This window comes from Deinococcus actinosclerus (assembly GCF_001507665.1).
GTDB lineage: Bacteria > Deinococcota > Deinococci > Deinococcales > Deinococcaceae > Deinococcus > Deinococcus actinosclerus.
Map to the genome: position 1 here is coordinate 2,940,703 of NZ_CP013910.1, position 56,284 is coordinate 2,996,986.

The window sequence follows — 56,284 nt, forward strand, 5'->3', positions numbered from 1 at the left end:
TGGTTCCAGGAGCGCGTGGAGGCCCACCGGGGCCGGGGCGTGTTCAGCCGTGACGAGCGCCGCCGCCTGATGAGCAAGCTGAACGCCGCCGAGGGCCTGGAACTGTACCTGAAGAACAAGTACCCGGGCGTGAAGCGCTTCGGTCTGGAGGGCGGCGAGTCCTTCATTCCGCTGCTCGACCGGATCATCCAGCAGGCCGGGGCGGTCGGCGTGAAGGAGGTCGTGCTGGGCATGGCCCACCGTGGCCGCCTGAACACCCTGGTGAACATCTTCGGCAAGCCCAGCAGCGTGCTGTTCGACGAGTTCGACGGGAAGAAGAAGCTCAGCGACAACCCGGACGTGGCGGGCGACGTGAAGTACCACATGGGCTACTCCAGTGACGTGCGCACGCCCGGCGGGCCGATGCACCTGGCGCTGGCGTTCAACCCCAGCCACCTGGAGATCGTGTCGCCCGTCGTGCACGGCAGCGTCCGCGCCCGTCAGGACCGCCGCGGCGACGAGAGCCGCCGCAGCGTGCTGCCCATCACCGTGCACGGCGACGCCGCCGTGAGCGGCCAGGGCGTGGTCATGGAGACCCTGAACCTGTCGCGCCTGCGTGGCTTCGCGACCGGTGGGGCCGTGCGCATCGTGATCAACAACCAGGTGGGCTTCACGATCAGCGACCCGCGCGACACCCGCTCCAGCCGCTACTGCACGGACGTGGCGAAGATCGCCAACGCGCCCGTGCTGCACGTGAATGGCGACGATCCCGAGGCCGTGGCGTTCTGCGGGGATCTGGCGCTGGCGTACCGGCAGGAGTTCGGCAAGGACGTGTTCATCGACCTGATCTGCTTCCGCCGCAACGGGCACAACGAGGGCGACGAGCCGCGCATGACCCAGCCGATCATGTACCGCGAGATCGACCAGCACCCCGGCACCCGCGCGCTGTACGCGAAGCGGCTGGAGGCCGAGGGCGTCCTGGCCGCCGGTGAGGGCGACGCGCTCGTCAACCGCTTCCGCGATCAGCTCGACGCCGGCGAGGCCGTGGTCGAGGAGATGGAGAACGCCGCGCAGAGCAAACTGGCCGTGGACTGGAGCGAGTACACCGGCACCCACTGGCGCGACGAGGTGAGCACCGCCGTCCCGCAGGAGAAACTGACCGCGCTGGGCCTGCAACTCACCGAGGTGCCGGACGGCTTCAAGGTGCACCGCACCATCGAACGCACCGTGATCAAGCCCCGTCAGGCCATGGCCAGGGGCGAGCAGCCGCTCGACTGGGGCATGGGCGAGATGCTCGCGTACGCCAGCCTGCTCGACGAGGGCTTCGGCGTGCGTCTGGTCGGCCAGGACTCCGGACGCGGCACCTTCGTGCACCGCCACGCCGTGCTGCACGACCAGAACGCGCAGGACCCCCTGAACGAGGAGTACATGGCCCTGGCGCACCTGCGTGACGGGCAGGGCCGCGTGGAGGTCATCGACTCCACCCTGTCCGAGGAGGCCGTCATGGCCTTCGAGTACGGGTACTCCACGAGCGAACCCAAGGCCCTGATCGCCTGGGAAGCGCAGTTCGGCGACTTCGCCAACGGCGCGCAGGCCGTCATCGACCAGTTCCTGAGCGCCGGTGAGAGCAAGTGGCAGCGCCTGTCGGGCCTGACCCTGCTTCTCCCCCACGGGTACGAGGGCGCGGGCCCCGAGCACTCCAGCGCCCGCCTGGAACGCTACCTGCAGCTGTGCGCGCAGAAGAACATGCAGGTCGTGGTGCCTTCAAGCGCCGCGCAGATCTTCCACCTGCTGCGCCGTCAGGTGCTGCGCCCCTACCGCAAGCCCCTGATCGTCATGACGCCCAAGAGCCTGCTGCGCAACAAGGCCGCCATGAGCCCCCTGTCCGACCTGACCGACGGCCGCTTCTGCGAGGTCATCGGTGACGCCGAGGTCACGGGCGCCCGCCGCGTGGTCATCAGCAGCGGCAAACTGCACTGGGAACTCGTGGACGCCCGCGACGCCGATAAGGACGGCTACGCCGGGACGGCCCTGATCCGCCTGGAGCAGCTGTACCCCTTCCCCGCCGAGGCCCTGGCCGCCGAACTCGCCAAGCACCCCGGCGCGCAGGTCGTCTGGGCGCAGGAAGAACCCGAGAACCAGGGCGCGTGGCTGATGATCTGGGAGGACCTCGAGAAGGTGCTCGCCCCCGGGCAGACCCTCAAGAGCTCCACCCGTCCGCGCAGCGCCAGCACCGCCGCCGGGTACGCCAGCGTGCACGCCAAGGAGCAGGCCAAGGTCATCGCCGACGCGCTGGGCGAGAAACTCAGCGGCGAGGTCGTCGCCGAGCAGAAGGAACTCGCCGAGACCGCCAAACAGCAGGGCTGAACACCGAGTTCAGCGGGGCCGCTTCCGGGAGGACCGGGGCGGCCCCGCTCCTTTGGGCGGCGGCGGATCTTTTTCGTACCTTGTGTTCGGGCGTCCCCGGCGCAGTCACAGCGCCGGGGGGGTATAACTGAGAGCGTTATGGCGGACATCAAAGTTCCTGTTTTTTCCGAGTCGGTGAGCGAAGGTACGCTGCTGGCGTGGCATAAGAAACCCGGCGACGCCGTGAAGCGCGGCGAGGTTCTGGCCGAGATCGAGACGGACAAGGTGGTGCTGGAAGTCACGGCGCTCCAGGACGGCGTGCTCGTCAGCACCGCGAAGAACGAGGGGGACACGGTGCTCAGCGAGGAGGTGCTGGGCGTCGTGGGTGACGCGGGCAGCGCGCCCGCCCCGGCCGCCACCCAGGAGGCCGTCAGCGGTCCGATCGCGAACGAGACCAGCGCGGGCGGCACCGCTGCGCAGCCCGACAGCGCCGCTGCCGGTACCAGTGCGGGCAACGAGGCGACGCGCCGCGACGACCTCTCCCCCGCCGTGCGCAAGGTGGTCGTGGAGAACGGCCTGAACCCCGCGCAGATTCCCGCGACCGGCCCGAAGGGCAACATCACGAAGGCCGACGCGCTGGGTGCGGTAGGCCAGCAGGCCGCGCCCGCCCAGACGGCTCAGGCTGCGGCGCAGGCCGTGACGCCCGCCGCCGTGATTCCCACCGGGGCGCGTCCCGAGCAGCGCGTGCCCATGACCCGCATCCGTCAGCGCATCAGCGAGCGCCTGAAGGACGTGCAGAACACCGCGGCCCTGCTGACCACCTTCAACGAGGTGAACATGCAGCCCGCCATGGACCTGCGCAAGAAGTACCAGGATCAGTTCGTGGCGAAGCACGGCGTGAAACTGGGCTTCATGAGCCTGTTCGTGCGCGCCGCGACCGAGGCGCTGAAGGCCTTCCCGGTCGTCAACGCCAGCGTCGAGGGCAAGGACATCATCTACCACGGCTTCTACGACATCGGCATCGCGGTCGCCAGTGACCGTGGGCTGGTCGTGCCGATCCTGCGCGACACCGACCAGATGAGCCTCGCCGGGATCGAGAAGGCCATCGGCGGCTACGCGCAGAAGGCCAAGTCCGGCAAGCTGACACTGGAGGACATGAGCGGCGGCACCTTCAGCATCACGAACGGCGGCACCTTCGGCAGCATGATGAGCACCCCGATCATCAACGCCCCGCAGAGCGCCATCCTGGGTATGCACAACATCATCGAGCGGCCCATCGCCCAGAACGGGCAGGTCGTGATCGCCCCCATGATGTACATCGCCCTGAGCTACGACCACCGCATCATCGACGGCAAGGAAGCCGTGCAGTTCCTCGTGATGATCAAGAACCTGCTGGAAGACCCGGCGCGGATGCTGCTGGAACTGTAAACAGCGTCCATAGTTAAAAGTTGATGGTTGATAGAGGGGGTGTCCCTTCCATCAACCATCAACTTTCAACTGTTCACGCCTCACCCCAGTGAGGCTTCTGCCAGAGCGCGTCCGTTACGCTGGGCGGCATGACGGGCGTAGCTCAGCAGGAGGCCCTGACGGGCCGGTTCGGGGGCGTGTCGGACGGCGTGAACCTGCACGCCACCTGGGACGGGGAACGCTTCAGCGCACGGGTGGGGGGCGTCACGGACGGCACCGACGTGCGCGTGTGGCTGGAGGGCGGCGAACTCGTGGGCCGCGTGGGGGGCGTCACGCACGGGCATGACATCCGGGCGGGCATCGCGGCGGGCGTCATGACGGTCCGCCTGGGCGGTTTCACGCAGGGCGTGGACGCGCGGCTGGAGTTCACGCCGGATCAGGTGACGGGCCGCTACGGCCGTTTCACGGACGGCCTGGACGTATCCCTGCGCCACTACGCGGGCGAGGTGCGGGGTCGCCTGGGCAGCTTCACGCGTGGCGTGAACGTCCAGCTGGACCTGGGGGCCGTGCCGTTCCCGCTGGGGGCGCTGCTGCTCGTGTGCGCGCTGAACCTCTGGCTCACGCAGGGCCGCGCCCTGACCCCCAGCCGCTGATACAGGATTGAAACGACTTGCCCACCGCGTGATCGCGGTCCGTTTTTCCCTCTCCCCTCGTGGGAGAGGGAGGGAGGAGCGCAGCGACGGGAGGGTGAGGGGGCCACTGGGCGACTCGGCGTGAGGTGGAAGCGATGCAGTCTCGTCTGACCACAGACAGAGGAGGCGGGTGGCGTTGGTGCCCCCGCCTCCTCTCCTCTGTTCACATAACCCACAACCTGAACCCCACACTCCTAGTGCGCCAGGACGTCCTCGCTGAGGTCCTCGGGTTTGATCGCGCCGGTCATGACGGACACGGTGTCGGCCATGCTGATCTTCTGCGGGTTCAGCAGCGCGGCGCGGCGGCCCATGCGGTGCACGTGGATGCGGTCGGCGATCTCGAACACGTGGGGCATGTTGTGGCTGATCAGGATGACCGGCAGGCCCCGGTCGCGCACCTTGCGGATCAGGTCGAGGACCATGTTGCCCTCGCGCACGCCGAGCGCGGCGGTGGGTTCGTCCATGATCACGACGTGCTGCGCGAACGCGGCGGCGCGGGCCACGGCGACGCCCTGCCGCTGCCCGCCGCTCAGCGTCTCGACGGGCTGGCTCATGCTCTTGATGGCGAACTGCAGGCCTTTCATGTGCTCGGTGGCCTCGGTGAGCATGCGGCGGCGGTCGATGAGTTTCAGGGCGCGGCCCAGCGCGCCGCCCCGGTACAGTTCGCGGCCCAGGAAGAGGTTCTCGGCAATCGTCATGGCGGGCGCCACGGCGAGGTCCTGGTAGACGGTCTCGATCCCGGCGCGGCGGGCGTCGCTGGGCGTGCGGAAGTGCACGGGCTGCCCGTCCAGGAGGATCTCGCCCTCGTCGGGGATGAGCGCGCCGGACAGCGCCTTGATGAGGCTGCTCTTGCCCGCGCCGTTGTCGCCGATCACGGCCATGATCTCGCCGGGGCGCAGTTCGAAGTCCGCGCCGCCGATGGCGGTGACGTGCCCGTAGCGCTTGACGAGGTTCCGCGCTTCCATGACCAGGGGCCGGGCGAGGTGCGGGCCGGGCGGGGTGACGGGCAGGTGGGCGGCGGTCATGCTTTCCTCCGGGAGAACTGGTCGGTGGCGACCGCCAGGATGATCAGGATGCCGGTGATGAGGTTCTGGTACACGCTGTCCAGGCCCATGAACGTCAGGCCCGAGCGGAACACGCCGACGATCAGCACGCCGACCAGGGTCCCCAGCACGTTGCCGCGCCCGCCGAAGAGGCTGGTGCCGCCAATGACGACGGCGGTGATGCTTTCGAGGTTCTCGGTGGTGCCCGCCTCGGGGGAGGCGCCGCCGATGCGTTCCAGCAGCAGCAGGGCCGCCACGCCGTACAGCACGCCCGCGAACGTATACACGCTGAGCAGCAGGCGGCTGGTGTTGATGCCGCTCAGGCGCACCGCTTCCGGGTTGTTACCCAGCGCGTAGATGTGCCGGCCCGGCGCGGTGTAGTTGAGAAAGAGCCACGTCAGGATGAACAGCGCCACCATCAGCAGGCTGCCGTACGTGAACGGCGTGCCGAACACCGTGAAACGCTGCGCGAGGAACGTCAGGCCGTCGGCGGGCATGGGGACGCTGGTCGCCTTCGAGTAGATCTTCACGGCGGCGAACACGATGGAGTACATGCCGAGCGTCACGATGAACGGCGGCAGTTTCCACTTCGTGATGAGCAGGCCGTTGGCCCAGCCGACGAACGCGCCGACCGCGAAGCCCGCCAGGATCGCCAGCGGGACGGGTACGCCCTGCTCGACGGCCAGTTTGCCGATCACCATGCTGCTCAGGGCCATGATCATCCCGCAGCTCAGGTCGATCCCGGCGGTCAGGACGATCAGCGTCTGCGCGATGGCGATCACGCCCACGAACGACGCCTGCTGCAGGATCAGGCTGAAGGTGCCCAGCGTCAGGAACCGGTCGGACTGGAAGGTGAAGAACAGGCAGGCGATCAGCAGGGCGATCAGCGGGCCCAGGGTGCTGAGGTTCGGCAGCTGGAAGCGCCGCCCGGGCGTGGTGGTGGTGGGTTGCGTCATGCTCATGGGTCTCCCCGGTTCAAGTGGTTCGCCACGGCGCGCGGCTCAGAGGGGCGCGGGCCGTGGCGAAGGGGTGGTGAGGGTGGGGGGCGGGCCGGGTCAGCCGCGCCGCTCAGCGCCTGGGTTTACTGGCCCCAGCAGTTGGCGAGGCCGAACTTGCCGTTCTGGCTCTTCACGCCGCTCATGGCCTTGTTGGTGATCAGGGTGACGCCGGTGTCGGTGTAGCCGCTGACCTTCTTGCCGGTCTTGGCGTAGGTCACGCCCGCCGCGACGCCCATGCTGGCCATCTTCAGGGGGTACTGCTGGCTGGTCGCGCCGATCACGCCACCCTCGACGTTGCGCACGCCGGCGCAGCCGCCGTCCACGGACACGATCAGGACGTCCTTCTCCTTCCCGGCGGCCTTCAGCGCCTGGTACGCCCCGGCGGCGGCAGGTTCGTTGATGGTGTACACGACATTGATGTCGGGGTTCTTCTGGAGGCAGTTCTCCATGGCGGTCTGGCCCTTGGTCTGGTCCCCGAAGGAGTCCTGGGCGCAGGCGACGCTGGTGTTCACGAGGTCCTTGGTGCTGGCGGTGATGCCCTTGATGCCGAAGCCCGCCAGGAAGCCGTTGTGCCGCGCGATGCCCACCGGGTGGCCGGGGAACAGGTCGAGGGTGGCGATCACGGGTTTCTTGGTGCCCATGGCCTTCTTGGCCCACTGGCCGATCAGGATGCCGGCCTGGTAGTTGTTCGTGGCGAACAGGGCGTCCACGGCGCTGGCGGGTTCGGTGGGGCTGTCCAGCGCGATGACCATGACGCCAGCGGCGCGGGCCTTGGCGATGGCGGGCACGATGGCCTTGGAGTCGCTGGGGGTGATCAGGATGGTCTTGGCGCCGGCGGCGACCATGTTCTCGATGGCGGCGACCTGTCCGGCGTTGTCGCCGTCGGCCTTCCCAGCGGCGGTCAGGAGTTTGGCGCCCAGGCGGGTGGCTTCCTTCTGCGCGCCCTCTTTCATCTTCACGAAGAAGGGGTTGGTCTCGGTCTTGGTGATCAGGCCGATGATGGGCTGGGCGCTGCTCTGGGCCTGGACGACGCCCAGGCTGAGGCTGGCGGCGAGGGCGGTCAGGGCGGCACTGGCAATCACTTTACGCATGGTGGTTCCTCCGGGGTGGGGGCGGCTGAGGGCTGGGGGTGGGGGGCGGGCGTGAGGGGTGGGCTGGTGGAGTGGCGGACGATCAGGGTGGTGGAGAGCTGGATGTGCAGCGGCGGCCCATCGCGCGGATGCCGCAGCTGGTGGATGAGCTGCTCGGCGGCCTGCAGGCCCAGGTCGTAGGTGGGCTGCGCGACGACCGTCAGGGGGGGGTTCATGGTCTGGGCCCAGCGGCTGTCGTCGAAGCCGACGATGCTGAGGTCCGCCGGGATGCGCAGGTTCAGGGCGCGGGCGGCCAGGACGGCGCCGACGGTCATCTCGTTGTTGCCGATGAACAGCGCGGTGGGGCGGCGGTGTTCGGGGAGGGTCAGCAGGCGCGTGGCGGCGCGGTGACCGTCGTCCTCGCGGTGGTTGCCGGGCAGCACCAGGGCCGGGTCGTAGGTGAGGCCGGCGGCTTCCAGCGCGGCGCGGTAGGCGTCGTGGCGCTGGGTGGCGGTGCTGATGTCCTGCTGCCCGACGATCATGCCGATGCGCGTATGGCCCAGGCCGATGAGGTGGCGGGTGGCGGCCTCAGCGCCGGCGGTGTTGTCGGCGGTGACGGTGGTGACCTCCGGGTTGCCGGTCACGCGGTCAAGTTCGACGACGGGCACCCCGGACAGCGCCTGGAGGTTCTGGCGGGCGCCGCTGGTGGGCACGATGATCAGGCCCTGGGGCAGGTGGCCGCGCAGGGTCTCGACGGCGCGGCGTTCCTTGGCGGGGTCCTCGTCGCTGTTGAACAGGAAGGCGGTGTAGCCGTGGCGGTCGGCGGCGTCCTGGATGCCCTTGGCGAGCTGCGCGTGGAAGGGGTTGAGTATGTCGGTGACGATCACGCCGATGGTGCGGGTCTCGCCCTGGCGCAGGCTGCGGGCGATCACGTTGGGCTGGTAGCCGAGTTCGCGGGCGGCGTTCAGGACGCGTTCGCGGGTGGTGGCGGCGACCATGTCCGGGCGGGTCAGGGCGCGGGAGGCGGTGGCGGTACTGACCTGGGCGAGCTGGGCGACATCCTGAATACTGGCCATGAAATCGATTACACCTCCCTGCGGCAGGAGTGGGGTTGAGGTTGAGCTATGGGACTTCCCAGACGCGGAAGTCGGGTTGCAAACGATTACATTGAGGTGCTGTCAGTGTGCGCGCCGCCCACGCCCCTGTCAATCCCCCGCCCCCACCGCACCCCGGTCTTCAACCCGGTTCAAGAATCCGGGCCGGTCATCGCCGGCCCCCGCCCTGATCACGGCCCGATCATGCCCCCTCTGCTGAACTGCACCCAGTCAGCACCAGCACCCAGCCAGACCGGCCCCCGCGCAACGCTCCCGCAACGCCCCCCCCGTTTCAATAGCCGCATCACCCCAGGAGGTTCACCATGAACGCACGCCCCACTGTCCTGCTCAGCGCCGCCCTCCTCAGCACCGCCCTGTGCGGCGCGCAGGCGCAGACCACCGTCAATTTCCAGAACGTCCTGCTGCAACCCGTCCAGATCTCGAACCTCAACCTGAACGTCCTGCGCGTCCCGCAGGTCCAGTTCCAGCAGGTACTCCAGAGCCCGAACGCCCTGCCCCTCAACCTCCAGGACCTGCCCGCCCGCCTCCAGGCCCGCGACGCCGAGATCAGCCGCAGCCTCACGCTCGTGCAGGGCCTCCAGGACCGTGCGGACCTGCGCGCCGACATCGCCCGCGCCACCCTGGCCCTCCCGCGCGGCCTGACCGTCCCCGCCAGCGTCAAACTCCGCACCGGGGAAGTCAAACCCGTGCTGCTGTACGGCCAGGACACCGTCGCCCTGAGCGTCGCGCAGGCCGAGGCAGCCGCCGCGGGCAACCGCGCCGCCATCCTGCAGTCCTTCGGCCTGAGCGACCAGAACCCCGTCCCGCGCGAATTCCTGGCGCCCGAATCCATCCGCACGCTGAACGTCGCCCCGAATGTCCGCATCACCACGCCCATCCTGAACATCATCAACAAGACCACGCCCCCCACACCCTCCCAGCCGCAGGATGAACTGGGCGGCGGCTTCGTGAACAACCCCGCCGACGGCGCGTGCCGGTTCACGCCCACCAACGCGCTGTTCAGCCAGATGCGCGGCAACGCCATCAACCAGATCACCACCATCAAGGATCAGGGCGGACGGGGCACCTGCATGGCCTTCGCATACGTCTCGGCGCTGGAAAGCCTGATCGCCCGCCGCACGAGGAGTGCCTTCAACCTCTCCGAGCAGTACGCGTACTACTGGCTGCGCGGCGACGACGGCGTGCTGGGCGACGGCGCCGGCTGGGGCGACTTCAACGACATCATCGGCAAGCAGCGCATGATCCCCACCGAGGTCCGCTGGAAGTACAACCCCTCCCGCAGCCGCGTCCGCATCCCCGCCGACGACACCAAACCCATCACGGAATTCAAGAACTCCTGCCTGAACTACGCCAACCAGGCGTGCAGCGACACCACCGCGCAGGCCCAGCTCGTCTGCCAGGGCGGCACGAACACCTGCGCGTGGAAACCCGAATGGGACATCGCCCCGAACGCCGCGTTCAACTTCCGCGCCACGCAGGGCACCGAGGTCTGGGTGGCCCTCGCCAGCAACGCCTTGGGCAGCGGCGACGCCGCCCGCGCCTACCGCCGCGCCCTGCTGCGCCAGATGATCGACCGCGGCGACCAGCTCATCCTGGGCTTCAACGTGGACCCCGCCTTCGACGCCATCGGCGCCACCGGACTGCCCAACCTGAACCTGATGGGCGGCAAGGTCCGTGGGGGGCACGCCGTCCATGTCGTCGGGTACGTCACCACCGGCATGCAGACCTACGATGCGAAGATCGCCGGGCTGGTGAATGTGAAGCTCTCCCTGCCCACCGGGTACTTCGTGATCAAGAACTCCTGGAGCTGCGGCTTCGGCGACGGCGGCTACGCCTACCTGCCCGACAGCTTCATGGACCGGGAAGTGTACGGCGTGTACAACATCCCCGCGAACGCCGTCGCCAGCGACATGGCCGGATTCTGACCAGACAAGGAAAGGGGGGCCGCAGCCAGTCGCGCTGCGGCCCCCTCTGCTGGCGGGTTACGCGCCTGCCAGCGCGCCCTCAGGGGCGGACATCACGTCCGGCTGCGGGGGGGCCGCGCCCTGGCTCAGCTGGGTCAGCTCCGCCTGGGTCAGCAGTCCGCTGAGCAGTTCCTTCTCCTCGCGTTTCGTCTCACCTTTCTTCTTGGGATCCTCGATCTGATCGACGTGGTGCAGCTGAACGTACACGTTTCCGGGATCGCCGCTCTGCCAGACACTCAGTTCCAGGCGGGGCGTGGGCAGGTCTGCGGTGGTCAGCAGCGCGGCGGCCACGTCCCACTGCCCGGCCTTCAGGGCCGCCTGGAGGGCCTCGCCGTCCGCGGCGGTGGCCCGCAGGGGTGCGCCCTGCCGCGCGTACCAGCGGCCCGTGGCGGCGTTGAAGGGCTCCCGGGCGGCACCCACGGCTCCACCGACGCAGAACAGGGCGATCAGGCCGGTCTCGACCAGCAGGTAGATCCAGTACCCGGTCCCGCTGATGCCGACGCCACCGATGCCGAACTTGCTGAGTTTGATGCCCTGCTGCGCCTCGAACTTCAGGTAGCCAGGGAAGCCGGTTGCGCCGACCTCCTGCTGCAGGAAGACGTTGCCCAGCTGCCCGACCAGTTTGGGGTCGCTCGCGCCGAGTTCCTGCGCGACTGCCGCCTTGAAGTCGAACTGGTACGACAGGGCGTGGTAGGTGCCCTCGACCGCGACGGCGCTCAGCAGGCCGATCAGTCCTGCGACGAGTGGGTTGCGCAGGCGGCCCGCCGTGATGCCCGCCGACAGCGCGATGGCGACCAGGAAGGCCGCGCCCACCGGGAAGAGGATGATCAGATAGAAATGCAGGAAATGCTCGACGCTGAACAGGATGCCGCCTGCCACGGCGCTGGCGAGCAGGCCGTAGAGCAGGGTGGTCAGGATGCCGGGGAGCGGGGCGGCGCGGTCGGACTGGTAGGTTCGCATGGGGTCTCCGGGGTGCAGCGGGGTCGCCGCTGTGGTTTCCGGAGCACTCTATCCAGACCTGAGAAAACGATGTGCCTCACATGAGCGGATGGCGCCCAGGCGGCTATCCAGCCTTCATGTCAGTCGGGCGACATCCAGAAAAAACCCCTCACGGCGGAGGGGTTGATCCGGACAGGAAGGTCGTTACTCGACGGTGACGCTCTTGGCGAGGTTGCGGGGTTTGTCCACGTCCTTACCCAGCGCGGTGGCGGTGAAGTACGCCAGCAGCTGCATGGCGACGGCGTTCACGACGGGGCTGACCATCTCGTGGGCGCGGGGGACGTAGATGACGTCGTCGCCGTGGCGGGCGTTCTCGGTGTCGCCGTCACTGAGGAACAGGATGACCTTGCCGGCGCGGGCGCGGACTTCCTGCACGTTGCTGATGGTCTTTTCCAGCAGGCGGCTCTCGGTGGCGATCACGGCGACCGGCAGCTGCTCGTCGATCAGGGCGATGGGGCCGTGCTTCATCTCGCCCGCTGCGTACGCTTCGGCGTGGATGTAGCTGATCTCCTTGAGTTTCAGCGCGCCCTCGTAGGCAGTGGGGCTGTTCACGCCGCGCCCGAGGAACAGGTAGTCGCGGGCCATGGCGTACTTCTCGGCGACTTCCTTGATGCGCGCCACGCGCTCGGGGGCGAGGGCGTCCTCGACGAGGCGGGGCAGTTCACGGGCGGCCTTCAGGAGCTCGGCGCCCTGCTCGGCACTCAGCGTGCCGCGCGCGCGGCCCAGCCACAGGGCCAGCATCAGGAACGCGCTGACCATGCTCGTGTACGCCTTGGTGCTGGCGACGCCGATCTCGGGGCCCGCGTGGATGTACAGCGTGTCGTCCAGCTCGCGGGTCATGGAGGAGCCCTTGGCGTTGATCACGCCGAGGGTCTTCGCGCCAAACTTCTTCGCCTCGCGCAGCGCCTCCAGGGTGTCGATGGTCTCGCCGCTCTGGGACACGACGATGGCCAGGGTGTGCTCGCTGACGAGGGGGTCGCGGTAGCGGTACTCGCTGGCGACGTCCACTTCCACGGGAATGCGGGCGAGCTGCTCGATGAGGTACTCGCCGACCAGACCGGCGTAGTAGGCGGTGCCGCACGCGATGATGGAGATCCGCTTGAACGAGCCGGGGTCGAGGTCGATGTCGAGGTTCACCTCGCCGGTCTCGTCGTGCAGGCGGCCGATCAGGGTGTTGGTCAGCGCCTGGGGCTGCTCGTAGATCTCCTTGAGCATGTACGTGTCGTACCCGCCCTTCTCGGCGGCCTCGGCGTCCCACTCGATGTGCTCCACGGGGCGCTCCTGGGGGTTGCCAGCAAGGTCCATGACGCGGAAGCCGTCGTCGTTCAGGACGACCATGTCGCCGTCGTGCAGGAACACCATGTTGCGGGTGTAGGCCAGCAGGGCGGGCACGTCACTGGCGAGGAACATCTCGCCCTCACCGACGCCCATCACGAGCGGACTGACGGTGCGGGCCGCGACGATCTCGCGGTGGTCGACGTGCGTGACGACGATCCCGTACGCGCCGCGCACCTGCGCCAGCGCCGCGCGGACGGCCTCTTCGAGGTTGCCCGCGTAGGCTTCCTCGATCAGGTGGGCCAGCACCTCGCTGTCGGTCTCGCTCTTGAACTCGTGCCCGCGGCTCATCAGGCCTTCTTTCAGGGGCAGGTAGTTCTCAATGATGCCGTTGTGGATGATCACGATGCGGCCGTCCTCGGTGGCGTGCGGGTGCGCGTTCGTGTCGTTCGGCAGGCCGTGCGTGGCCCAGCGGGTGTGCCCGATGCCCAGCGAGCCGCCCATGGGCTGCCCCTCCAGCAGGGTGCTGAGGTTCTCGAGTTTCCCGGCCTTCTTCTTCACCTCGATCTGCGCGCCGTCATGGACCGCGATGCCCGCGCTGTCGTAGCCGCGGTATTCCAGTTTCGAGAGACCGGAGATGAGGACGTCCTGCGCCTGCCGGGGGCCGATGTATCCAACGATGCCGCACATAGTGCTCCTTGTCGGGACGCGGCAGCGGTCGCGGGGTGGGGGCCGTGGGCTCCCGCCGCGCGCTGCGTGCGTCCTGTTCGCTGGTGTCTGAGATGTGGGTGCATGGTTCCCGGCTTTATGTCCGTGTCGCCACGGGGGTTATGGTCGGGATTCACGCCCTGGATTCCGTGCTGGAACCGCCGGGCGCCGGGTAGGCCGTGCATGCTGGCCTGGAAGCATCCGCAGAAACTCGCTGACTTCCACCTCGTCTCCCCTGTCCCGCCTGGGCGGGCAGGGGCCTTGCGCTGCCCTGTTTCGTGTGAACCGGACACCAAATCGGTCCACCCGCGCAGCATAGCACCCACCCCCCGCCTCACATGAGTACGCCACTCATGCCCTGATCAGGCGGCGCCCACCCGGAGTGGGGGGCACGCTGAAAGAAACGCTTGAGCGACCTTACATCCGCCGCTGGCGGCAGTTGCTAGGATGAGCCCCGCGCCCCACTGCTTTCCGCGCGGGGCCCACACGAGGTTGAGAGTCATGCCCACGTACCTGTACAAGAACCTGGAAACCGGCGAAATCTACGAGTTGCAGCAGAGCATGCGCGACGAGCCCTACACCACGCACCCCGAGTCCGGCGCGCCTGTCAAACGCGTCCTGGCGCGGCCCGGCATCGCGTTCAAGGGCAGCGGCTTCTACGTCACCGATTCCCGACCCAAGAGCGGCGAGTGAAGTTCCCACGCGCGCTGGGGCTCGCGCTGCTGCTCTGCGGCGGGCTCGGGGGCGCGTACCTGACCGGGCGCGTCACCGCGCAGCGCACCCTGGTCACCCCGGACGAGATCAACACCGTCGAAGTCACGCAGAAGGCCCTGCAGGCCGTCGTGCGCGTCGATACCCGGCTGCAACGCGAACAGCTGCAGCCGGGCGACGACCCCATCGAGACCGGCACCGGCTTCTTCTACAAGAAGGACCTGATCGTCACGAACTACCACGTGGTGCAGTTCCAGGAGTCGATCACGGTCACGCTGTTCAACGGGCGGCGCGTCACGGCGCGCCTGGAGGGCGTGGACCCCGGCATCGACATCGCGATCCTGCGCGTGTCCGGCGTCACCGCGCCCGCCACGCTGACCTTCGGGTCCAGCGCGCGCCTCATTCCGGGCCAGAAGATGATCACGCTCGGCACGCCGTTCCGCATCCAGAACTTCGTGGGCAGCGGCGTCTTCAGCGTGACCGCCAGCGCCCGCGACGTGCCCCGCACCGATCAGCTGGGCGCGGAGATCAGTCAGTACCTCACCACCACCGCCAGCGTCCAGCAGGGCAACAGCGGCGGGCCGGTGCTGGACTCGCGCGGGCTGGTGGTGGGCGTGGCCGACCTGAACGCCGCGCCGAACTCGCTGGTGCCGGGCACGATCGGGATCGCCATTCCCGGCGATCTGGTCAAGCAGAGCCTCGACGACCTGGAGAAGATCGGGGTGCCGCAGCGCGGGACGCTGGGCGCCACGCTGGTGGACCTCGACAGCCTGGACCCGGCGCTGCGGCAGCTCGCGGGCCTGAGCAGCAACCAGGGCGCCCTGGTGGATCAGGTCGCGGCCGGCAGCGCCGCCGCCCGCGCGGGCCTGCGCGGCAGCCTGCGCAACAGCAAGGATCAGCTGCTCGCGCCGCTGGGCGACATCATCGTGGCGGTGGACGGGCAGGGCGTGCGCGACGCGTTCGACGTGACCCGTCTGGTGGCGGCCAAGCGCCCGGGGCAGACCGTGACCCTGGACGTCTGGCGGAACAAGAAGCGCGTGCAGGTCAAGGTGACCCTGCTCAAACGCACCCTGCAGTAGCAGACGGGGGCAAGCCGATGGTCGATGGAAGGGACGCACCTCTTCCATCGACCATCGACTTTCGACGGTGAGCCCCCCGGTCGTCCGCCCCTGCAGGCCAGCCCGGTGGTGAAGCCAGATCAAAAGTGATATCACTTTGATAGCTATTCAAGATCACCAGGAGGATTCAGCATGAACGAACTGAAGCAGGCTCCCACCCCCGCCCCGCAGGGCGGCGTCTCCACCCGCACCGGCGTCGCCAGCGCCGAGCGGCCCGCCTTCGGCCTGCCCGGCGTCCCGGTCTTCCTGGTCTGGCTGCTGGCCGCGCTGGGCGGCGGCGCGCTGCTGCTGAGCGGCCAGATCGCCCTCGCCTCCCTGCTGGGCCTGATCCTGCTGTTCGTGCTGATCGGCTTTTTCATCGTGCAGCCCAACCAGGCGACCAACCTCACCCTGTTCGGCCGCTACGTGGGCACCGAACGCCGCAACGGCCTGTACTGGACCAACCCGCTGACGGTCCGCAAGAGCGTCAGCCTGCGCATCCGCAACTTCAACAGCGAACGCCTGAAGGTGAACGACGCCGCCGGCAGCCCCATCGAGATCGCCGCCGTGATCGTCTGGCGGGTCGTGGACAGCGCCCGCGCCGTGTTCGACGTCGAGGACTACGCCGAGTTCGTCGCCATCCAGAGCGAGACCGCGCTGCGCCACCTCGCCAGCCAGTACCCCTACGACGAGTACGACGGCGCGGGCATGAGCCTGCGCGGCAACGCCGACGAGGTCGCCGAGGCGCTCGGCCGTGAACTCGCCGCCCGCCTCCAGCACGCGGGCGTGGAGGTCCTCGAGGCCCGCCTGTCGCACCTCGCGTACTCCCCCGAGATCGCCGGCGCGATGCTCCAGCGCCAGCAGGCCAGCGCCATCATCGCCGCGCGCGCGCAGATCGTGCAGGGCGCGGTGGGCATGGTCGAGATGGCCCTGCGGGAACTGAGCGAGCAGGGCATCGTGCAGCTCGACGAGGAACGCAAGGCGCAGATGGTCAGCAACCTGCTCGTGGTGCTCACCAGCGAGCGCGGGACACAACCGGTCGTGAACGCCGGTAGCCTGTACTGATCATGCCGCCGCGCAAGAACTTCCCCCTGCGCATCAGCCCGGAGCTGTACGCCGCGCTGGAACGCTGGGCCGCGGACGACCTGCGCAGCGTGAACGCCCAGATCGAGTACCTCCTGACCCGAGCCGCACGCGACGCCGGACGCCTGAAAGACAAGAAGAAGGAGGACGGAGACTAGCGGCTGGAGGATGGACGTGGCCCCATCCTCCATGTCCCGCCACCCCTCCCCCCCGCCCGTGTCAAGGCGTTCATCCACCCTTGAGACTCGCGGGGGGCGCTATGCTCAGCCCTGCCATGTACGTTGTCGTCGAAGGGCCCATCGGGGTCGGGAAAACAAGCCTCGCCCGGCGGCTCGCCGCGCGTCAGAACGCCGAACTGAACCTGGAGATCGTCGAGGAGAACCCCTTCCTGGCGAAATTCTACGAGCAGCCCGAGGCGTACTCCTTCCAGGTGCAGGCGTTCTTCCTGCTCTCGCGCTTCAAGCAGCTCTCGGCGCTGTGGCAACCCGGGCTGTACCGCGACTCGGTCGTCAGCGACTACCTGTTCGACAAGGACTTCATCTTCGCGTCCATGAACCTGCGCGACGCCGAGTTCGCGCTGTACGAGGACCTGTACTCCCACCTGTCCCCGCGCCTGCCCACCCCGGACCTCGTGGTATACCTGCGCGCCGACACCGACGAGCTGCTGCGCCGCATCGCCCTGCGCGGCCGACCCTTCGAGCAGGACATGCAGGCCGAGTACCTCGCCAACCTCACGGGGCGCTACGACGAGTACTTCCGCACGTACCCGCACCCGCACCTGATCATCGACGCGGCCGGGATCGACTTCGTGAACAACCCGGACGACGAGCGCGGCCTCCTGGCCCGCATCGACGAGGCCCTGCGCGCCGGACAGGCCGCGGACTGATGTACCTCGCCATCTCCGGAAACATCGGCAGCGGCAAGAGCACCCTGACCCGCATGCTCGCCGGGCGCTACAGCCTGCGCCCCGTGTACGAACCCTACGCCGAGAACCCCTACCTGGAGGACTTCTACGGCGACATGCGCCGCTACTCCTTCCACTCGCAGGTGTACTTCCTGTCGCGGCGCCTGGAGCAGCACCTGAACCTCGTGACCGGCGCCCGCTACGTCATTCAGGACCGCACGGTGTTCGAGGACGCCAACATCTTCGCGCGCAACCTCTACGAGAGCGGCCAGATGGAGGAGCGCGACTGGGCCACCTACCGCAGCCTGTACGAGGGCGTGCTGCCCGCCCTGCGCGTCCCGGACCTGCTGATCCACATCGACGCGAGCCTGCCCACCCTGAAGCGGCGCATCGCGCAGCGCGGCCGCGCCTACGAGCAGGACATTCCCGAGGCGTACCTGGGCGGCCTGAACCGCCTGTACGACAGCTGGGTCGCGGGTTTCGACGCCTGCCCGGTCGTGCGCGTGCCCGGCGACCAGCTGGACTTCGTGGCCGACCCGCAGGCCTTCGAATGGGTGTGCCAGCGCGTGCAGGCCAACGGCTACGGGCTGCCGCTGCTGCGCTGAACGTCCGGACGCGGCCGACCGCAACCGGATACCCGGTCAGATGAGGCGGCGCGCCGTCCCGCCGCCCGATACGCTGACCGGGATGCCTGCCCTGTCCCGTTCCATCCTGACCCTGGCCCTGCTGGGCGCTGCCGCCCCCACCCCGCTCGCCCACGCCCAGGGGGCCCCCGCACCTGCCCCGGCGACCCCGCTGGGCTGCGCCGACTGGCTGACCCTGGAGCCCGGCAACCTGCGGGCCGCCCGCGTGTCGGTGAGCCGCGCCGTGTTCACCGACGCCAGTGGCAAACCGGGGAAGGCGTACGTGGTCAAGGGCGACCTGCTCCTCCAGGGGCCACCCGTGAACGGTCGGCGCTGCAGCTACTTCGTGCGGGGCGGCGTGCCGACCGGCGCGGGCGGCTACCTGAACACCATGCAGGTGCAGAACCTGCCCGCCAGCGCCGCCCTGAGCGGCACCTGGACATCCGGGAGCGGCACGCTGACCCTCACGAAGACGGCCGCCGGCGCGTGGCAGGTGCAGGGGAGCGCGCTATACCCCACCCCCGGCGGCAGCGCGAACCTGGGCGAGGTGGACGGGACCCTGACCCGCCGGGGCGGCGCGTGGCAGGTCGCGGCAGACGGCTGCGAGCTGAACCTGTGGCCGGTCGGCCCGTGGCTGGTCGCGGCGGACAACGGCGCGTGCGGGGGCCTGAACGTCACCTTCAGCGGCCTGTACGCCCGCCAGCGCTGACCCCCGCACCCGCCGGATCCACACGGACGCCCGCTATGATCCCGGCATGCGCCTTGCCGAGCTGGCCGACCACCTGCACGCCCACCTGACACCTGTTGGCCCGGAGCTGAACCCGGAGGTGACGGGCGTCACGCACAACGCCGACTGGGTGCAGCCCGGCTGGGCGTTCGTGGCGATCCGGGGGGCGCGCTTCGACGGGCACAGCTTCATTGACCGGGTCGCGCAGGCGGGCGCCGTGGCCGTGATCGGCGAGGGCCTCCCGGACGGCGTGACCTGCCCCCTGCCGTACCTGCGCGTGCCGGGTGCCCGCGCGGCCCTGGCGGACGCCGCCGCCGCGCTGGCCGGGCACCCCAGCCGTCAGCTGCAGGTGGTGGGCGTGACCGGCACCGACGGCAAGACCACCACCAGCTGGCTGGCCCGGCACCTGCTGCGCGCCGCCGGACAGCGCACCGGCCTCCTGAGCACCGTCGGGTATGAACTGCCGGACGGGACGCTGCGGCACTTCCCGGCGCACTTCACGACCCCCGAGGCCCCGCAGGTGCAGGCCACCCTGGCCGACATGGTCGCGGCGGGCGCGGACGCGGCGGTGCTGGAGGCCAGCAGTCACGCCCTGGCGCTCGAGCGCGTGCGGAGCGTCGCGTGGGACGTGGCGGTCTGGACGCACCTGAGCAGCGAACACCTGGACTTCCACGGCACGCTGGAGAACTACTTCGCGGATAAACGCCGGCTGGTGGAGGCCGCGCCGTTCGCGGTGCTGAACGTGGACGACCCCTGGACCGCGCAGCTGCGCGGCGTCGCCCCCGCCGAGACCACCTACTCCGCCGAGGGCCAGCACGCCGACTGGCGCGCCACCGACATCGAGGAACGCAGCACCGGGCTGCACTTCCACGTGATCAGCCCGCTGGGGGATTTCGACGCGCACCTGCCGATGATCGGGCGCTTCAACGTGGCGAACGCCCTGGCCGCCATGGCCGCCGCCGCGCACCTCGGCGCGGACTGGGAGGCGCTCGCGGCGGGCCTCGCGTCGTTCCGGGGCGTGCCGGGCCGCATGGAACTCGTGCCGGACAGGCGCGGACGGCGCGTCGTCGTGGACTTCGCACACACGCCGCCCAGCCTTGAAAAAGCCCTGGGCACCCTGCGGACCACCACTGCAGGCCGCCTGATCGTGGTGCTCGGCTCGGCGGGCGGCCCGCGCGATCCGGGCAAGCGCGCCCCGCTGGGCGAAGTCGCCACCCGCCTCGCGGACCACGCGGTCTTCACCGAGGAGGACTGCCGCGACACGCCACTGGCCGAGATCCTGCGCGAGATGGAACGCGGCGCGCGTGACGCCGGACGCAGCAACTTCCAGTCCATTCCCGACCGCCGCGCCGCCATCCGCGCCGCCATCGCCCTGGCGCAGCCCGGCGACACGGTGCTGCTGGCCGGGAAGGGTCCCGAGGACACCCTGGAACGTACCCACGAAACCATCCCCTGGAACGAGACGCAGGAGGCCGTGGACGCCCTGGCCCTGAGCTGACCCGAGCCCACGTGGGCGACATGATGGGGCATGCGACCCCTGTGCCTGCTGCGGGCCGCCTCGCCCCTGACCGCGCCCACCCGCACCGGTGACCGGTCTGCGCGTCACCGCCGGGAGCACCACGCACACCTTCCCCGCGTGGCGGACAATCAGCACCTTCCGGCCCGGGGTGACCGTCACGGACCTGAGCGGGTCCGCTTGACCCGACCCCGCTGGAGTAGGCACTGGCCTACGCTGCCCATCCGCCACCATGCGGATGCCTGCCGCCCCACCCGCGCGGCACACTCACGACGACCCGAGTCAGGGAAAGGAGGCGACCATGCCCGCAGGTACACCCAGCGCAGCTCCATCCAGTACAGCTACACCCAGTCCGACCGACACCACGGACGGCGATCACGGCGACCGGACACCCACGCCCAGAGACCCCACCACCCGAGGCGCCGTCGCCTCCCCACCCACCTGAAAGAGAGAGACCCATGAACGGCAAACACCTCGTGAAACTCGGCCTGGAAAAGAAGGCCATCGCCCTCGCCCAGACCGCCGCCACCCAGCGCGAAACCGCCGGCCTGAGCCGCGACGACATCCTGAACGAACTGCGCGCCGTGCAGCAGAACCCCGCCGCGTACGCGGCGGGCGGCGTGTACGCCCCGCTGGCCGCCGAACTCCTCGCGCAGCAGGCCATCCTTGACGCCCGCAAGGGCAGCGACCTGCGCCCCGCACCCCTCCCCTACCCCACCTGGGGCGCAGACCTGATCGACCCCGGCGCGCACCGCCAGATGGACGTCGCCATGCGCCTGCCCATCAGCCGCGCCGGAGCCCTCATGCCCGACGCGCACGTCGGCTACGGCCTCCCCATCGGCGGGGTGCTCGCCACCGAGAACGCCGTCATCCCCTACGGCGTCGGCGTGGACATCGGCTGCTCCATGATGCTCTCCGTCCTCCCCATCCAGGCGAACGCGCTGCGCACCGACGAGGCTGGCACCCTCCTGCTCAAGCACACCCGCTTCGGCGCGGGCGTCGCCTTCGACAAACGCGACCGCCAGGACCACGACGTCCTCCACGAAACCACCTGGCAGGACCAGCCCATCCTGCGGCACCTATTCGAGAAGGCCGCCACGCAGATCGGCACGAGCGGCAGCGGCAACCACTTCGTCGAATTCGGCACCCTCACCCTTCCCCACGCCGACCTCGGCCTGGACCCCGGCGAGTACCTCGCCGTCCTCTCCCACAGCGGCAGCCGCGGCTTCGGCGCCCAGGTCGCCGGGCACTTCACTGGCCTCGCCGAACGCCACCACCCTGGCCTCGCCCCCGAAGCGAAAAAACTCGCGTGGCTCCCCCTCGACCACGAAGACGGGCAGGCGTACTGGCAGGCCATGACCCTCGCCGGCCGCTACGCCCTCGCCAACCACGACCTCATCCACGCCCGCCTTGCCCGCGCCCTGAACGTCACCCCCCTCGCGCAGGTCAGCAACAGCCACAACCTCGCCTGGAAACAACAGGTCGGCGACCAGAACCTCATCGTCCACCGCAAAGGCGCCACCCCCGCCGCCCCCGGCCAGCTCGGCCTCATCCCCGGCAGCATGGCCGACCCCGGCTACGTCGTCCGCGGCCTCGGCCACCCCGGCGCCCTCGCCAGCGCCAGCCACGGCGCCGGCCGCCAGCTCGGCCGCAAAGCCGCTGCCAGCACCCTCAACAAAAAAGACGTCCAGGCGTACCTCACCACCCGCGGCGTCACCCTCATCGGCGGCGGCATCGACGAAGCCCCACAGGCCTACAAACGCATCCAGGACGTCATCGCCCGGCAGGACGACCTCGTGAACGTCATCGCCAGCTTCCAGCCGCGCGTGGTCCGCATGGACACCGGGAGTGAGGACATCTGACGGACTGATCGGCTATTTCAATCAGAAATTGAACGGAATGTGGGCGCCTGCGGCGGGCTGCCCCACCCCCCAGCCCCCTCCGCAAGCGGCTCATACGAGTCCCCCAGAGGGGCAGGGGGAGTTTTCGCTGCGCTCGGCAAAGTATTTCTCTCAGGTGGTCAGCGGGTATGGGGCTGGTTCGGCCACTGATGGGGTTGCAGACCTCCGGGTTCGCTGCGGTCGCCCCGCGCGCTGCGCGCACGACGGGCTCGGCTGCCACGACGATTCTGGGGCCACACAACCTGGTGCGGGCCAGAAGGTTCTACTCATTCTCGCTTTGGCAAAAGCGGGGTTTTGAAAGTCGATCAGCGGCGCGAAGCGTCCCACCGATCACCTGACCGCAGACCCCCACCGGCCGTCGTGCGCGCAGCGCGCGGGCCTACGAGGGGGGCGAAGGATGGCGTCGAAGCCGGATACGTCACCGCCCACGACACCTCCGCCGCGCCGAAAGAAACTCTTGCCTAGTGCAACGTAATCTCCCCCTGCCCCTCTGGGGTAGGGGGCTGGGGGGTGGGGCAGCCCGCCGCCAGGCGCAAACCTTCCAACGTCCCCCCTATGCGTCAGTCCCGAACGGTCGCCAGTAGGGCTTCCAATCCCCCCTCGTACCCGTCGACGCGGCCCCATTCGGGCAGGAAGGCTTGTGTGCGGGTGACGTCGTTGGGCACGACGACGACGTGGAGTCCGGCGGCGGCGGCGGCGGTGGCGCCGTTGAGGCTGTCTTCGACGGCGAGGCATTCGTGGGGCCTGAGGCCGAGGGTGTGGACGGCGAGGGTGTAGAGCTCGGGGTCGGGCTTGACGCGGGTGACGTCGTCGCGGGTGGCGAGCGTTTCGAAATGGGCGAGGAGGCCGTGCTGCTGGAGCCAGCGGGTGACCCATGTGCGGTCGCTGCTGGTGGCGAGGGCGAGGCGCAGCCCGGCGGGTCGGATGGCGTCGAGGACGGCGCGGACGCCGGGGCGCAGGTCGCTGCATTCGATGGTGTGGTGGATGTCGGTGCGCAGGCGTTCGTGGGTGGCGTGGCGATCCTGCTGGACGCTCTCGGGGAGGCCGAGCCAGGGGTCGAAGGCGTCCCAGGTGCCGATGCCGCGTTGCCAGTCGGTGAGGTGAAGTTCGCGGTCGTATTGGCGGTAGAGGGCCTGCCAGTGGGTGAATTCGGGGGTTTCGGTGTCGAGGATGGTGCCGTCGAAGTCGAAGATCACGGCTTTGATGGTCATGCGCCGAGTGTAGGGGGTGGGGGGTGGGGGGCGGGCGTGCGTGAAGTGGGCTTCACTTTGGGTGGACGCTTGCCCTGTGGGTGGCCCGGTACGCTCGGGGGTATGGCCGAGTGGGTGCAGAATTTGATGGACAGCATGGGGTACCTGGGGATCCTGCTGTTGATGGTGCTGGAGAACGTGTTTCCGCCGATTCCGAGTGAGTTGATCATGCCGTCGGCGGGCTTTGCGGCGTCGCGTGGGGATCTGAATCTGGTGCTGGTGATCCTGATGGGGACGCTGGGGAGTGTGATCGGGACGCTGCCGCTGTATTACGTGGGGCGGGCGTTCGGTGAGGACCGGCTGGTGGCGTGGGCGGACAGGCACGGGAAGTGGTTGACGCTGAGCGGGAAGGACATCAAGAAGGCGGATGACTGGTTCGACCGGCACGGGTCGAAGGCGGTGCTGTTCGGGCGGATGGTGCCGGGGATCCGGAGTCTGCTGAGTCTGCCGGCGGGGATGAGTGAGATGCCGATGCCGAAGTTCCTGCTGTTCAGCGCGATCGGGTCGGCGTTGTGGGCGTCGGTGCTGGCGGGAGCGGGGTTCCTGCTGGGTGAGCATTACGACCGGGTGGAGGAGTACGTGGGTCCGGCGAGCAAGATCATCCTGGGGGTGCTGGTGGTGGCGGCCGCAGCGTGGTTCCTGCGCCGCAAGCGGGAGCAGGAGCACGCCGAGGTGTGAGGGCAGACCAGGAGGAGGGGCGACGCGCGCAGGCGGTCGCCCCTCTTCTCTTGTGGTCCCACTCCCTGCAACCCCTGTTCAGTGTTCGAGGCGGATGTGCGGCAGGCGTTTATCGAGCCAGGCGGGCAGCCACCAGTTCCACTTTCCGGCGAGCTTGAGGAAGGCGGGGACGAGGACGAGGCGGACGAGGGTGGCGTCGAGGGCGACGGCGATGGCGAGGCCCAGGCCGATGCTCTTGCTGGCGACGACGCGCCCGAAGATGAACGCGGAGAAGACGATGAACATGATGATGGCGGCCGAGGTGATGATGCGGGCGGTGTGGCCGACGGCACGCACGACGGCCTCGTCGTTGGGGTGCCCGGCGAGGTACTCCTCCTGCACGCGCGACAGGAGGAAGATCTCGTAGTCCATGCTGAGGCCGAACATCACGGCGAACAGCAGCACCGGGAGGCTGGCGTCGAGCACGCCGACGTCGCCGGGGATGCCCAGGGGCGCGGCCAGGACGCCTTCCTGCACGATCAGGGTCACGAGGCCGATGGCGGCGCCGACGGTCAGGGCGTTCATGAGGATGCTCTTGAGGGGGATCAGGAGGCTGCGGAACGCGACCATCAGCAGCAGGAAGGTCCCGGCGAAGACGGCCAGGACGACAGTGGGCAGCGAGTCGGTGATGGCGCGGCTGAATTCCTCGCCGCCGACGGGCGCGCCGCCGAGCAGGTACGTGTACCCGCTGGCCTCGATGGTGCCCCGGATCTGCCGCTCGAAGGCGGGAATCTCGCGGGCGGGGAGGGTGCGGTCGGGAACGACGGTGACGCGCAGCAGGGTGCGGTCACGGCTGAACGAGCGGGTGGTCAGGGCGCTCAGCGCAGCGAGCTGGTCGGTGCTGCCCCCATTTGTGCCCGCGAGGTCGCTGGGGGTCAGGAAGGGGCTGAGGACGCCCTTCACGCCGGGCAGGGCGCGCAGGTCCGTCACGAGCGCCTGGAACCTGGTGCGGTCTGCGGGGGTGTAGCGCTGGCCCTTGAGGTCAAGGATCACCTCGAACTGGCTGAGCAGGCCGCCCGCACCGAGCGCCTCGACGTCTTTCAGGGTGTCGCGGCTCTCCACGCCGGGCGTGAGGCCCCACGCGCCGGCATACCCGGTGCGGATGTTCAGGGCGGGCGAGGCGAGCAGCAGCAGGAAGGCGGTGCTGCTCAGCACGGCGAACCAGGGGCGGGCGGTGACGCGCCGCGCGAAGGCCGTCCACGCGCCGGACGCCGCGCCGCTCTGCGCCCAGTTCAGGCGGGTGAAGCGCGGGTGGTTCACGCGGTCACCCAGCAGCGCCAGCAGCGCGGGGAGGGCGGTGAGGCTGGCCAGGACGGTCAGCAGCACGGCCAGCACCCCGCCGATCCCGATGGAGCGCACGAACGCGATCGGGGGGAGGATCAGGCCCGCCATGGCGATGGCGACGGTCAGGCCGCTGAAGGCGACGCTGCGCCCGGCGGTCTGCACGGTGCGTTCGGCGGCGCGGCGCGGATCCGGCGTGCGGTTCAGTTCCTCGCGGAAGCGGTTGACCATCAGCAGGGCGTAGTCGATGCCCGCGCCCAGGCCGAGCATGGTGATGACGCTCTGCGCGAAGGTACTGACGTCCATGACGTGCGTCAGGCCGTACAGGGCGGCCATGGCGACGCTGATGCTGAGCATCCCGACGGCCAGCGGGAGGCCGGTGGCGACGAGCGCGCCGAACACGACGAGCAGCAGCGCGCCGATCAGGGGCAGGGCGACGAGTTCGCTGCGTTTGGTGTCGCTCTCGGCGAACTGGGTGAAGTCGTCCCCGATGGCCTGCCCGCCGGTCACGCGGATGTCCAGCGCGGCGCTCTCTGTGCGCGCGGTGTAGGCCCGCACGCGGCGCAGGGTGTCGCTCGCGCCGTCCAGCAGCGGAATCTGCGCGAGGGTCAGCGCCAGGGACCCGTCCCCGGAGCGGGTGCGGTAGGGGCCGCCTGCCTGCGCGGCCGTGACGCGGGTAACGCCGGGCACGTCCTCCAGACCGTCCAGGAACGTCTGGTAGGTGGCGTCGCCCTCCCTGGTGCCCAGCGGCGGCTGGCTGCGGGTCACGAGGACGACGGTGTTCGTATCGCGCTCCCCGAAGCGGTCGCGCAGCAGGTCGGTGACGCGGGTGGCCTCGGAGTCCTTTAGGCCGCCGGCGGGGTCGGCGGTGAGGGCCGCGGGGGCACGCGCCGCGAAGGGGAGGCTCAGGGCGGCGGCGAGCAGCCACGCGAGCAGCACCGCCCAGGGGTGCCGGGAGACGAGTCGGCCGAGGGTGCGCATGCGCCCGAGTAGAGCACGGGCGGCCCGGGCAGACCGGGGGCCGCACGACGAAGTACACCCGAAATCCCTGTCACCAGGTGCAATGAAACCGCCTGCTCCTGCGTCTGAAGAGCAGAGCCGCCCGCGACGGCGTGAACACCACCGAACTCGTCACCGGTCACCTGGAGAACGGCGTCAAAGCGCAACGGCAGGAAGTGGCGAGTGAAGCGGGCGTTCCACTCCCCTGTTCAGAACAGTTCGTCGTGCAGGCGGTAGTACGCGAGTTTCGTGTCGTCCACGAGGGCGCGGCCGTACAGGTCGAGGAACATCCCGGCGTAGCGTTCCCCCAGTTCGCTGCGGACGCTGCGCGCGGCGAGGGCGAGGTCGGCGTGGCGGTCGGCGATGCCGAGGCGGCCCACGTCGATCAGGCCCTCGACGTACTCGCCGTTCAGGATGATGTTGTCCAGCGTGGCGTCGCCGTGCGTGACCACGAGGTCGTCCTGCGCGGGGCGGGTGCGGGCCAGTTCGTTGAAGACGTTCACGGCGCTGCGTCCGGCGTGGTCGTCGTCGAAGTCGTGGCCGTCGATCAGTCCGGCCTGCACGCGTTCGCGGGCCAGGGGCAGGGTCACGTCCAGCGTCTGCCGGAACGGGCAGTCCCGCAGGGGAAGGGCGTGCAGTTCCCGCAGCGCGCGGGCCAGCAGGTTCACGACCCGTTCCGGGTGCAGCCGGGCGTCGGGGTGGCTCATGGGGACGCCGCTCAGGCGTGTCATCGCCAGGAACTCCCGGTCCCCCTCGACCTCGAAGGCCACGACCTGCGGCGCAGGGATGCGCCCGGCCAGCCAGCGCAGCCGCTCGCGTTCCTGTTGCAGGGTGCTGGGCGCGTGCGGGGTGCGGGGCTGCACCTTCAGCACGTAGCGGGTGGATCGCCAGACCTGCGCGCCGCTCTGGCCGCCGCTCACGCGTTCCCAGCGGGCGGCGGGCAGCACGCGTTTCAGGGCGTCGGGCAGGGTGGGGCGGTCCGGAACGTCAGTCACGCCGGGCAGTCTGGCAGTGGCCCTGACCTTCAGGCAAGCGTGAAGGCCCGCCCCCACCGCGCGTCCCTGCGGCCCGGGATGATGGAAGGCGTGACCCGCCCCCCCTCTGCCCCGCGCTCCCCGAACCCCGAACCGTCCCGGCGCGAGTGGTTCAGCGAACTGATCGGCCGCACGCGCTTCGTGGTGCTGATCGCGGTGATCGCCGTGCTGCTCGTGTCGTTCAGCCTGTTCCTGCAGGGGACGCTGCTGGCGCTGCACACCATCTGGGATTCCTGGCACGACACGTTCACGCAGGGCATCGCCAGTCAGCAGGGGCAGCTGGCAGTGGAGTTCCTGGAGATCGTGAGTACCATGCTCAAGGCGGTGGTGTTCTACCTGATCGGGGTGGGGCTGTACTCGCTGTTCATCACGCCGCTGAACCTGACGTCCGCGCTGGGCGTCGAGAGCCTCGCGGATCTGGAGCAGAAGGTCGTGTCGGTCATCATCGTGATTCTGGGCGTGACGTTCCTGGAGCATTTCGTGCGCTGGGATAAACCGCTGGATACCCTGTACTTCGCGGGCGCGCTGGCGCTGGCGGGGGGGGCGCTGGTGTTCTTCCAGCGGGTGCACCGGGGCAGCGGCGGGGACCTGCAGCAGCCGCAGTCGAAGCTGCGCGCCCGGCAGGACCTGTTCGAGAACCACACCGAGCAGCGGCACATCGACGATCACGACGTGGAGATCGCAGAGCAGGCCACCCAGGCCAAGCAGGAGGGCAAGGTGGACGCCGAGGAGGGCAGCGGCTGAGGTCCTGCCCCCGGAGCGCCCTGGACACCTGGCCCCCCGCGCGCGGGTACACTGTTCAGAATGAGGGTTGGTCTGCTTGAAACTCACGCCGCGCGCCTCCCGGGCTACTGGGCGGCGTTCCTGAAGGAACTGGGCTCCGAGCCCGTTCTGCCCGCCCTGGACGACACGGAGGCCCTGACGCTGGGCCGCGAGAGCTTGCCGAACGAACCGCTGGGCGTGCAACTCGCGCTGGGCCGCATCCTGTCGATGGGCCGCGTGGACGCCGTGCTGATCGCGCAGTGGCCCGCCGTGAGCGGTGACGCCTGGAGCGAGGCGCTGCCCGAACTGCTCGCGCGGCGCATCAGCGGCCTGCCCACCCTGATCGGCGTGCCCGACGGTCCCGAGGGCCTGGAAGGCGCGGCGACTGAGCTGGGCCTGCGCGTGTCGCAGAACGCCGGGCGGGTGCGGCTGGCGCTGGAGAAGGTGCGCCCCCTGGCGCAGGACCCGCGCGCCGCGCAGCCGGCCCTGACCCGCGCGAGCCGCGCGACGGTCGCCGTGATCGGCCCGCGCGCCCTGCTGAGCGAGCCGCTGGTCGCCGCTCCGCTGCGCGCGGCGCTGGATGACCTGGGCCTGTACGGCGTGTTCAGCCATGAGCTGCCGGTCGCGGACGTCCTGAAGCGCGCCGAGCGGCTGGAGCAGCCCCGCGCGACCGCCGGGGACCGTGAACTGTTCGGCGCGGTGTCGCTGCTGGGCGGCAAGGGTGCCGTGAAGGGCTTCGTGTTCGTGAGCGGCGCGCGGGACGGCTCGACCGCCACGGCCGCGAGCCGCCTCGCGGAGCGGCAGCACAAGCCCACGCTGCTCCTGAGCGTGGACGGCCAGACGGACTTCCCGGAACTCGCGGCCTTCCGCGACCGCGTGACCCTGGGCGGCGCGGCCCGTCCCGCCGCCAGCGGACCGGACAGCGCGGAGGGTGAGGGCGCGTGAACCCCTGGCGCTGGCTGACCACCCCGGACCCCGCGCCGGGCTTCACGGCAGGCAAGATGCTGAAACTCACCGCGCGCGTCATGCTGTTCGCGCTGGTCGCCACGCTCCTGAGCGGGCTGCTGCAGCTCACGCCGCTGAAGGGCACCCTGAACACCTGGTGGGGCAGCCTGCTGTTCGTGCTGCTGCTGTACATTCCCGCCGCGCGCTTCCTGACCCTGGATACCTTCGCGCCCCGCCGCGCGCCGGCGACCACGCCGGGCCGCGCGGCGCAGGGCAGCAGCGCGCAGCGCCGCAAGGAACGCAACCGCTACGCCGGCGTGCGCAAGAGCGGACCCAAGTACGGGGGCCGCCGATAGAGTCCGGGCTCGCCCGCACGCGCAAGGCCCGTCCGGCGCGCGAGTGGGCGGGCGAACGGCTGTTCCGCCCGGCAGCGCAGCTGCTCGTGCCGCCCCTGGCACGATTGAACGTCAACCCGCAGCACGTGGTGCTTCTGCACACCGCCCTGGGCCTGTACGCCGCGCTGCTCATCCGGCGTGGCGAACGCGTCCGGCCTGCACTGCTGTTGCAGGTCAAGACGCTCCTGGACGGCCTGGACGGACAACTGGCCCGCGCGACCGGGCAGACGACCGAGACCGGCCGGTATCTGGACACCGAGGGCGACCTGCTCGTCAACCTCGCGCTGAACGTGGCGATCCTGGGCCGCCCGGGCGTGCCGGTCACGCTGCTCCAGAGCCTGATCCTGACCGTGGATTTCCTGTGGGAGCGGGAGTACCGCGCGGCGCGCGGTGAGGTCTTCCGGGAACCCGCCGCGCAGGCCGGGGATCACCCGGTCGTGCTGGGAGCCCTCCAAGCGGTGTACAGCGCGTACTTCGTGCCGCAGGAGCGGGCGCTGGACCACGCCTTCCAGAGTCGGCTCCGCCGCGTGACCGGGGCTGCCACGCCAGGGGCGGCGCAGCGGCAGGCGTACACCCCGCTGGCCGTGAACACCCTGAGTGCCAACCTGGGCCTGGCCACGCAGTTCCTGCTGCTCGGCGCGTGCGTCCTCTCTGGCCGCCCGCACTGGTACGCGCGCAGTCTGGGCGTGCAGGCGCTGGCCCTGGCAGGCGCGCAGGTGTGGCGGGAAGCGCAGGCCCGGACGGCAGGCGCGGATCAGCCCTCTTCCAGCGGGTAGGTGCGCGCCGCGCGGGCCGCCAGGGCGATCAGGTACAGGTAGAACCCGCCCACGATCGTGAACACCAGCCAGCCGGGAAAGCTGCCGATATCGGCCAGTTCGAAGGCTGCCGGGAATTCGAGCACCCAGCCCTTGGGCTGGCCCAGGTCGAGTTTCGCGAACCAGGCCGCGAGCACCGCCGCGTAGATCCACAGGTAGTTGCGGTTCAGCCGCCAGCCCAGCGCGTCGGCGCGGCTCATGGGACTGCGCGGCTTGCTCAGCTCGGCCAGCAGCAGCTGGTGCCAGCCGGGGTCCACCTTGTCACCCAGCATGGCCGGGTAGAAGAACCGTTCCATGATCCGCACGCGGTGGTGCGCGATCTCGTAGGTGCGGAAGCGCCTGGCTTCCAGCCGCAGGAAGAAGTAGTTCATGAACATCGCGAACAGGAAGGTCGCGTGGCTGTTGTTCACGTCGCCCAGCGCGAAGGACGCCAGACCCGCCGTGGTCACGACCGACCAGTTGGTGGTCATGTCCAGCCGCTGACGGTACGCGGTCATCTTGCCGACCTCGGCGCGGTACAGGTGGATCAGGGCGTTGGCCGTGTTGGTGCTGTAACTGACGTCAGTGAGGCCCGCAGGCGACTGCGCGCCCGGTCCCAGCCCTGTTCCCGGCATCACGTCCGTCATTGTGACATGCCCTCAGGGGGCTCAGGCGTCTGGAGGCATCCCGGGCAGGTGGGTCCTGCCGCGGCCCGGCGTGATCTGCGCCACCTCGGCGCTACCCCCAGATGGCGGGACGAGCAATGGAATTCGTTTCACAAATGACCACTTGAGCGCCGGCCTATGGTTTGCAGACCGTTCCATCCGTTCCACTCACCGTGACGGGCCCCGCCCGATCGCGCCGGAGGCTGCATGAACCGTACCCGTCTGTTTGGCCTGCTCACCCTTTCCGTCCTCCTCGCCGCCTGCGGACAGACCCCGGCCCAGCTCACCCCCGACGCGGCCCAGGCCAGCGCGCCGGCCTTCGTGGACGGCGAACTTCTGGTGCAGCTCAAGGGCGGCCTCAGCAGTCAGGCGCTGACCAGCCTGGGTGCCCTGGGCGTGCAGTCCGTCGAGACGCTCTCAACCGTGAACGGTGCCGCGCTGCTGCGCGCCCGCATCACCGACGGCCAGGGCGTGCTCGCCAAGGCGAAGCAGCTCCAGGCCAGCGGCCTCGTACGCTTCGCGGAGCCCAACTGGACCTACCAGACCCAGGCGCTGCCGACCGACAGTTACTACACGAACGGCACGCTGTGGGGCATGAAGGGCAACTTCGGCTCGGGCGCCGAGACCGCGTGGGCCGCCGGGCACACCGGCAGTGACAACGTGTACGTGGGCATCATCGACGAGGGGTACCAGTTCGACCACCCGGACCTGAAGGGCAACGCGTGGCTGAACCCCTTCGACCCGGTGGACGGCAAGGACAACGACGGCAACGGATACATCGACGACACGCGCGGCTGGGACTTCGCGAACAACGACAACACCGTGTACGACGGCGGCACGCGCGGCAGCCTGGACGCGCACGGCACGCACGTCGCCGGGACGATCGGCGGCACCGCGAACGACGGCGGCGTGGTCGGCGTGAACCACAACGTGACGTTCATCAGCGGGAAGTTCCTGGGCCGCCGCAGCGGGAACAGCGCCGACGCCATCAAGGCCATCAACTACTTCGTGGACCTCAAGAGCCGCCACGGCCTGAACATCGTCGCGCTGAACAACTCCTGGGGTGGCGGGGGCTTCTCGCAGGCGCTGCTTGACGCCATCGTGGTGGCGGCCAAGGCGAACATCCTGTTCATCGCGGCTGCCGGCAACAGCGGCACCGACAACGACGCGACCGCCAGCTACCCCAGCAACTACGACACGACCGCCGGCGCCGGCTACGACAGCGTGATCGCCGTGGCCGCCATCGACAAGGCCGGGGCGCTCGCGTCCTTCAGCCAGTACGGGAAGACCACCGTGGACATCGGCGCGCCCGGCGTGGCGATCACGAGCAGCGTGCCGTACAACACGTACAGCAGCTACGACGGCACCAGCATGGCCACCCCGCACGTGACGGGCGGCGCGGCCCTGTACGCCAGCACCCACCCCGGCGCGACTGCCGCCCAGATCCGCGCGGCGATCCTGGGCAGCGCCACGCCCACCGCCAGCCTCAGCGGCAAGACCGTCACCGGCGGCCGCCTCAACGTCAGCGGCTTCTAACCTCTTCCCGATCAGCGCCGCCCCCGGTGACCAGGGGCGGCGCCCCTCTCATTGCAGGAAGGGATTCGTCTGCGCTTCCGTGGCGACCGTCGTGCGCGGGCCATGCCCGGGATAGACCGCCGTGTCGCCCGGCAGGGTCAGCAGCTGCTCGCGGATGCCCGCCAGAAGCTGCGGGTGGTTCCCGCCCGGCAGGTCGGTCCGGCCGATTCCTCCCCGGAACAGCGTATCCCCGGCGACCACGAGCCCCGGCGCGGTGAACACCACGTGCCCCGGCGCGTGTCCCGGCAGGCTGCGGGCGGTGAGGGTCAGGTCGCCCGCCGTGAAGGTCTGCCCCTCGCTGATCTCATGATCGGGGTCGGCGGGCTGGATGAACGGGAGGTTCCAGCGGGCGGCACTCTGCGCGCCCGCGTGGTACAGCGGCAGGTCCGCCGGGTGCAGCCACACCGGCACCTGCAGCGCCTCGCGCAGCGGCTGCACGGCGCCGATGTGATCGAAATGCGCGTGCGTGAGCAGGATGCCCCGCACCGTCACGCCCGACCCGCGCACCAGCGTCAGCAGGCGCTCGGCGTCGTCGCCCGGGTCGATCAGGAAGCCCTCGTTCTGGGCGCCAGCGATGAGAACCGCATTCTCCTGGATGGGACCGGTCGGCACCGACCAGAGGCGCAGCGCGCCGTGCGTGAAAGGAGCACTCATGCCCGGCAGTCTACGCCGGGGGGACCGTCCGCTTCAGGCGTGCCCGAAGGCGTCCCGCAGCGCCAGCGCGAACACCTGGAAACTCAGGCTGGGGCTGGCGTACGCCTCCAGCGCCTCCTGGAGGGCGGTCAGGGCACTGTCGGCGCGCGCGCGGACGTGCGGCGGCTGATCCCGCCACGTGAAGCGCAGCGTCTCGGGGTGCCAGGCCGGATCGAAACGTTTCTCCAGCGCCTCGGCGGCCTCCAGCGCGCCCAGCAGGCTCTCGCCGAGCGCATTCGTGAGTTCGCGGGCGTCCTGGAGAGCGGCGCGCACGGGTTCCGGGTCGCCCAGCACGCCGGCCCGCCCGGCGGCGAAGGCCACGAGTTCCGCGTCGGGTGCCTGCCCGGCGCGCAGCAGGGCGCGTTCCACCGCGGGGTCGCTGACCGGCGTGACGCTCAGGCGGGCGCTGCGGCTGACGATGGTGGGCAGCACCGCGCGCAGGTCCTCGGCGAGGAACACGAACAGCGCGCCGTGCGGGGGCTCCTCCACCAGTTTCAGCAGGGCGTTCGCAGCCTCCGGCCCCAGGTACTCGGCGCCCTGCACGATCACCACGCGCCGCGTGAAGGTGGGCCGCACCTCCAGGAACTCGAACACGTGCGTCTCGTACTCGCGGGCCTTGTCACGCCCCGACAGGACCGCGCCGATGGGAATCAGCTTGCGCCGCGCGGCCTTGCCGGTGCTCGTCGTGGCGCGCGGCTCGACGAGCAGCAGGTCCGGGTGCGCGCCGGCCGCCAGAGCCCGGCACGACGGGCAGGTGCCGCAGGCCTCGCCGTACATGCCCCTCGCCCCGGTGCAGTTGTGCTGCGCGGCCACGGCGCGCGCCACGTCCAGCTTGCCCACGCGGGCCGGGCCGGTCAGGAGCAGCGCGTTACCCCGGAAGGCGCCCGTCTGCTCCAGCAGCGGGCCATGCAGGTCGGCGGCGGCCGTCACGACCGCACCTACTTGCCGATGGCGAGGCGGGCGGCGAGCACCTGCGGCAGCCCCGCCTCCAGCGCCGCCTCCTGCGCCCGCTCGATGTCGTACGCCACGCGGAAGACCTCGAAGTAGCCGCGCGCGGAATCGTAGATGGCGTAGCTGGCCCTGGGGTTCCCGTCGCGCGGCTGGCCCACGCTGCCCGGGTTCAGGATCACGCGGGTGCTGGGCGCCACCATGTAGCTCCCGCCGTCCTGGAACTGCTGCACCTTCACCCAGTCCCCCACCGGGGAATTCAGGGTGGCGTACACCGCCGGGACGTGCGTGTGGCCCACGAAGCCCAGGCGGCCCTGCCACTGCGTGAAGGCCTCGCGCGCGGCGGGCACGGAATCGGTGTACTGGTCGAGGCTGACCGGGGTGCCGTGCCGGTAGCGGGCGCCCACGTCCGGGTCGTCGATCCCGTCGCGCCACAGCCGCACCCAGGCGACGTCGCGCTCGGACAGGCGCGTGAGCTGCCAGGTCAGGGCCATGCTCACGATCGATTCCTTCGGTTCGCGCCGGCCGTCGGCGTACTGCAGCAGCATCTCGTCGTGGTTGCCCAGCACGCAGATGGCGTCCAGTTCGCGCAGGACGTCCAGCACCTCGCGCGGGTGCGGGCCGTAGCCCAGGGCGTCACCCAGATGGATGACCTGATCGTACCGGCGTCCGGCTGCGTCGTTCAGGACGGCCTGCAGGGCGGTGTGGTTCGCGTGGATATCGGAAAGCAGCAGCAGCCGCACACCTCAGATCATAGCGCGCGCCGGCCGGATGGATGGGCTGGCCGGGGCGCGGCCGGACTCCCGGTCAGGGCCAGACCGTCACGCGGCCCGCCGGCGGATCGAGGCGGACCTGGGCGCCCAGCGGCAGCGTGAGCTGCGGGCTGGTGTGGCCGAAATCCACGTTCGCCACGACCGGCAGGTCCGGGCGACCCGCCTCGAGCAGGACGCGGCGCACCCAGCGGTACAGCTCCTCCATCATCTCCGGCGTATAGCGGCGCGGGCGGGCCAGCAGCAGCCCCGCGAGGCTACCCAGGATGCCCTGCGCGGCGAGGTTGCGCAGCCAGTACCCCACCTGCCGGGGTGGGGGGACGTCCTCGCTGGTCTCCAGCGCCAGCACCGCGCCGCGCCACAGGGCTGGCTCCGGCCAGCCGGGCGTGCCGTTCAGCATGTCGAGCACCTCAATGCAGCCGCCCAGCAGGTGCCCCTGCGCCGGCCGGTCGCCCTGGAGCCACGCCCAGCCGTCACCGGCGTCGAAGGTCCGGGGAACCTCCTGCGCGGCCTCGTCGGCCCAGTCCGGGCTGACCTGCGTCCAGCCGGGCGCAGGCGCCAGATCGAACGGCGCGGGCGGATCGATCAGGGCGCGCCTCACCCCCTGCACCACATAGGGGTGCATCCCGCCGTTCTCGGCGAGGTCGGTCAGCAGCGCCGGACCGTGGTACGCCATGACCCCGGCCCGCACGAACTGCGTGAGGGTCACGGTGGTGTCGCTGAAGCCCAGCAGGGCCTTCGGGTGCGCGCGGATCAGGTCCGGGCGCAGGAACGGCAGCAGGCGCACGCTGTCGTCCCCGCCGATGACGCTCACCATCCCGTGGATATCTGCCGATTCCAGTGCCCAGTGCAGGTCGTCCGCGCGGGCCTGCGGATTCGCCGCCAGGAACGCCGGGCCGCGCAGCGCGTTCGGCGCGGCCACCACCTCCCACCCGAACTCCTGTGCGATCTGCCGCACCCCGGCGCGGTAGCGGTTCATCACCTCGGTCACGAAGCCACTCGACAGGCTCAGCGCCGCCACCCGCGACCCCCGCTCCAGCCGGGGCGGCCGCACGAAGACCGGGACGGACGACTCCGGCGTCAGCATGCCAGCACCAGCCAGTGCTCGGCGTGCACGCGGCCGTCCCGGCGCACCGCGTCCGGCTGGGTGCCCCACACGCGGAACCCGCAGCGTTCGTACAGGCGCCGCGCAGCGTCCTGCGAGTCCATGACGGCGAGGTGCAGCGATGTCACGCCCACCCACGAGCGCGCCAGCGCCACCCCGGCCCGCACGAGGGCCTCCCCGAGGCCCTGCCCGCGCGCCTGCGGGGCGACCGACACGCCGTACACGTTGACGCGGTGGGCCAGGGGCGGCGCCACCTCCCGCACCAGGGTCAGGAGGCCCAGCAACTGACCGTCCACGAAGGCCCCCAGCGTGACGCCCGCTGCATCCGGTGCGAGGCGGGCCGCCAGCACGTCCTCACCCACGGCCGCGAACTCTTGTGCGGTCGTCAGGAACGCCGCCGGGTCGGCCTGCAATGCGGCCAGCCGCGCCGCGCGGTAGGCCGGGGCGTCCTCGGGCGTCAGGCGGCGGACCTGCACGGCAGTCAAGTGCGCTCCGGGGCGCCGCCCAGGCCCACGACCCGCGCGGGCGTGGGGCGCGTCTCGCCCACCACGCGGTCGCGCCAGTTCAGGACGTGGCCGTCCACCCGCACGTGTCGGGTGAGGCGCAGGTCGAGATCCGTGACCAGCCAGCCCGGCTCGTTCCAGCCCAGCTGCGCCACGATGCCGTCCTCCGGCAGGCCGTTGTCCGACGGGGCGTACACGCCCGCGGCCCCGTGCGCGTCCTCGACGGCGTACGTCCAGGGGGCGTCCGCGATCAGCGGGGCGTGCAGCGCGTAGCACTGGTTTTCCAGCGCGCGGGCCATGCTGCCCACCCGCACGCGGGTGTACCCGGCGCGGCTCCCGGTGAAGGACGGCACGACCAGCAGTTCCGCGCCGCCCTCCGCCAGTTCGCGCGCCAGGGTGGGGAACTCGCTGTCGTAGCAGATGGCGATCCCGAACCGCAGCGTCCCGCCCGGCAGGGGCAGGTCGAACACCGCCACGCCCTCGCCCGGCGCGATGTCCCACTCCTCGGCCTCGAAGCGGGTCATCAACAGCTTGTCCTGCCAGGCCTGCGTGCCGTCCGGACCGAACACGAACGCCCGGTTCACGAAGCCGTGCTCCTGCGCCACGGGGTAGCTCCCGGCGACGATGCCCACGCCGTGCTCGCGGGCCAGCCGGGCGTGCAGCGCCACGAAATCCGGCACGAAGGCCTGGAGCGCCGGGCGCATGCCGATCACGTCATGGTGCAGGTCCGTGGGCAGCAGGCTGATCAGTTCCAGCGGCGCGTACTCCGGGAACACCAGCAGCCCGGCGCCCCGGCCTGCCGCGTCCGCCACCCAGCGCGAGAGTTTCGCCTCGTAGGCCGCCCAGTCCGCCAGGAACTCCACCGGGTACGCCGCCGCCGCCACCCGCACCACCGCTGCCCGTCCCACTGCCCGCACGCCGTCACTCATGCGCCCGAGTGTAGACCCCGCACCCGCCGCGCGCCGCCGCCAGATGACCTAGCCAGCCGGTGAGGGGACAGGGGCGGGCAGCGCATCGTCGCCCAGCCCCCTCTGGTAGCGTGCGGGCATGACCACCGCCGGGGCCGTGCGCGAACAGGTGTGGGACGACCTGCTGGCCCGGGGCGCCTGCGCCTACCCCCTGCCGCCGCACGGGCACTGCCCGAACTTCACGCACGCGAAGAAGGCCGCCGCGCAGCTGCTGGCGCACCCCGACCTGACGGCCCGGCACACCCTGATCGTGGGGCCCGAACGCGCCCTGCTCACCCTGCGGCAGCAGGCCCTGAAGGCCGGCAAGACCCTGTACGTCCCCCACCAGAAGAAGGAGGGCTGGTACTGGCGCGTCACCGACCCGCGCGGCGCGCGCCTGAGCACCCTGCCCGAGTACGGCGAACCCACCCTGGTCCCGCAGGGCGCGCAGGCCGCCGTCCTCGCGTGCGTCGCCGTGGACCTAAGCGGCGCGCGGCTCGGGAAGGGCTTCGGGTGGGGCGCGCGCGGCCTGCCCCTGGACCTGCCCGAATACACCCTGGCGCACCCCCTGATGCTCCGGGAGGCCCTCCCCTGCCCGGCCGACTCGCACGTCACGCTGATCGGCCTGCCGGATCAGGTGCTGACCGGCCTGACCTAGCGCCCCCACCCCCCCCGGCGGACGGAACCCCCCGCGCCTCAAGCGCGTACCATGCGGCATGAGCCAGCGACGCCCCAGCCCCGCCGTGCCCGCCCTGATCACGGTCGCCACCGTCGGCGTGGCCGCCGGCGCCGCGTACCTCGCCCGCACCCGCCAGCGCGAGATCAAGGGCGCCGTCGTCAGCCGCGTCCTTGAACGGCCCGCCGGCCGCAGCTCCTACCAGGAACTCGCGCACAGCCTCGAAACCAGCGGCACGCACCTCACCGGCCGCGCCGCGCGGACCGCCGACACGCACGCCAACCGCGAGCTCCTGGCACACATCATCGGCATCGAACGCTGGGGCCAGCACCGCCTCGGCGCCGCGCTCGGCCGGCACCCCGACCAGACGGCCCCCTACCACGAGCACCGTCCCCCCAGGACACCACGCTGCCCGAGCTTCAGGCGCTGATCACCAGCACCCGCGCCGCCAGCGTCGACCTCGCCCGGCGGCTGCACACCCGCCCCCCCAGCGACGACCTGACCATCGCCCACAACAGCCTCGGGCCGCTGACCGCCAAGGCGTGGCTGCGCTACCTGATTCACCACGCCGACCTCGAAAGCCGCAAGCTGCGCGGCGCCCCCACTCCCCAGACGGGGGGCATGAACGCCGCCCAAACGCAGCCCAGCGCAACGAAACTGTAAGAGCCCAGCACCTACTCTGAGGACACCATGAGTGTCCTGAACAGCGTACTGACCGCCATTGTCAACGAAGGAGCCAGCGACATCCACCTGCGCACCGGCAGCGCCCCCGCTGGCCGCATCAACGGCGAAATCAGACGCTTCGGGGACACCCGCCTCGGCCCGGACCACGTCGAGGCCTTCACCCGCGAAATGATGACCCCCACCATGTGGGACGACTTCACCAACCGCCGCGAGGCCGACTTCGCGTACGGCATCCCCGGCCTCGCCCGCTTCCGCGTCAACGCCTACTGGCAGCGCGGCAGCATCGGCCTGATCATGCGCGTCATCGAGGACAAACCCATCCCCACCTTCCAGCAGCTCGGCCTCCCGGTCGAGACCTTCGAGCAGCTCGCGCAGCACGAACGCGGCCTGATCCTCGTCACCGGCCCCACCGGCTCGGGCAAGACCACCACCCTCGCCAGCCTCCTCGACCACATCAACGCCACCCAGCCCGTCAACATCGTCACCCTCGAAGACCCCATCGAGGTCCTGCACAAAGACCGCATGGCCATGATCAGCCAGCGCGAACTCGGCATGGACACCATGAGCTTCGCCAACGGCCTGCGCGCCAGCATGCGCCAGGACCCCGACGTCATCCTCATCGGCGAGATGCGCGACAAGGAAACCGTCGAAGCGGCCCTCAGCGCCGCGCAGACCGGCCACCTCGTGTTCTCCACCCTGCACACCCAGGACGCCATCCGCAGCGTCAACCGCATCATCGACTTCTTCGCCCCGCACGAACGCGACCAGATCCGCCAGGGCCTCTCCGAGAGCATCGTCGGCATCGTCAGCCAGCGCCTCCTGCCCAAAGTCGGCGGCGGCCGCGTCCTCGGCCTGGAAATCCTGCTCGGCACCCCCACCGTCCGCGAATGCATCAAGGACCCCGAACGCATCGAGGAGATCAAACAGGCCCTGCAGGAAGGCGGCGCGCGCGGCATGCACACCTTCGACCAGCACCTCGCCCACCTCGTCCAGGCCGGCCTGATGCACGAGGACGACGCCCTCCAGAGCGCCACCAGCGCCCACGAACTCAAGATCATGATGATGCGCGCCAAATACGCGTAACAGAAGCGCAGGGGAATGCCCATCAGTCATTGGATCGACTGATGGGCATTCCCCTGTTGAACTCTAGGTGCCCGCGCTTAAGCCCGCATTCCTCCGCCTTGTTTGTTCATCCAGGCGGGGGGTTTGGGGGCGAAGCGGCCGAGGATGGTCTGCTGGTCGTAGGCGAGGTACGCGTCGGCCCAGGGGAAGGTGTGGTTCAGGACGCGGATGGCCTCGCTGCTGCCCATGCCGTGGTCGAGCTGGTACAGGACGAACTGTTCGGGGGTCTCGAGGCGGAGGTAGGTGGGCATGCTGCCCGCGTGTTCGTCGAGGAGGCTCTGGAATTCGCCGAGGGCGTCGGGGGTGGCGTTCTCGAGGTCGATGGTGACGTACATGACCTTGGGGACCTCGCCGAGTTGTTCTACGCTGACGACTTCCTCGGCGATGGCGCGCAGGCCGCCGTCTTCCGACTCGAGTTCGACGATGACGAGGGCGGGGGTGTCGTTGATCAGTTTGTCCTGAATGCGGTCGTAGGCGCGGCTGAAGGCGACGAGTTCGGTCTGGCCTGATTCGTCGGCGAGGATGAAGCGGGCCATCATGCCGCCGGACTTGGTGGGTTTCTTGACGACGCTCTCGATCATGCCCGCCAGGACGGCCTTGATGCGTTTGCCGGGGGCGACGTTCTGCGTCTGGAACCACGTGTCGAGGTCGCTGATGCGGCAGCTGGCCGCTTCGCGCAGACCCTCGTGCTGTTCGAGCGGGTGGCCGGAAATATAGAGGCCGAGGGCTTCCTTCTCGATGCTGAGGCGTTCCAGGTCGGTGTAGGGAATAACGCCGGTCCTCAGTTTGGGTTCGGGGGCGACTTCCTGCGCGCCGAACAGGGCGTCCATGCCGCTGTTGGCGAGCGCGGCGGCGCCCTGCGCCCAGGTCATGGATTCCTCGAGGCTCTCGAGGAGCTGGCGGCGGTCGCCGAACTGGTCGAAGGCGCCGCTCTTGATGAGGCTTTCCATGGCCTTGCGGTTGCAGACCTTGTTGCCCAGGCGGGAGCAGAAGTCCGCGAGGCTCTTGAAGGCGCCGGCGCGTTCGCGTTCCTCGAGGATCTTCAGCACGGCGCCCTCGCCGAGGCCCTTGATGGCGTACAGGCCGAAGAGGATGTCCTGCCCGACGACCGCGAAGTCCGGCGCGGACTTGTTGATGTCCGGGGGGAGGACGTGGACGTCCATCTTGCGGGCGTCGCTGACGTACTCGGCGACCTTGTCGCTGTCCTTGCGTTCGACGGTCAGCAGGGCGGCCATGAACTGCACGGGGTAGTTCGCCTTGAGCCACGCGGTCTGGTACGTGATGACGCCGTACGCGGCGGAGTGGCTCTTGTTGAAGCCGTAGTTCGCGAACGCGTCGAGCAGGTCGAACAGTTTGTTGCCCTCGTCCTTGGGCACGCCGTTGCCGCCTGCGCCCTCGACGAAGATCTGCCGCTGGCGTTTCATCTCCTCGGCGTCTTTCTTGCCCATCGCGCGGCGCAGCAGGTCGGCGCCGCCCAGGGAGAATCCGGCGACCTCGGAGGCGATCTGCATGATCTGCTCCTGGTACACGGGGATGCCGTAGGTTTCGGCGAGGATCTTCTCGAGGTACCGGGCGCTGTTCGGGAAGCCGTCGCGGACGTAGTCCACCTGTTCGATGCCGTGGTGGCGGCGGACGTAGGTAGGGATGTTCTCCATCGGGCCGGGGCGGTACAGCGCCGAGAGGGCGATGATGTCCGCGAGGCGGCGCGGTTTGAGGCGCCTGGACGCGTCGGCGATCCCGGCCCCTTCGAGCTGGAAGACGCCCTTGGTGTCCCCGCGGCTGAGGAGTTCGTAGGTGCGGGCGTCGTCGAAGGGGATGTCGTCGAAGGTGCCGTAGCGGGCCTCGAAGTCGGTGCCGGATTCCTTGAGGATGCGTTTGGCTTCGTCCAGGAAGGACAGGGTGCGCAGGCCCAGGAAGTCCATCTTGATCAGGCCGATGTCCTCGACGGCCTTCATGTCGTACTGGCAGACCATGCCCGCGCCCGAGGTGTCGCGCATGACGGGCACGAGGTCGGTCAGCTGCGTCTTGCCGATGACGACCCCGGCGGCGTGGACGCTGGCGTGGCGGGTCAGCCCCTCGAGTTTCTGCGCGAACTCGTACGCCTCTTTCAGCTGGGCGTCCTCGTTCAGCATCTGCTGGATGTCCGGCACGGCCTCGCGCGCCTGCTCGAGGCTGTAGCTCTTGCCGAACTTGATCGGGATGAGTTTTGAAACCTTGTCGACCTTGGCGTACTCCAGGCCCATGACGCGCGCCACATCCTTCAGGCACGCCTTGGACGCCATGGTCCCGAAGGTGGCGATCTGCGCGACCTTGTCCTCGCCGTACTTGTCCTGCACGTACTGGATGACTTCGGTGCGCCGGGCGTCGTTGAAGTCGATGTCGAAGTCCGGCATGGAGATGCGGTCGGGGTTCAGGAAGCGCTCGAACAGCAGCTCGAATTCCAGCGGGTCGAGGTTCGTGATGCGCATCGCGTACGCCACGAGCGAGCCTGCCCCCGAGCCACGCCCGGGCCCCACGCTGATGTCCTGATCCTTGGCCCAGTTGATGTAGTCCGCGACGATCAGGAAGTAGTCGGGGAAGCCCATGTTGTTGATGACGCTCAGTTCGTACTCGGCGCGGCGCAGGATCACCAGCGCGTGCCGGTGGTGGGCGCGGGTGGTCTCCTCGCCGTGCTCGTCGGCGTCCAGGGTGATGCTGGTGTCGCTGGACTTCTGCGCGGCGCGGCGGCAGTCCTCGTGCGCGTAGGCGGGCAGCGGCCCGGAGTCCACCTCGGCCTCCATGAGTTCCAGCGCGGGGTACTTGGTGTACTTCTCGCCCGCCGCCTTGCCGCGTGCCTCCCACTCGCTGCCCGCGAAGGCCAGCAGGGTGTACAGCGTCTCCAGGTCGCAGGTCTGCGGGTCGCAGCCGCCCGCGCGCTTCAGCACCTTCTGCGCGTCGGCGCCCAGCGCGGTCAGGGTGCGGGTCGCGTAGTCGCGCAGCAGCCCTTCCGTGGCGTGCGCCGGGTAGCGTTTCACGGTCCCGCGGTACGTCTGCACGCGCAGTTCCTCGGGCATGGTGCGGCCCTCGGGGATGGGGAGGGCGGGCATCTGGTACACGCGCTTCTTGCCCACCGGCAGGTCCACGTTGCACAGGTCCGCGATCATCGCGGTGTTGTCGAAGGGTTCCTCGCCCCACTCGCTCACCGGCAGGGACGCCTGCATCTCCTCGAGGTTCTTCACGTAGAACTCGTCGCAGGGGAACTTGAAGCGGTTCTCGTCCGCGAGGGTCGCCTTCGTCTGGATGGCCAGCAGCGTCTCGTGCGCGGTGGCGTCGCTCTTCTTGACGTAATGCCCGTCGTTCGTGGCGACCATCCCGATCCCGAGTTCCTGCGCCCAGGCCCGCAGGACCGGGTTGTTGCGCTTCTGCTCGGGCAGCCCGTGGTCCTGAATCTCGATGAAGTAGTTCTCGCCGAACAGCTCGCGGTACCACAGCAGGCGTTTCTTCGCGTCGTCCTCGCGGCCCTGGAGGAGCAGCTGCTGCACCTCGCTGCCCAGGCACCCGGAAAAGGCGATGACGCCCTTGTGGTGCTCGCGCAGCAGTTCGTGATCGATGCGCGGCTTGTAGTAGTAGCCTTCCGTGTACCCGCGACTGCTCAGGCGGCAGAGGTTCTGGTAGCCCTCGAAGTCACGGGCGAGCAGCGTCAGGTGGAAGATGCCCTTCTCGCCGTCCTGCGCGCGCGTCCGGTCGCGGCGGGTCCCCTCGCCCGGCACCACGTACGCCTCGTACCCGATGATGGGTTTCACGCCCATCCCGGTCGCGTAGTTGTAGAAGTGCACCGCGCCGTGCATGTTCCCGTGGTCCGTCATCGCCAGCGCCGGGGTCTGCCCCTCGGGCGTGACCTCCTTGGCCCACTTGAGCAGGTCCTTGAGTTTCGCCGCGCCGTCCAGCAGCGAGTACTGCGTGTGCTGGTGCAGGTGCGCGAACTTCTTCGGGGTGCAGCACGAGCCGTCCGGAACGTGAATATGAGGCTTCGCGGGATCGGCAGACGCGGTCATCCAATCAGGATAGAGCCCCCCCGGTCACGGCGCTGTGACACCGGGACTTGACGCGCCGGGCGTCACGATCAGCACCGAATCGAACGCCTGAGCGCGCAGCCAGGAGGCCAGTTCAGGGGCCGGCGCCTCGCCCGATGCCGGGGCCGGGGCGCGCCGGGACACGGCGGTCACGGCGAACGGCTGCACGGCGTCCTCGGCGATGCGGCGCAGCGGCACGGTCCAGTGCCCGCCCATCACGCCACCCGCCTGCCGGAAGGGCAGCTTCAGCGCGGGGGCCTCCACCGGCTGCCCGGCGTCCGTGAAGGTGCGCCGCTCGTCCTGCATCCACGCCCACACCGTGGCCGCGAACGACCGCCCCTGCGGGAAGTCCTGCCACGCCACCAGGCACAGCGAGTCCGCCTGCACGCTGCCGGCCGGGAAGTCCCGGCAGCTCACCCGCGTGAAGCCCAGTCTGGCGGCAGAGCTCCACTGGCTGTTCGTGGTGAAGCGCGCCGCCTGCGCCCCGAGATCCCGCGAGCCCCACGCGCACATGGCCCCGACCAGCGCCAGCGGCGCGGCGTACAGCAGCGCGGCCCGCCACAGCGGCAGGGGCGGCAGCGCGGGCAGCGTCCGCAGTTCCGGGTGTCGCCAGAGTTGCATGGGCGCGGCAGCCTTCCCCAGGGTGCCGAAGGCCCCCCAGTAGGCATGCGCGTACGCGCCGAAGGCCAGCGCCTGCACCAGGAACCACCACGGGAACAGCTCGATGACCCGGCCCGCCAGCCGCGACAGCGGACTGCTGACCGCCAGCACGGTCAGTCCAGCCAGCATTCCCAGCAGGAACACCCCCTGAAGAAGCAGCGTCAGCCGCAGCGGGCCGGAGCGCGGACGGCACTGCGGGCCGTCCTCACGGACCGGGGTCGAGGTGCGGTCAGTCATCGGCCCGCTCCAGCGTGGCCTGCGCCAGGGGCAGCGCCGCGTCGGGCAGGGGCGCAGCGCGGCCCACGATGACCGGCCCCTCGTACCGCAGCGTGAACGGCACCTGCCGCAGCCCGGCGCGCAGCGTGACCCGCGCCTCCCCCACCACCCGGTCCCCCTGACGGGTCAGGGGCAGAACGCCGCCCTCCACCCGCCCGCCGGCCGCCGTGACCGCCTCGTGGAGGAGGTCGGCCATCAGGGGGCCGTCCACGTTCGCCTGCACGCACCGGTCGCCCCGCACCGGACAGGCCATCATAGTCAGTTCGAGGTCGCGGGCCGACCGATCGAAGGCCGTCCGGGCCGTGAGGTTCACGTCCCGCGTCAGCTCACGGTCGATCAGCAGCGCGCCGCCCAGCAGCAGGGCCAGGGTGGGCAGCAGGTAGAAGGGCAGCGACGCCCGCCAGTCCCGGACCGGCCGTTCCCCCCGCAGGGGCCACAGGGCGTGCAGCAGCGTTCCGAGGGCCGCGCCCAGGATCAGCGCCGCGCTGATCAGGCCGGGCCAGGGAAAATCCGCTGCGGAGCGCTGCACGCCGCGGAGCAGCCCTGGCAGTTGCAGGGCACCGGCGGCGCCCAGCAGGGCCGCGCTGATCAGCATCTGCCGTCGGGGGTTCATCTCCTGGCAGGGTACCGGCCCGGGTGCCTGGGCGTTCGCTCAGGTGCGCGGCCGTTCAACGTGGGGGGACGTAAGAACCCTGCAAGGGCGGGCGGGTCACCCTGTACTCATGAGACCGGGCCGGCTGGAGTTGCGGGTGGCGTACGTGCTGTTCGCCCTGCTGATCCTGGAATCGTTCCTGGTGGCGCTGCTGGTGCCGCGCCCGCAGGCGTTCGTGGTGATCCTGCCGGTCCTGGCGACGCTGGGCGTGGCGGCGTGGCTGGCGCCGCAGCTGGTGCGGCTGCTGCGCGGGCACCGCGAGCTGAAGGAGGCCTACGCGCAGGAGCTGCACTTCGCGCGGCAGGTCATGGAGTCCGTCGAACACGGCCTGACCGTGACGGACGAGGACGGGCGGTTCGTGTTCGTGAACCGGGCGTACGCACAGATGCTGGGCGTGCCGCCCGAGCGGATCCTGGGGCGCACGCCGTTCGAGTTCACGGCGGCCGAGGACCACGCCGCCCTGAACGACGCGCGCGCGCAGCGGTCGGCGGGCACGTCGAGCACGTACCGCACCCGGCTGCGCCGCCCGGACGGCTCGCTGCTGGCCGTGGTGATCACGGGCTCGCCCCGCTGGCACGCGGGGCGGATCGTGGGGAACGTGGCGGCGGTGGTCCCGGCGCAGGACCTGCGCGCCGAGGGGAGCGGCGGCCCGTCCTGACCGGGCGGGCCGGGCTCAGTACAGTTTGTCGAGCACGTCGTCTTTCATGACGAAGGCGTTGTCGCGGGTGGGGAACTCGCGGGCGCGGACGTCGGCGGCGTACGCGGTGATGGCCTCGCGGGCGGCGCGGCCGAGTTCGGCGTAGCGCCGGGCGATCTTCTTCTCCTCGCCCTCGTAGATGCCGAGCAGGTCGTGCGTGACGAGCACCTGTCCGTCGCAGCTCACGCCCGCGCCGATGCCGATGGTAGGAATGATCAGGCGCTCGCTGATGAGTTTCGCCAGTCGCGCGGGGATGGCTTCCAGCACGACGCTGAACGCCCCGGCACTCTCCAGCGCGAGTGCGCCGTCCAGGGTGGCGCGGGCCGTGGCGTCGTCCTTGCCCTGCACGCGCAGCCCGCCCTGGGCGGTGGCGGTCTGCGGCATCAGGCCCACGTGCCCCATGACCGGAATGCCGTTGCGGGTGAGGGTCTGCACGACCTGGAGGATCTCGGGGCTCGAGCCTTCCATCTTGATGGCGTCGGCGCCGGTCTCCTGGATGACGCGCACGGCGTTGCGCATGGCGTCCTGCACGCCGGTGTGGTACGTGCCGAAGGGCAGGTCCACGACCATGAAGGTGTCGGGCGCGCCCCGGCGCACGGCGCGGGCGTGGTGGATCATGTCGCCCAGCGTGACGGGCGCGGTGCTGTCGTAGCCCAGCACGACGTTGCCCAGGCTGTCGCCGACCAGGATCAGGTCCACGCCGGCGGCCTGCGCGTGCTTCCCGCCGGGGTAGTCGTAGGCGGTCACCATGACCAGCGGCTGCGCGGAGTGCTGCAACTCCGGAATGCTGCGTTTCATGCCCGGAGCGTAGCAGGGCCGGGCAGGCGTGGACGGTGACCGGCGCGGGGACCCGCTTGATCACACGGATGCCGTCCGTTTCGCCCGCCACCCGGCCCTTCACCGGGTTGCCCACGCCACGCCCGGCACCCGCTTCTCTCCCCCTCGCCTCCGCCCGGACTGAACGGTGGGTGCACACCCTTCAGCCGGCGTCCGGGTCAGTCCTCGATGTCCGCGAGGTTCATGGCGCGCAGTTCGGGGGCCAGCGCGGCGGTGGCGGCCACGACGATCAGGGTGACAATGCCGCCCAGCCAGACGCTGCGGGCGGTGCCGAGCAGCCGGGCGGCGATCCCGCTCTCGAAGGCGCCGAGTTCGTTGCTCGCGCCGATGAACATGCCGCTGACGGCGTTCACGCGGCCGCGCATGTGGTCGGGGGTGTTCAGTTGCAGGGTGGCGCTGCGGATGACCATGCTGATGCCGTCGAACACCCCGGCGGCGACGAGGGCCAAGACGCTCAGGGCGAGGTTGTGCGACAGGCCGAAGACGATCATGCTGACGCCGAAGCCCGCGACGGCCAGCAGCAGCGTGCGGCCCGCGCCGCGGCCCGGGGGGCGGCGGGTGGCGAGCAGCATCACGGCGAGCGCCCCGACGCTGGGCGCGGCGACAAGCAGGCCCAGCCCGGTGGGACCGACCCGCAGGATGTCGCTGGCGAACACCGGCAGCAGCGCGATGGCCCCGCCGAACAGCACGCTGAACAGGTCGAGCGCCATGCTCCCGACCAGCACCTGCCGCTGGAGCACGAACGCGAGGCCGGCCTTGATGCTCTGCCCGAGCGGTTCGCCGGGCGTGAAGGCGGGGCGGCCCTTGCTTTTCACATACAGCACGCAGCCCAGCGAGATCAGGAACAGCGCGAACGCGACGGTGTACGCGCCCTGTGGGCCGCGCCAGGCGTACAGGGCGCCGCCCAGCGCGGGGCCGATGATCCCGGCGGCCTGCCACGCGCTGGAGCGCCAGGCGCTGGCGCGCAGCAGCAGTTCGCGCGGCACGACCTGCGCCTGGAAGGCCGGGAGGGCCGGGTCGGAGAAACCGCGCGCGATCCCCAGCGCGAAGATCAGCGCCAGCAGCGGCCAGATGCCCCCGGCCTGGGCGTGCGGGGCGTACAGCGCGAACAGCGCCGCGCACAGCACCTCCACGCCGATGGTCAGGAGCAGGATGCGGCGGCGGTCCGTCCGGTCGGCCACGACGCCGCCCAGCAGCGCGAGGCTCAGGGCGGGGATGGCCTCCACGAGCCCCAGCAGCCCCAGCGTGAGGGGGTCTTTCGTGAGCTGGTACATCTGGTACGCGACCGTCAGGGCGACGGCGCGTGAGGCGAGGGTGCTGGTGACGGCGGCGATCAGCATGGCCCGGAATTCCGGGTAGGCCAGCACGTCACGCCCGGCCGGGGGGTGGAGGCAGGCGTGGGGGTGGGGACGGTCACCGCGTGAGTGTAGGCGCCGCCCCGCACCCCCGGCGCGGCGCGGGTCACACAGGGGCCGCCGGGGGCGGTCTCAGGAGTCGGCCGGCCCCCGGTCCACCCCGCGACTCAGCTCTTGATGACCTCGCCGTAGCTGTGCAGCACGAGGTAGATGATCCAGCCGGTCACGGCCACGTACAGCCACACCGGCACCGTCCAGCGCACCCAGGCGCGGTGCTTGTTGAAGTACCCGCGCGCGGCGGGCAGGTCGATGTTGTTCAGGTTGCGGGCGGCCCGCAGGCCCTTGTAGGCGTTCCACAGCGCGCCCAGCGCCAGGGGCAGGTTCGCGGCGGCCAGGATGATGTGGCTGATCAGCAGCGCGAAGTACGCCGTGCGCCACGCCTCGGGCCCGGCGTATTTCTTCTCGTAGCCCAGGCCCAGGCGGGTGAGGTACAGCACGAGGAAGATGGTGGCCAGGGTGCTGGCAACGATCATGGCGCGCATGTGGGCCTCGCGCAGGCCACGTTTGATCAGGTACACGCCCACGCACAGGGCCAGGCCGCTCAGGACGATCGTGATGACCGCCCACTGGTTGATGGTTTCCGCCATAGTCCTGCCCAGTGTACGGGGGCGCGTCCAGGGCAGGTGTCCGCCCCGCCCGGAGGTGGGGGGACAATCCTCTGCGGGGGCAGGCAGGTAGAATGCTGGGCAGTTGACCCCCGCCCCAGCCCCTCGTGGGCGGCCGGGCGGCGAGGATGGTGACGATGAGTGGAACGCTGACAGTTCCGCGCGCCCGCGCGGGCGTGTGGCTCCCCCGGCTGGCCTGGGCGGCGCTGATCTATAACGTGCTGGTAATCCTGTGGGGCGCGGTGGTGCGCATCACGGGGGCCGGGGCGGGGTGTGGGGATCACTGGCCGCTGTGTAACGGCGTGGTGGTGCCGCAGAGCCCCACGCTCCATACCGTGATCGAGTACAGCCACCGCCTGACCAGCGGCGCCAGCGGCCTGCTGGCGATCGCGCTGGTGGCGCTGGCCTTCCGCGTGACGCCCAAGGGCCACCCGGCGCGCCTGGGCGCGGCGCTGTCCTTCGCGCTGATCCTGCTCGAAGGACTGGTGGGGGGCGTGCAGGTGCTGCTGGGCCTGACGGCCGACAGTACCGATCCGGCGCGCGGGTTCGTGCAGGGCATTCACCTGGCGAACACGTTCCTGCTGCTGTCGACGCTGCTCCTCACGGCCCTGTGGGCCAGCGGCGCGCCCCGGCTGCGGCTGCGCGGTCAGGGCCTGGTGGGCGGCTGGAGCTACGTGGGCCTGGGCCTGATGCTGGTGCTGGGGATGGCGGGGGCCGTGACGGCGCTGGGGGACCTGCTGTTCCTGCCCGCCGACGGCAGCACGCCCATCGAGACGGTCAAACGCGACTTCGCCGTGACGGCCTCGGTCATCGAGAACCTGCGGGTGGTGCACCCGATGCTGGCGGTGCTCACGAGCGCCTTCCTGGTGTGGCTGGGCGTGTTCCTGCGCCGCGAGCGCCCGGGGGCCGAGGTGCAGCGCTGGAGCGCGGCGCTGTGGGGCGTGCTGGCGGCGCAGATGGTCGCCGGCTTCGCGAACGTGACGCTCAAGGCGCCGGGCTGGATGCAGCTCGTGCACCTGCTGCTGGCGCTGGGCCTGTGGCTGGTGCTGGTCATGCTGGTCTACCGCGCCCTGACGGGACTGACCGTGCAGGGAGCCCCGCGCGCTAGGGTGAAGGGGAACGTATGACGACTTCTGAGCCCATCCCCGCCGATGCGGCGCCCGCCCGGGCGACGTGGCGGGATTACCTGTCGCTGACCAAACCGAAGGTCATCAGCCTGCTGCTCTGGACGACCATCACGGCGATGTTGATGGCCGAGCGGGGCCTGCCGGACCTGTGGCTGCTGGTCGTCGTGAGCCTCGCGGGCTACATGTCAGCCGGGTCGGCGGGCGTGTTCAACATGATCATCGACCGCGACATTGACCTGAAGATGGCGCGCACGGCCCAGCGGCCCACCACGAGTGGCCTGATCAGCACCCGCGACGCCGCCGCGTTCGGCGGGGCGCTGCAGATCCTGTCGTTCGCCATGCTGTGGGTCTGGGCCACGCCCCTGAGCGCCTGGATGAGCCTGGCGGGTTTCCTGACGTACGTGGTCGTGTACACGCAGCTGCTCAAGCGCAACACCTGGCACAACATCGTGCTGGGCGGGGCTGCCGGGTGCTTCCCGCCGCTGGTGGGCTGGGCGGCGGTGACGGGCGACCTGAACCTGTTCGCGTGGTTCCTGTTCGCGATCATCTTCTTCTGGACGCCCGTGCACTTCTGGGCGCTGGCGCTGATGATCAAGGAGGAGTACCGCGAGGTCGGGATTCCCATGCTGCCCGTCGTGCACGGCGACCGCCTGACGGTGGCGCAGATCGGACTGTACGCCATCTACACGGTGGTGCTGTCGGTCATGCCGGTGTTCTTCCGCGAGGTCGGGGCGATCTACTTCGTCACGGCGGCCGCGCTGGGCGCGTGGCTGCTGGTGCTGTCCTGGCGCCTGTACCGGCACGTGATGGCCGGGAAGGCCGTGGAGCGCAAGGTGGCGGTGCCGCTGTACCTGTACTCGATGCTGTATCTGGCGCTGCTGTTCGTGGCGGCCGCCGCCGACCGGATGATCTTCGCGGCGCTCGGCTGAGCGTTTCTTCCCTGCGCGGCCCCCGGACACCGACCGTCCGGGGGCCGCGCCCTGCACTTCCCACCTTCCGGGAACCCGGATGGCGCATGATGGGCGGGGACTGGAGAAAGGTCAGGACACTTGCCCGAGACTCATCTGGTCTCATGGGGGGTATGCCTGACCGGTCGGTAGAATGTGGGCGGTATGCTTGAACGCTGACCGCGAGTGGCGGCCCAGCGTCATGCGCACCCCCGCGTGACGCTTTAGACTGCAAGCAGAGGAAAGGAGTGACGTTGAATACCACCACACACCGCCACAGCGGCACACGGAGGCGAGTCCGGCAGGCCCTGCCCATCGCGGCGATCCTGGGCGCGACTCTACTGACCGGCTGCCAGCAGGTGAACCAGTCCCTGACCATCGGGGACATGTCATCCGCTTACAACCGGGAGATCTTCTGGATGAGCATCTGGGCGATTGCTCTGTCCATCATCATCTTCATCGGCGTGTCGTACGCGCTGTTCTACACGGTGCAGAAGTTCCGTGAAGACAAGCACGACGCCCCGCCCGCCCAGTTCCACGGGAACAACAAGCTCGAGACCATCCTGGTCGCGGTGCCGGTCGTGATCGTGATCCTGCTGAGCGTGCTGACCGTCAAGAGCATGGCGGTGCTGAACCCCACGCCCAACCAGGCGACCAAGGTGGACGTGCTGGCCCGGCAGTTCTGGTGGAACTTCTCCTACCCCGAGGTCACCAGTGACGCGGGCGGCGTGGTCACCAACGGCAACGAGCTGATCATGCCCACCAAGGAGGCCGTGGCGCTGACCATCACCAGCGGCGACGTCATCCACGGATTCTGGGCGCCGAACATCGGCGGTCAGCGCGCCGCGATGCCCAGCGTGAAGAAGACCTGGCAGGTCGACACCGACCGCGCCGGGGTGTACCAGGGCAACTGCTCGCAGCTGTGCGGGGCCAGCCACGCCAACATGCGCTACAAGGTCGTCGCACTCGATCAGGATCGGTACAACACCACCCTGGCCGCCATGAAGGCCTACCGCGCCCCCGAACCCGCCCCCGGCAGCGCCGAGGCGCGCGGCTTCGCGCTGTTCATGCAGGGCAAGGCCAGCACGGGCGCGATCGCCTGCGCCAGCTGCCACCGCGTGCAGGGCACGCCCGCCGCGGGCGTCGCCGGCCCGGACCTGAGCTTCTTCGGCACGCGCCGCACCCTGGGCGCGGGCATGTGGGAAGCCATGACCGACGCGCAGTGGACGGACGCCAAGGCCGCCGAGGAACTGCACGCCTGGCTCAAGCACAGCCCCGTGGTCAAACCCGGCAGCCTGATGCCCCGCTACGACGGCGGCGAGTACATGGTGCAGGGCAAGATGGCCAAGGGCGGCACCCTGACCGACGCCGAGATCGATGACATCGCCGCCTACCTGCGCAGCCTCAAGCTGCCGGAAGAAGCGGACTACTGGAAGGGGACGCCCGTGAACGGCGCGCCCAACGGAGGCAACCAGTGACCGTCCAGCATGCCCCCGTTCAGGAGTCCGGGGCCCGTCCGGGCCTCTGGGCCGTCCTGAAGGACTACATGATGACGACCGATCACAAAAAGATCGGGACGCTCTACATCTCGACCAGCATCCTGGGCTTCGCCATCGCCGGGATCCTCGCGGTGCTGATCCGCCTGCAGCTGGCCGTGCCGGACAACACCTTCCTGGTGGGCAACACCTACAACCAGGTGCTGACCATGCACGCCGCGCTGATGATCTTCTTCTTCCTGATCCCGATCGGCCTGTTCGGCTTCGGGAACTGGTTCCTGCCGCTGCAGCTGGGCGTGCGGGACGTGGCGCTGCCGCGCGTGAACACCTTCGCGGTGTGGCTGTTCATCTTCAGCCTGATCCTGGTCGTGCTGGGCCTCGCCAACGGCGGCGCGCCCGGCGTCGGCTGGACCTTCTACTACCCCCTGAGCGTCGACGCCAACCAGACCGGCGTGGCCGTGCTGATGGTGGCCCTGACCCTGAACGGCATCGCGTCGCTGCTGGGCAGCGCGAACTTCGCGGCCACCGTCGTGAACATGCGCGCCCCGGGCATGAGCCTGTGGCAGATGCCGGTGTTCGCCTGGAGCATCTTCGCGACCTCCATGCTGCAGCTGGTGTCGCTGGGCGGCCTGACCGCCGCCGCGCTCGTCACGTACCTGGAACTGAAGCTGGGCATCAGCATGTTCAACCCCGGTATCGGCGGCGTGCCCGTCATGTTCCAGCAGTTCTTCTGGTTCTACTCGCACCCGGCGGTGTACGTGATGCTGCTGCCCTACCTGGGCATCGGCGCGGAGATCGCCAGCACCATGGCCCGCAAGCCGCTGTTCGGCTACCGCGTGATGGTCTACTCGATCCTGGGGATCGTGCTCGTCAGCCTGCTGGTGTGGGTGCACCACATGTTCGCCGTGGGCCTGCCCGAGGCGTGGCAGATCGCGTTCATGATCGCCACCCTGATCGTGGCGGTTCCGACCGGCGTGAAGATCTTCAACCTGATCGGCACCCTGTGGGGCGGGCGGATCATCATGAAGACCCCCACCTACTGGCTGGTGGGCTTCATCTTCAACTTCCTGATCGGCGGGATCACCGGCGTCTCGCTGGGCCTGATTCCCTTCGACTACCAGGTCACGATGTCGTACTACGTGGTGGCGCACTTCCACAACGTGATGATGTTCGGCACCGCGTTCCTGGCGATGGGCGGCCTGTACTACTGGTGGCCCAAGATGACCGGCCGCTTCCTGAACGAGAAGCTGGGCCTGGCGCACTTCTGGCTGTTCATGATCGGCTCGTGGATGACCTTCCTGCCCCAGTACATCCTGGGTCTGCTGGGCATGCCCCGCCGGTACTACACCTACCCCGCCGGGAACTTCGCCTGGACGGAACTGAACTTCATCTCCACCCTGGGCGCCCTGACCCTGCTGGCCGGCGGCGTCGTGTGGGTGTGGAACATGCTTCAGAGCTTCCGTCAGCCCGCCACGGCCTCCCCCAACCCCTGGGGCGGCTTCACGCTGGAGTGGACGGCGGACAGCCCGCCCAAGCCCTACAACTTCGCGCACGACTTCCCCACCACCTTCCCCACCGAGCGTCCCCTGTACGACTGGGAGCAGAGCGGTGAGACCCTCACGCCGGTGGACCCCAAGAGCATTCACCTGCCGCAGGACAGCATCTGGCCGTTCATGACCGCCGTGGGCCTGCTGCTGATGGGTTACGGCCTGAGCTTCGGCTGGTTCACGAACTACCACCCGGGCACCGGCCTGCAGCCCTTCGCGGACGCGAGCTTCGCGTTCAAGCTGGCCACGGTCGTGCTGTACCTCAGCTTCCCGGTGTTCCTGTACAGCCTGTTCAAGTGGGCGGGCACCCGTGAATACGCCGTGCCGGTCGCGCACCACCACCTGACCAAGTACGACAACGGCTTCATGGGCATGGCCTGGTTCATCATCAGCGAAGTCGGCCTGTTCGGCGTGCTGATCGCCGGGTACGTGTACCTGCGCGTGTCGGGCTTCGCCGAGCCGCCCGCGCTGCGCCCGAACATCTGGCTGGCTGCGCTGAACACCCTGATCCTGGTCAGCTCCTCGTTCGTGATTCACCGCGCCGAGCAGGACAACCACCACGGCAAGCTCACCCGCTTCCGCCTGGGTCTGTTCGTCACGCTGGTGCTGGGCGCGCTGTTCATGCTGTTCCAGGTGTACGAGTTCAGCCTGTTCGGTGTGGAAAGCGACTGGAAGCAGAACCTGTGGCAGGCGTGCTTCTTCACCATCGTGGGTCTGCACGGTCTGCACATCCTGATCGGCGGCACCGGCGTCGCCCTCCCTTACTACCAGTCCATGACCGGCAAGATGGACAAGTACAACCACGGCTCCATCACCCCCGCCAGCCTGTACTGGCACCTGGTGGACGTGGTGTGGCTGCTGATCGTTGCGATCTTCTACGCCTGGTAACACCCGGCACAAGGCAGAGGGGGGCGCCTGCGAGGGCGTCCCTTTCGCGTTGTCGGGGCAGGGCAGTGGTCGTGCGTCGGCCTCCGGGGGACACGTCACCCCGCGCCTCTCCCCTACCCTGCGGGCATGACGGGTGTCTCGAGATGGGTGACGGCGGCGCTGCTGGTGGTCGCGGCGGTGCTGGGCGGGTTACTGGTGATGCGGCGGGCCGCGCCGGGCGTGACGGCCGGTGAGGCGCTGGACGCTCCGAAGGCACTTCCGGCGCTGGCGCTGGTGAACGACCGGGGCCAGGCGACGACGCTGGCCGCCTCGGACGGGCGGATGCGGCTGGTGTTCTACGGGTTCGTGCGCTGCCCGGACGTGTGCCCGGCGACGCTGGCGAGCCTGAAGAACATGTACGCGGCGCTGAGCCCCGAGCAGCGGTCGCGGGTGCAGGTGCAGTTCATCACGGTGGACCCCGGGCACGACACGCCCGGCGTGATGCGCGAGTACCTGAACCGCTTCGATCCGGCGTTCACCGGCCTGACCGGGAAGCCGGGGACGATCGACGCAGCGGCGCGGGAGATGTTCGTGGCGAACGTGGCTCCGATGCCCGCAGAGGACCACAGCGCGCATATGGACATGGAGCAGGGGAAGACGTCCAGTGGCGCGGCGAATGCCGTCCAGGTGGGCGCGGCGGCGTCGGTGGCGGCGCGCATTCATGGGGATCAGGTGAGTGTCGTGGACGGTCAGGGCCGTTTCGTGCGGGTGTACGGGAACCTGGACGTGGTGGGCGGTGACCTGGAGCGGGATCTACCGGGGCTGATCCGCCAGTACGCGGGGCGCTGAGGCTGAAACCGCCCCGGCGTATTCCGTTGACAGCGAACTTGCGCTAGACTCTCTGTTATGACTGAACCGCTCGACGCGGCCCTGCGGCCCAAGACCCTGACGGACTACGTCGGGCAGGCGCGACTGAAGGAGAAACTCGGCGTGTACCTCCAGGCCGCGCGCGGCCGCAAGGAGGCGCTCGACCACACCCTGCTGTTCGGCCCGCCCGGGCTGGGCAAGACCACCCTGGCGCAC

Annotated in this window: 51 protein-coding genes (2 of these 51 running past the window's edge); 29 read left to right on the forward strand and 22 right to left on the reverse strand. The window is 69.8% G+C overall.

From position 1 onward, the window contains the following. The 3 genes from AUC44_RS14460 to AUC44_RS14470 all read left to right on the forward strand — a co-directional run. Positions 1-2,346, forward strand: partial view of a 2-oxoglutarate dehydrogenase E1 component gene (locus tag AUC44_RS14460; RefSeq protein WP_062159348.1) — the 3' portion only. Its footprint begins 501 nt before the window's first position; the window shows 2,346 of its 2,847 coding nt (coding positions 502-2,847); the start codon falls outside the window, past its left edge; the stop codon is at positions 2,344-2,346. A gap of 138 nt (positions 2,347-2,484) precedes the next feature. Next, a complete protein-coding gene (odhB, locus tag AUC44_RS14465; RefSeq protein ID WP_062159349.1) occupies positions 2,485-3,753 on the forward strand; it encodes a 2-oxoglutarate dehydrogenase complex dihydrolipoyllysine-residue succinyltransferase in 1,269 nt (422 codons plus the stop codon). Positions 3,754-3,881: 128 nt separating this feature from the next. Continuing rightward, on the forward strand, positions 3,882-4,385 hold the full coding sequence (locus AUC44_RS14470; protein ID WP_062159350.1) for a hypothetical protein: 504 nt from the start codon (positions 3,882-3,884) through the stop codon (positions 4,383-4,385). 233 nt (positions 4,386-4,618) lie between these two features. Here AUC44_RS14470 and AUC44_RS14475 read toward each other — a convergent pair whose 3' ends face one another. The 4 genes from AUC44_RS14475 to AUC44_RS14490 form a co-directional block, all read right to left on the reverse strand. Then, positions 4,619-5,449, reverse strand: a complete 831-nt coding sequence (locus AUC44_RS14475; protein ID WP_062159351.1) for an ATP-binding cassette domain-containing protein — start codon at positions 5,447-5,449, stop codon at positions 4,619-4,621. Then, positions 5,446-6,423, reverse strand: coding sequence for an ABC transporter permease (locus AUC44_RS14480; RefSeq protein WP_157445394.1), 978 nt, complete (start codon positions 6,421-6,423; stop codon positions 5,446-5,448). The genes AUC44_RS14475 and AUC44_RS14480 overlap by 4 nt, the downstream gene beginning before the upstream one ends. 125 nt (positions 6,424-6,548) lie before the next feature. After that, positions 6,549-7,556: a sugar ABC transporter substrate-binding protein gene (locus tag AUC44_RS14485; protein ID WP_062159353.1), complete on the reverse strand. Its 1,008-nt coding sequence runs from the start codon at positions 7,554-7,556 to the stop codon at positions 6,549-6,551. Further along, entirely contained in the window at positions 7,544-8,611 is a 1,068-nt protein-coding gene (locus AUC44_RS14490) for a LacI family DNA-binding transcriptional regulator (protein WP_062159354.1), read from the reverse strand. Before AUC44_RS14490 ends, AUC44_RS14485 begins: the two co-directional genes overlap by 13 nt. A gap of 341 nt (positions 8,612-8,952) precedes the next feature. Here AUC44_RS14490 and AUC44_RS14495 point away from each other — a divergent pair, with 341 nt between their 5' ends. Further along, positions 8,953-10,575: a C1 family peptidase gene (locus tag AUC44_RS14495; protein WP_062159355.1), complete on the forward strand. Its 1,623-nt coding sequence runs from the start codon at positions 8,953-8,955 to the stop codon at positions 10,573-10,575. 57 nt (positions 10,576-10,632) lie between these two features. On the opposite strand, the gene AUC44_RS14500 is transcribed toward AUC44_RS14495, so the two are convergent. Together AUC44_RS14500 and glmS are read right to left on the reverse strand one after the other, a co-directional pair. Then, on the reverse strand, positions 10,633-11,574 hold the full coding sequence (locus tag AUC44_RS14500) for a hypothetical protein (protein ID WP_062159356.1): 942 nt from the start codon (positions 11,572-11,574) through the stop codon (positions 10,633-10,635). Between the two features lie 183 nt (positions 11,575-11,757). After that, a complete protein-coding gene (gene glmS / locus AUC44_RS14505) occupies positions 11,758-13,578 on the reverse strand; it encodes a glutamine--fructose-6-phosphate transaminase (isomerizing) (protein WP_062159357.1) in 1,821 nt (606 codons plus the stop codon). A 519-nt stretch (positions 13,579-14,097) separates the two neighbouring features. On the opposite strand from glmS, the gene AUC44_RS14510 reads away from it, so the two are divergent. The 9 genes from AUC44_RS14510 to AUC44_RS14545 all read left to right on the forward strand — a co-directional run bounded on the left by AUC44_RS14510 (position 14,098) and on the right by AUC44_RS14545 (position 22,119). After that, the gene (locus AUC44_RS14510) at positions 14,098-14,289 is read left to right on the forward strand and encodes an FmdB family zinc ribbon protein (RefSeq protein WP_062159358.1); all 192 of its coding nucleotides are present in this window, start codon (positions 14,098-14,100) and stop codon (positions 14,287-14,289) included. Further along, positions 14,286-15,386, forward strand: a complete 1,101-nt coding sequence (locus tag AUC44_RS14515; RefSeq protein WP_062159359.1) for a S1C family serine protease — start codon at positions 14,286-14,288, stop codon at positions 15,384-15,386. The genes AUC44_RS14510 and AUC44_RS14515 overlap by 4 nt, the downstream gene beginning before the upstream one ends. 171 nt (positions 15,387-15,557) lie before the next feature. Next, on the forward strand, positions 15,558-16,469 hold the full coding sequence (locus AUC44_RS14520) for an SPFH domain-containing protein (RefSeq protein WP_062159360.1): 912 nt from the start codon (positions 15,558-15,560) through the stop codon (positions 16,467-16,469). A gap of 2 nt (positions 16,470-16,471) precedes the next feature. After that, the gene (locus tag AUC44_RS16910) at positions 16,472-16,645 is read left to right on the forward strand and encodes a type II toxin-antitoxin system antitoxin (RefSeq protein ID WP_197408550.1); all 174 of its coding nucleotides are present in this window, start codon (positions 16,472-16,474) and stop codon (positions 16,643-16,645) included. 116 nt (positions 16,646-16,761) lie between these two features. Next, the gene (locus tag AUC44_RS14525) at positions 16,762-17,373 is read left to right on the forward strand and encodes a deoxynucleoside kinase (RefSeq protein ID WP_058974793.1); all 612 of its coding nucleotides are present in this window, start codon (positions 16,762-16,764) and stop codon (positions 17,371-17,373) included. After that, positions 17,373-17,996: a deoxynucleoside kinase gene (locus tag AUC44_RS14530; RefSeq protein ID WP_062159361.1), complete on the forward strand. Its 624-nt coding sequence runs from the start codon at positions 17,373-17,375 to the stop codon at positions 17,994-17,996. Before AUC44_RS14525 ends, AUC44_RS14530 begins: the two co-directional genes overlap by 1 nt. Before the next feature lie 82 nt (positions 17,997-18,078). Then, positions 18,079-18,723: a hypothetical protein gene (locus AUC44_RS14535; RefSeq protein WP_062159362.1), complete on the forward strand. Its 645-nt coding sequence runs from the start codon at positions 18,079-18,081 to the stop codon at positions 18,721-18,723. A 46-nt stretch (positions 18,724-18,769) separates the two neighbouring features. Further along, on the forward strand, positions 18,770-20,239 hold the full coding sequence (locus tag AUC44_RS14540) for a UDP-N-acetylmuramoyl-L-alanyl-D-glutamate--2,6-diaminopimelate ligase (protein WP_062159363.1): 1,470 nt from the start codon (positions 18,770-18,772) through the stop codon (positions 20,237-20,239). 476 nt (positions 20,240-20,715) lie between these two features. Further along, complete coding sequence (locus tag AUC44_RS14545) at positions 20,716-22,119, forward strand: RtcB family protein (protein WP_062159364.1); 1,404 nt, start codon at positions 20,716-20,718, stop codon at positions 22,117-22,119. Positions 22,120-22,718: 599 nt separating this feature from the next. On the opposite strand, the gene AUC44_RS14550 is transcribed toward AUC44_RS14545, so the two are convergent. Then, positions 22,719-23,369 (reverse strand): HAD family hydrolase, encoded by a 651-nt coding sequence (locus AUC44_RS14550; protein WP_062159365.1) that lies wholly within the window; start codon positions 23,367-23,369, stop codon positions 22,719-22,721. A 102-nt stretch (positions 23,370-23,471) separates the two neighbouring features. On the opposite strand from AUC44_RS14550, the gene AUC44_RS14555 reads away from it, so the two are divergent. Beyond that, the gene (locus AUC44_RS14555; RefSeq protein WP_062159366.1) at positions 23,472-24,086 is read left to right on the forward strand and encodes a DedA family protein; all 615 of its coding nucleotides are present in this window, start codon (positions 23,472-23,474) and stop codon (positions 24,084-24,086) included. Positions 24,087-24,164: 78 nt separating this feature from the next. Here the strand turns inward: AUC44_RS14555 and AUC44_RS14560 are convergent, their stop codons facing one another. Continuing rightward, on the reverse strand, positions 24,165-26,387 hold the full coding sequence (locus AUC44_RS14560; protein ID WP_062159367.1) for an MMPL family transporter: 2,223 nt from the start codon (positions 26,385-26,387) through the stop codon (positions 24,165-24,167). Positions 26,388-26,614: 227 nt separating this feature from the next. Then, entirely contained in the window at positions 26,615-27,400 is a 786-nt protein-coding gene (locus AUC44_RS14565) for an APH(3') family aminoglycoside O-phosphotransferase (protein ID WP_062159368.1), read from the reverse strand. A gap of 90 nt (positions 27,401-27,490) precedes the next feature. Here AUC44_RS14565 and AUC44_RS14570 point away from each other — a divergent pair, with 90 nt between their 5' ends. The 4 genes from AUC44_RS14570 to AUC44_RS14585 all read left to right on the forward strand — a co-directional run bounded on the left by AUC44_RS14570 (position 27,491) and on the right by AUC44_RS14585 (position 30,317). Beyond that, the gene (locus AUC44_RS14570; RefSeq protein WP_231724464.1) at positions 27,491-28,183 is read left to right on the forward strand and encodes a YqhA family protein; all 693 of its coding nucleotides are present in this window, start codon (positions 27,491-27,493) and stop codon (positions 28,181-28,183) included. Between the two features lie 60 nt (positions 28,184-28,243). Beyond that, positions 28,244-29,146, forward strand: a complete 903-nt coding sequence (locus tag AUC44_RS14575; protein ID WP_062159369.1) for a hypothetical protein — start codon at positions 28,244-28,246, stop codon at positions 29,144-29,146. Next, positions 29,143-29,502, forward strand: a complete 360-nt coding sequence (locus AUC44_RS14580) for a hypothetical protein (RefSeq protein WP_062159370.1) — start codon at positions 29,143-29,145, stop codon at positions 29,500-29,502. The genes AUC44_RS14575 and AUC44_RS14580 overlap by 4 nt, the downstream gene beginning before the upstream one ends. 128 nt (positions 29,503-29,630) lie before the next feature. Continuing rightward, positions 29,631-30,317, forward strand: coding sequence for a CDP-alcohol phosphatidyltransferase family protein (locus AUC44_RS14585; RefSeq protein ID WP_231724465.1), 687 nt, complete (start codon positions 29,631-29,633; stop codon positions 30,315-30,317). Here the strand turns inward: AUC44_RS14585 and AUC44_RS14590 are convergent. Then, a complete protein-coding gene (locus tag AUC44_RS14590; RefSeq protein ID WP_062159882.1) occupies positions 30,296-30,970 on the reverse strand; it encodes a DUF2270 domain-containing protein in 675 nt (224 codons plus the stop codon). The two genes, AUC44_RS14585 and AUC44_RS14590, sit on opposite strands and share 22 nt — an antisense overlap. Before the next feature lie 237 nt (positions 30,971-31,207). On the opposite strand from AUC44_RS14590, the gene AUC44_RS14595 reads away from it, so the two are divergent. Beyond that, positions 31,208-32,536 (forward strand): S8 family peptidase, encoded by a 1,329-nt coding sequence (locus AUC44_RS14595; RefSeq protein ID WP_062159371.1) that lies wholly within the window; start codon positions 31,208-31,210, stop codon positions 32,534-32,536. Positions 32,537-32,584: 48 nt separating this feature from the next. Here AUC44_RS14595 and AUC44_RS14600 read toward each other — a convergent pair whose 3' ends face one another. The 6 genes from AUC44_RS14600 to AUC44_RS14625 form a co-directional block, all read right to left on the reverse strand. Further along, positions 32,585-33,229 carry an MBL fold metallo-hydrolase gene (locus AUC44_RS14600; RefSeq protein WP_062159372.1) on the reverse strand — a complete coding sequence of 215 codons (645 nt, stop codon included), beginning with the start codon at positions 33,227-33,229 and terminating at the stop codon, positions 32,585-32,587. Positions 33,230-33,262: 33 nt separating this feature from the next. Further along, positions 33,263-34,198 (reverse strand): DNA polymerase III, encoded by a 936-nt coding sequence (locus tag AUC44_RS14605; RefSeq protein ID WP_062159373.1) that lies wholly within the window; start codon positions 34,196-34,198, stop codon positions 33,263-33,265. 8 nt (positions 34,199-34,206) lie between these two features. After that, positions 34,207-34,959, reverse strand: a complete 753-nt coding sequence (locus AUC44_RS14610; protein WP_062159374.1) for a metallophosphoesterase family protein — start codon at positions 34,957-34,959, stop codon at positions 34,207-34,209. Positions 34,960-35,023: 64 nt separating this feature from the next. Then, positions 35,024-36,073: a S66 family peptidase gene (locus AUC44_RS14615; RefSeq protein ID WP_062159375.1), complete on the reverse strand. Its 1,050-nt coding sequence runs from the start codon at positions 36,071-36,073 to the stop codon at positions 35,024-35,026. Beyond that, the gene (locus tag AUC44_RS14620) at positions 36,067-36,567 is read right to left on the reverse strand and encodes a GNAT family N-acetyltransferase (protein ID WP_335338702.1); all 501 of its coding nucleotides are present in this window, start codon (positions 36,565-36,567) and stop codon (positions 36,067-36,069) included. Before AUC44_RS14620 ends, AUC44_RS14615 begins: the two co-directional genes overlap by 7 nt. Positions 36,568-36,572: 5 nt before the next feature. Continuing rightward, the gene (locus AUC44_RS14625; RefSeq protein WP_062159377.1) at positions 36,573-37,523 is read right to left on the reverse strand and encodes a carbon-nitrogen hydrolase family protein; all 951 of its coding nucleotides are present in this window, start codon (positions 37,521-37,523) and stop codon (positions 36,573-36,575) included. A 118-nt stretch (positions 37,524-37,641) separates the two neighbouring features. Here AUC44_RS14625 and AUC44_RS14630 point away from each other — a divergent pair, with 118 nt between their 5' ends. The 3 genes from AUC44_RS14630 (at position 37,642) to AUC44_RS14640 (ending at position 39,984) form a co-directional block, all read left to right on the forward strand. Continuing rightward, complete coding sequence (locus AUC44_RS14630; protein ID WP_062159378.1) at positions 37,642-38,199, forward strand: 5-formyltetrahydrofolate cyclo-ligase; 558 nt, start codon at positions 37,642-37,644, stop codon at positions 38,197-38,199. Between the two features lie 58 nt (positions 38,200-38,257). Next, complete coding sequence (locus tag AUC44_RS14635; RefSeq protein WP_231724466.1) at positions 38,258-38,647, forward strand: hypothetical protein; 390 nt, start codon at positions 38,258-38,260, stop codon at positions 38,645-38,647. A 260-nt stretch (positions 38,648-38,907) separates the two neighbouring features. Then, positions 38,908-39,984, forward strand: a complete 1,077-nt coding sequence (locus AUC44_RS14640; RefSeq protein WP_062159379.1) for a PilT/PilU family type 4a pilus ATPase — start codon at positions 38,908-38,910, stop codon at positions 39,982-39,984. Between the two features lie 77 nt (positions 39,985-40,061). Here the strand turns inward: AUC44_RS14640 and dnaE are convergent, their stop codons facing one another. The 3 genes from dnaE to AUC44_RS14655 are packed head-to-tail and all read right to left on the reverse strand — an operon-like array spanning position 40,062 to position 45,624. Continuing rightward, a complete protein-coding gene (gene dnaE, locus AUC44_RS14645; protein ID WP_062159380.1) occupies positions 40,062-44,057 on the reverse strand; it encodes a DNA polymerase III subunit alpha in 3,996 nt (1,331 codons plus the stop codon). A gap of 24 nt (positions 44,058-44,081) precedes the next feature. Then, positions 44,082-44,972 carry a hypothetical protein gene (locus AUC44_RS14650; RefSeq protein WP_062159381.1) on the reverse strand — a complete coding sequence of 297 codons (891 nt, stop codon included), beginning with the start codon at positions 44,970-44,972 and terminating at the stop codon, positions 44,082-44,084. Beyond that, a complete protein-coding gene (locus AUC44_RS14655; protein WP_062159382.1) occupies positions 44,965-45,624 on the reverse strand; it encodes a hypothetical protein in 660 nt (219 codons plus the stop codon). Before AUC44_RS14655 ends, AUC44_RS14650 begins: the two co-directional genes overlap by 8 nt. A gap of 109 nt (positions 45,625-45,733) precedes the next feature. Between AUC44_RS14655 and AUC44_RS14660 the strand changes: the two genes are divergently transcribed. After that, positions 45,734-46,321: a PAS domain-containing protein gene (locus tag AUC44_RS14660; RefSeq protein ID WP_062159383.1), complete on the forward strand. Its 588-nt coding sequence runs from the start codon at positions 45,734-45,736 to the stop codon at positions 46,319-46,321. Positions 46,322-46,336: 15 nt separating this feature from the next. Here AUC44_RS14660 and panB read toward each other — a convergent pair whose 3' ends face one another. The 3 genes from panB to AUC44_RS14675 all read right to left on the reverse strand — a co-directional run bounded on the left by panB (position 46,337) and on the right by AUC44_RS14675 (position 49,199). After that, the gene (gene panB / locus AUC44_RS14665; RefSeq protein WP_062159384.1) at positions 46,337-47,158 is read right to left on the reverse strand and encodes a 3-methyl-2-oxobutanoate hydroxymethyltransferase; all 822 of its coding nucleotides are present in this window, start codon (positions 47,156-47,158) and stop codon (positions 46,337-46,339) included. 197 nt (positions 47,159-47,355) lie between these two features. After that, positions 47,356-48,564 (reverse strand): MFS transporter, encoded by a 1,209-nt coding sequence (locus AUC44_RS14670; RefSeq protein ID WP_231724467.1) that lies wholly within the window; start codon positions 48,562-48,564, stop codon positions 47,356-47,358. 155 nt (positions 48,565-48,719) lie between these two features. Then, positions 48,720-49,199, reverse strand: a complete 480-nt coding sequence (locus AUC44_RS14675) for a DUF420 domain-containing protein (RefSeq protein WP_062159385.1) — start codon at positions 49,197-49,199, stop codon at positions 48,720-48,722. 155 nt (positions 49,200-49,354) lie between these two features. On the opposite strand from AUC44_RS14675, the gene AUC44_RS14680 reads away from it, so the two are divergent. From AUC44_RS14680 to ruvB, 6 genes are all read left to right on the forward strand, one after another. Beyond that, the gene (locus tag AUC44_RS14680) at positions 49,355-50,344 is read left to right on the forward strand and encodes a COX15/CtaA family protein (RefSeq protein WP_062159386.1); all 990 of its coding nucleotides are present in this window, start codon (positions 49,355-49,357) and stop codon (positions 50,342-50,344) included. Then, complete coding sequence (locus AUC44_RS14685) at positions 50,341-51,273, forward strand: heme o synthase (RefSeq protein ID WP_062159387.1); 933 nt, start codon at positions 50,341-50,343, stop codon at positions 51,271-51,273. Before AUC44_RS14680 ends, AUC44_RS14685 begins: the two co-directional genes overlap by 4 nt. A 272-nt stretch (positions 51,274-51,545) precedes the next feature. Then, entirely contained in the window at positions 51,546-52,769 is a 1,224-nt protein-coding gene (gene coxB, locus AUC44_RS14690) for a cytochrome c oxidase subunit II (RefSeq protein ID WP_417926349.1), read from the forward strand. Continuing rightward, complete coding sequence (locus tag AUC44_RS14695; RefSeq protein ID WP_062159388.1) at positions 52,766-55,222, forward strand: cbb3-type cytochrome c oxidase subunit I; 2,457 nt, start codon at positions 52,766-52,768, stop codon at positions 55,220-55,222. The genes coxB and AUC44_RS14695 overlap by 4 nt, the downstream gene beginning before the upstream one ends. 126 nt (positions 55,223-55,348) lie before the next feature. Then, positions 55,349-56,050, forward strand: coding sequence for an SCO family protein (locus tag AUC44_RS14700; RefSeq protein WP_062159389.1), 702 nt, complete (start codon positions 55,349-55,351; stop codon positions 56,048-56,050). 57 nt (positions 56,051-56,107) lie between these two features. Further along, positions 56,108-56,284, forward strand: the start of a protein-coding gene (gene ruvB / locus AUC44_RS14705; protein ID WP_046843537.1) for a Holliday junction branch migration DNA helicase RuvB. The gene runs 816 nt beyond the window's last position; only the first 177 of its 993 coding nucleotides appear in the window; its start codon is at positions 56,108-56,110; its stop codon lies beyond the right edge, outside the window.

What these genes read in the sequence shown, in the direction of transcription:
- odhB (WP_062159349.1), top strand. Translation starts at nt 2,485, where the DNA reads ATGGCGGACATCAAAGTTCCTGTTTTTTCCGAGTCGGTGAGCGAAGGT.
- AUC44_RS14470 (WP_062159350.1), top strand. Translation starts at nt 3,882, where the DNA reads ATGACGGGCGTAGCTCAGCAGGAGGCCCTGACGGGCCGGTTCGGGGGC.
- AUC44_RS14475 (WP_062159351.1), bottom strand. Translation starts at nt 5,449, where the DNA reads ATGACCGCCGCCCACCTGCCCGTCACCCCGCCCGGCCCGCACCTCGCC.
- AUC44_RS14480 (WP_157445394.1), bottom strand. Translation starts at nt 6,423, where the DNA reads ATGACGCAACCCACCACCACCACGCCCGGGCGGCGCTTCCAGCTGCCG.
- AUC44_RS14485 (WP_062159353.1), bottom strand. Translation starts at nt 7,556, where the DNA reads ATGCGTAAAGTGATTGCCAGTGCCGCCCTGACCGCCCTCGCCGCCAGC.
- AUC44_RS14490 (WP_062159354.1), bottom strand. Translation starts at nt 8,611, where the DNA reads ATGGCCAGTATTCAGGATGTCGCCCAGCTCGCCCAGGTCAGTACCGCC.
- AUC44_RS14495 (WP_062159355.1), top strand. Translation starts at nt 8,953, where the DNA reads ATGAACGCACGCCCCACTGTCCTGCTCAGCGCCGCCCTCCTCAGCACC.
- AUC44_RS14500 (WP_062159356.1), bottom strand. Translation starts at nt 11,574, where the DNA reads ATGCGAACCTACCAGTCCGACCGCGCCGCCCCGCTCCCCGGCATCCTG.
- glmS (WP_062159357.1), bottom strand. Translation starts at nt 13,578, where the DNA reads ATGTGCGGCATCGTTGGATACATCGGCCCCCGGCAGGCGCAGGACGTC.
- AUC44_RS14510 (WP_062159358.1), top strand. Translation starts at nt 14,098, where the DNA reads ATGCCCACGTACCTGTACAAGAACCTGGAAACCGGCGAAATCTACGAG.
- AUC44_RS14520 (WP_062159360.1), top strand. Translation starts at nt 15,558, where the DNA reads ATGAACGAACTGAAGCAGGCTCCCACCCCCGCCCCGCAGGGCGGCGTC.
- AUC44_RS16910 (WP_197408550.1), top strand. Translation starts at nt 16,472, where the DNA reads ATGCCGCCGCGCAAGAACTTCCCCCTGCGCATCAGCCCGGAGCTGTAC.
- AUC44_RS14525 (WP_058974793.1), top strand. Translation starts at nt 16,762, where the DNA reads ATGTACGTTGTCGTCGAAGGGCCCATCGGGGTCGGGAAAACAAGCCTC.
- AUC44_RS14530 (WP_062159361.1), top strand. Translation starts at nt 17,373, where the DNA reads ATGTACCTCGCCATCTCCGGAAACATCGGCAGCGGCAAGAGCACCCTG.
- AUC44_RS14535 (WP_062159362.1), top strand. Translation starts at nt 18,079, where the DNA reads ATGCCTGCCCTGTCCCGTTCCATCCTGACCCTGGCCCTGCTGGGCGCT.
- AUC44_RS14540 (WP_062159363.1), top strand. Translation starts at nt 18,770, where the DNA reads ATGCGCCTTGCCGAGCTGGCCGACCACCTGCACGCCCACCTGACACCT.
- AUC44_RS14545 (WP_062159364.1), top strand. Translation starts at nt 20,716, where the DNA reads ATGAACGGCAAACACCTCGTGAAACTCGGCCTGGAAAAGAAGGCCATC.
- AUC44_RS14550 (WP_062159365.1), bottom strand. Translation starts at nt 23,369, where the DNA reads ATGACCATCAAAGCCGTGATCTTCGACTTCGACGGCACCATCCTCGAC.
- AUC44_RS14555 (WP_062159366.1), top strand. Translation starts at nt 23,472, where the DNA reads ATGGCCGAGTGGGTGCAGAATTTGATGGACAGCATGGGGTACCTGGGG.
- AUC44_RS14560 (WP_062159367.1), bottom strand. Translation starts at nt 26,387, where the DNA reads ATGCGCACCCTCGGCCGACTCGTCTCCCGGCACCCCTGGGCGGTGCTG.
- AUC44_RS14575 (WP_062159369.1), top strand. Translation starts at nt 28,244, where the DNA reads ATGAGGGTTGGTCTGCTTGAAACTCACGCCGCGCGCCTCCCGGGCTAC.
- AUC44_RS14590 (WP_062159882.1), bottom strand. Translation starts at nt 30,970, where the DNA reads ATGCCGGGAACAGGGCTGGGACCGGGCGCGCAGTCGCCTGCGGGCCTC.
- AUC44_RS14595 (WP_062159371.1), top strand. Translation starts at nt 31,208, where the DNA reads ATGAACCGTACCCGTCTGTTTGGCCTGCTCACCCTTTCCGTCCTCCTC.
- AUC44_RS14600 (WP_062159372.1), bottom strand. Translation starts at nt 33,229, where the DNA reads ATGAGTGCTCCTTTCACGCACGGCGCGCTGCGCCTCTGGTCGGTGCCG.
- AUC44_RS14615 (WP_062159375.1), bottom strand. Translation starts at nt 36,073, where the DNA reads ATGCTGACGCCGGAGTCGTCCGTCCCGGTCTTCGTGCGGCCGCCCCGG.
- AUC44_RS14625 (WP_062159377.1), bottom strand. Translation starts at nt 37,523, where the DNA reads ATGAGTGACGGCGTGCGGGCAGTGGGACGGGCAGCGGTGGTGCGGGTG.
- AUC44_RS14630 (WP_062159378.1), top strand. Translation starts at nt 37,642, where the DNA reads ATGACCACCGCCGGGGCCGTGCGCGAACAGGTGTGGGACGACCTGCTG.
- AUC44_RS14635 (WP_231724466.1), top strand. Translation starts at nt 38,258, where the DNA reads ATGAGCCAGCGACGCCCCAGCCCCGCCGTGCCCGCCCTGATCACGGTC.
- AUC44_RS14640 (WP_062159379.1), top strand. Translation starts at nt 38,908, where the DNA reads ATGAGTGTCCTGAACAGCGTACTGACCGCCATTGTCAACGAAGGAGCC.
- dnaE (WP_062159380.1), bottom strand. Translation starts at nt 44,057, where the DNA reads ATGACCGCGTCTGCCGATCCCGCGAAGCCTCATATTCACGTTCCGGAC.
- AUC44_RS14650 (WP_062159381.1), bottom strand. Translation starts at nt 44,972, where the DNA reads ATGACTGACCGCACCTCGACCCCGGTCCGTGAGGACGGCCCGCAGTGC.
- AUC44_RS14655 (WP_062159382.1), bottom strand. Translation starts at nt 45,624, where the DNA reads ATGAACCCCCGACGGCAGATGCTGATCAGCGCGGCCCTGCTGGGCGCC.
- AUC44_RS14660 (WP_062159383.1), top strand. Translation starts at nt 45,734, where the DNA reads ATGAGACCGGGCCGGCTGGAGTTGCGGGTGGCGTACGTGCTGTTCGCC.
- panB (WP_062159384.1), bottom strand. Translation starts at nt 47,158, where the DNA reads ATGAAACGCAGCATTCCGGAGTTGCAGCACTCCGCGCAGCCGCTGGTC.
- AUC44_RS14675 (WP_062159385.1), bottom strand. Translation starts at nt 49,199, where the DNA reads ATGGCGGAAACCATCAACCAGTGGGCGGTCATCACGATCGTCCTGAGC.
- AUC44_RS14680 (WP_062159386.1), top strand. Translation starts at nt 49,355, where the DNA reads ATGAGTGGAACGCTGACAGTTCCGCGCGCCCGCGCGGGCGTGTGGCTC.
- AUC44_RS14685 (WP_062159387.1), top strand. Translation starts at nt 50,341, where the DNA reads ATGACGACTTCTGAGCCCATCCCCGCCGATGCGGCGCCCGCCCGGGCG.
- AUC44_RS14700 (WP_062159389.1), top strand. Translation starts at nt 55,349, where the DNA reads ATGACGGGTGTCTCGAGATGGGTGACGGCGGCGCTGCTGGTGGTCGCG.